Source organism: bacterium, assembly GCA_026129405.1.
GTDB lineage: Bacteria > Desulfobacterota > Binatia > DP-6 > DP-6 > JAHCID01.
This window is the reverse complement of the sequence record JAHCID010000001.1, coordinates 396,701-454,371: the sequence shown is the minus strand read 5'-3', so window position 1 is coordinate 454,371 and position 57,671 is coordinate 396,701. Positions and strand designations below refer to the sequence as shown.

Here is a 57,671-nt window from a genome sequence, read left to right as displayed (position 1 = left end):
GTGCTGTGGGACTGGATCGCCTTCCTCGACATCTACGTCGCCGGGCGCATCCCCGACCCGAGCCGCATGAGCGCGTTCGCGAGCATCCTCACGCAGGAGATCCTCGGCGCCGACAGCCCGGCCGTGCCGGTGCCGCCGGACGACTACGACGCCGTCACGAGCCTGGGCGAGGCGAAGGCGCGCTTCGAGTCGGCGCCGTTCGTCACCGTGCGCATGGAGAACGGCGCCGGCTCCGACGTCCCGGGCCTGCCCGTCGCACGCTACCGGCTCGGCTACTCGCAGTGGCCGCCCAAGGAGGTGAAGCCGACCACGTTCTTCTTCGGCAAGAACGGCAAGCTCGCGAAGAAGCGCCCGCGCGGCAAGAAGTTCGACATCTACCGCCCCGATCCGGCCGCGCGCCCGATGTCGTCCCTGCCGAACGGCGACGCCTGGGCGGTGATCCCGCCCTACGAGTGGCTGCCGCTCGTCGACGGCACCGCCGTCGCCTACACGACGCCGCGGCTGAAGAAGAGCCTCACCGTCGTCGGGCCGAGCAGCGTCGACCTGTGGCTGCGCAGCAGCGCCGCCGACACCGACATCCAGGTGACGCTGTCGGAGGTCCGTCCCGACGGGCAGGAGATCTACGTCCAGAGCGGCTATCTGCGCGCCAGCCACCGCAAGCTCGACGAGGCGCGCTCGACCTCGACCCACCCGGTGCAGACGCACCTCGAGAGCGACGCCGCGCCGATGCCGGCGGGCGAGTTCGTGCCGGTACGCGTCGAGCTGTACGCCGTCTCGCACGTGTTCCGGAAGGGCTCGCGGCTGCGGATCAGCGTCGAGGCGCCGGGCGGCGATCGCGTCGCGTGGGCGTTCGACACGCCGCCGACCGACGGCCTGGTGGTGAACGACGTCGCGCGCGGCGGGAAGCGTTCGTCGAAGATCGTGCTGTCCGTCGTTCCCACGGCGAAGGACATCCCGGCGACCCTGCCGCCCTGTCCGTCGCTGCGCGGGCAGCCGTGCCGTCCCTATGCGCCGGCGGTGAACGGCGGCTGACGCGCCGGCGACGCATGCGGAACCCGCACGCGGGCCGGCCCTTCACCGCCGAGGAGGCGGGCCGCGAAACGATCGCGGCGGCGCTCGAGGACGTCTCCGTCCCGACGCTGCTGCTGTCGTGCCTGCACATGAGCGGGGACGCCGCGATCCTCGACGGGCCGCTGCGCCCGCAGGGCCTGTTCCTCAACGAGGTGCAGGGCTTCATGTCCGAGGAGGACAAGGCGGCCGCGCGCGCCTTCGCGCTGGACGTGATCTGCGCCTGGCGCGACCGCGGCTGCCCGGAGCCCGAGCCCATCGGCCCGGCGCTGCTGAAGCGCATGATGGACTGGCTCGCCTGCGAGGACGTGCCCGAGGAGTACGTGCAGATGCTCCTCGAGGAGATGGAGCTGGGCGGCGCCGACGCGCGGGCTGCGGTGCCGCTCGCGGACTCGGCCGCGGCGTTCCCGGTCGTGGTCGTCGGCTGCGGCATGTCGGGCCTGCTCGCGGCGATCCGCCTGCAGGAGGCGGGCTTTCCGTACGTCGTCGTCGAGAAGAACGCCGGACCCGGCGGCACGTGGTGGGAGAACCGCTATCCCGGCGCCCGCGTCGACGTCGGCAACCACTTCTACTGCTACAGCTTCGAGCCGAGCGATCACTGGACGGAGTTCTTCGCGCAGCAGCCCGAGCTGCAGGCGTACTTCCAGCGCGTCATGGAGAAGCACGGCGTCGACGAGCGCGTGCGCTGGGGCACGGAGGTCGTCGGCGCGACCTGGGACGCGGCGGCGGCGACCTGGGAGGTGGCCCTCGACAGCGGCGAGACGCTGCGGGCGCGCGCCCTGATCGGCGCCGTCGGCCAGCTGAACCGGCCCTTCGTCCCCGACCTGCCGGGACGCTTCGACGGTCCCGCGTTCCACACCGCATGCTGGGACCACGACGTCGATCTCACCGGCAGGCGCGTCGTCATGGTCGGTGCGGGGGCGACCGGCTTCCAGGTGGCGCCCGCGATCGCCGACCGCGTCGCGCATCTCACGGTCGTCCAGCGCACGGCGCAGTGGATGTTCCCGAACCCGAGCTACCACGCGGCCGTCGGACCCGGCGTGCGCTGGGCGCTGCGCCACCTGCCGTTCTACGGCCGCTGGTACCGCTTCCTCCTGTTCTGGCCCGGCTGCGACAAGGGTCTGCCGGCGGCGAAGGTCGATCCGAGCTGGGAGCCGCAGGCGCAGTCGGTGAGCCCGGTGAACGAGATGGCCCGGCTCATGTTCACCGAGTGGATCACGAGCCAGCTCGCCGACCGGCCGGACCTGATCGCGAAGGTCGTTCCCGACTACCCGGCTACGGGAAAGCGCACGTTGCAGGACAATGGCAGCTGGCTGCGCACGCTCGTGCGCCCGAACGTGACGCTGGTGCGCGCCGGCGTCGCGCGGCTCGAGGCGGACGGCGTGGTCGATGCCGACGGGACGAAGCACGCCGCCGACGTCGTCGTGTGGGCGACCGGCTTTCGCGCCAACGACATGCTGGCGCCGCTGCGCATCACCGGCCGCGACGGCGCCGACCTGCACGCGCACTGGGGGACGCGCCCGCGCGCCTACCTCGGCATGACGGTGCCGCGCTTCCCGAACTTCTTCATGCTCTACGGCCCGGGCACGAACCTCGCGAGCGGCGGCAGCCTGATCTTCCACGCCGAGTGCCAGGTCCGCTACGTCGTGCAGTGCCTGCGCGCGCTGGCGGAGCGTGGGCTCGCGACGCTGGAGCCGCGCCAGGACCGCTACGACGACTGGTACCGGCGCTGCCAGGAGGAGCTGCGGCAGACGGTATGGGCGTCGCCGCACATCGCGCACAGCTTCTACAAGAACGCCGCGGGCGAGGTGCACGGCCTCAGCCCGTGGCGCCTCGTCGACTACTGGGCGTGGACGCGGCAGCCCGACTGGGACGACTACGTCCTCGCGTAGCCTCGTGGTCGCCTAGCCGAGCGCGTCCGCCAGCCGTTCGTAGGCGGCGAGGAAGTCCTCCTTGAACTCCTGCACCACCGTGCGCACCGACTTCGCCTGGTTCATCAGCCCGACGCCCTGACCGACCCAGTAGGTCGCCAGGGTGCGCGCGCCGTCGTGACCGCCCTCGGCGAGCTTGTCGACCTTGCGCAGCGCCGGCTCGCTCACCATCGACTGCAGCGGCATCGGCAGCGGCTTCGGCGCCTCGGGGCGCTCCCAGGCGTCGGTCCAGGGCGAGCGCAGCTGGCGCGAATACTTCCCCGTGCGGGCCTTCGAGCGCACGGTGTCGCGCGAGCTGGCGGCGAGCATCTTCTCCTTCACCGCCGGGTTGGTCTCCGCCTCGTGGGTGGTGAGCCACACCGACGCCGTCCACGCACCGGCGGCGCCCATGGCCACGCACGCCGCCATCTGCCGTCCCGTGACGATGCCGCCGGCCGCGAGGATGGGCGTGTCGCCGTAGGGACGGATCGCCTCCGCCACCTCGGGGACGAGGACCAGGGTCGAGACGTCGCCGCAGTGGCCGCCGGCCTCGCCGCCGGCGACGACGAGGATGTCGACACCTGCCTGCACCTGCTTGATCGCGTGCTCCTTCGCGCCGACCAGCGCCGCCACCGCGACGCCGTGCCGCTTGCCCATCTCGAGCATGATGCGCGGCGGGACGCCGAGCGCGTTCGCGATCAGCTTGATCGGATGCCGGAACGCGACCTCGAGCGCGCGCGCCGCGCCGCTCTCCTGCAGGTTGTCGCGCAGCGCGCCGTGGCCGCGGCGTGCCTCGTCGAGGTCGCCGGCGTCGATGCCGTGGGCGGTGAGGATGTCGGCGGCGAAGCGCTTGTGCTCGTCGGGCACCAGCCGCACGACGTCGTCGCGGGAGATCGTCTCGCCCTTGCCGGCGAAGGCGCTCGGCACGATGAGATCGACGCCGTACGGCTTGCCGCCGACGTGCTCGTCGATCCACGCCAGCTCGGTTTCGAGGCGGTCGGGCGGCAGGCTGACGGCGCCGAACACGCCGAAGCCGCCGGCGCGCGACACCTCGCAGACGACGTCGCGGCAGTGGCTGAAGGCGAGCAGGGGAAACTCGATGCCGAGCAGGTCGCAGATGGGGGAACGCATGGGTCGTCGGGTCGTAGCCGGGGCGCGCCGACACGGTCAAAGGCGCACCTGCCGACCCGATGGCTGCGAACGGGCGCGCATCGCCGCGCCAGGTTCGCGGCCGCGGATCGCCGCGGACGTCGCCGCCGGCGCATCCGCTTGCGCAGGGGCCGTACCACGATGGGGCCCCGGGTCGTGCACGCGCGCGAACATCGTGGCGTCGGGATGTACGAATGCACGATCCGGCGGCGCGAAGCGTCGCAAGTTCGGGGCCGTCGCTCGGCGTCATTCTTGCTGGGGTCGCCCGCGTGCCGATGCGCTACCTCGCCACCGCTCTGGCCGCCGGGCTCCTCGTGACGGCGCCGGCCCACGCCCTCCACAAGAACTCGCCGCCCGCCATCCGGATCTCGAAGGGCGCCCCGACGTCACATCCCACGACCCCGTCGTGGGATCGCTACGTCGCCTTCGCCTCCAGCGGCGATCTCGTGGGCACGGGCAACACCACGCGCCAGGTGTTCCTCTTCAACCTGTTCGCGCACGACTGCGACATCGGCGGCATCGTCATCGGCTGTCCGCTGCCGGCCGTGCCGCCGATACGCCAGATCACGTCCGGGCCGGGTGCGCCCGACAATCCCACGATCAATCAGGCCGGGACGCTGCTCGCGTTCGACGCGCTGGGCTCGTACGGCGGCGGCACCGGTCCCGCGGCCGCGCGCCGGCAGATCTTCCTCCTCAACCTGGCGACCGGCGACCTGCGCCGGGTCACCAACGGCACCGACGGCGACAGCGTGCGCCCGTCGCTCAGCCGCGCAGGCGGCCGCATGGTGTTCGAGTCGAGCGCGTCGCTCGTGGGGCCGTCCGGCGTCACGCAGATCTATCTCTACGAGACCAACCTGGGCGGGCTCCAGCGGCTCACCGACGGCGCCGCGCCGAGCACCAATCCCGCGCTCAACAAGCTCGCCTCGGTGGTCGCCTTCGAGTCGCGCGCGCGCCACCTCGGCGACGGCTCGGACTCCGGCATCTCGCAGATCTTCTGGTACGACGTGAAGCGCTCGCGGCTCCACCAGCTCACCAACGGCAACGGCCCGAGCACGCACCCGGCGGTGTCGTCGGCGGTGAAGAGCAAGACGCTGCGCAGGTCCGGCATCCGGCGCGTCGCCATCCTCTTCGATTCCACCGCGACCAACCTGCCGGGCACCGCGGGCGGTCCGGGCCGCCAGGCCTACGTCGGCTCCGTCGACCTCGGCGACCTGCCGAACCTCGTACAGCTGACGCCGATCCCGGTGGACGGCTGCACCCCGTCGAGCCCGGGCGAGTCGTCGTATCCCACCATCGATCCGACCGGCCGCCGCATCGCCTTCATCTCGACGGGCGACTTCCTCTGCAACGGCACCACCGGTCGCCGCGCCTTCGTGACCGACATGCGCCGCGTGCCCGCCGTCCTCTATCAGATGACCGGCCGCGGCGACGTCCAGGGGCCGCTCTCGAACTTCCTCGGCCTCTGGTTCCTCACCCTCTCGACCAACGACGATCTCACCGGGCAGGGCGTCTGCGGCCACCAGCTCCAGGTCATCGACTACTTCACCGGCCGCTGGTCGCCGGCGACGAAGGTGGGCCAGACCCCGCTCGAGCCGATCCCGGGCAACCCCGACGCGGGATGCGACGACGGCAACCCCTGCACCGCGGACACCTGCGGGCCGGGCGGCGTCTGCAAGAACACGCCGATCGCCTGCCCCTGAGCGCCGCGCCCAGCCGGCGCGCGCCGGCGTGAGCGGGCGTCGTGATCCTCCCCGCGATGCGCGACCAGGCGACGCTCGCCGCCCGCACCCGCCTCCGCGGCCGGACGCCGCCGGGGTATCGCTGGCCCCGGCACGTGGCGCTCGTCGCCGCCTTCACGGCCGTCGGTCTCGCGGTGCCGCTCGCGACGACGCTGCCGCTCGGCGTCGCCGACGGGCTGGCGCTGGCCGTGATCCTGCTCGCGATCGTGCTCGCCGAGTACGCGTCGCACCGCTGGTCGATGCACCGGCCGCGCTTTCCGCGCGCCGTGTACCATCGCCACGTGGTCGAGCACCACGCCTTCTTCTCCCGCGACCACATGGCGATCGACCACTGGACCGACCTGCGCTGGGTGCTGTTCCCGCCCTGGGCGCTGCCGCTCCTCGTGGTGACCATCCTGCCGTTCTTCGCCGGCCTGTGGGCGCTCGGCGCGCCGCGGCTGGCGTGGCTCTTCCTCTTCGCGGTGATCGCGTACTACGGCGTCTACGAGATCACGCATGCGCTCGCCCACGTGCGGCCCGGCGACGGCCCGCTCGGGCGCGCGATCGCCGCCGTCACGCGGCACCATCGCGTGCACCACGATCCGACCCTGATGCACCGCTGGAACTTCAACTTCGTGGTGCCGCTCGGCGACTGGCTGTGGGGCACGACGTGGCGCGAGCCGACTTGACTCCCGCCGTGGAGCGGGGATGGTGTCGCGATGATCGCACTTCCGCACGTTCGCGTGAGCACCTTCGATGCCGACCGCCTGGAGCGGGTGATCGCCTGGCATGGCGGGCCGGAGGCCGAGCGGCTCGAAGAGGAGCTCATGCGCGCGGAGGTGATCGCGGTCGCGGCCGTGCCGCCCACGCTCGTGACCATGAACTCGCGCGTGCGCTACCGCGACCAGACGACGGGCGAGGAGCACGCGATCACGCTCGTCTTCCCGCACGACGCCGACGCGTCGTGCGGCAAGGTGTCGATCATGGCGCCGATCGCGAGCGCGCTCCTCGGCCTCGTCGTCGGCGACGAGATCGACTGGCCGATGCCCGGCGGGCGGACCACGCGGCTGCGCGTGCTCGCGATCGTCTACCAGCCCGAAGCCGCGGGCGACTTCCACCGTTAGGAGCGGCCGTGCTGCGGCGGTGGATCGCCGGCCCCAGCGTCGCGATGGACCTCGGGACGGCCTGGGCCCGCGCGCAGGCGTGCGGCGACCCGGTCGTCAGCACGCGGCCGTCGGTGGCGCACGTGGGACCGCGCGTGGCGCCCGCGCTCCACGGCGGCGTCGTCTACGACGCCGCCGCGGCGGTGGCCGTGGTGCGCTCGTGCGGCTCCGCGCTGGGGCTGGCGCAGGCCGCGCGTCCTCGCACGTGCCGTCCGACGCCTGCAGCGCGGAGCGGCAGGCGCTGCGCGCAGCGGTGGCGTCGGCGGGCGCGGCCGACGTCACGCTGCTCGCCGAGCCGGTCGCGGCGGCGATCGGCGCGGGCGCGGACCTCGCGTCGGGGTTCGCGCAGATGGTGGTCGACGTCGGCGAAGGCGTCACCGACGCCAGCGTCGTCGATCAGCGCGGCCTCGTCGCCAGCGCGGCGGTGCGCGTCGGCTGCGCGACGCTGCGCGCGGGCGGCGCTCCGGCGCGCGGGCGGGCGCGGGTCGACGCCGCGCGGCCGAGCGCATCCCTGCGCACGCACGGTGTCGGCGGCGACGCCGTCGGTGTGGCCGCGCGGCGGGACGGCGCCACGGGTGTCGACGCCGGCGCCGTGCATGCCGCGCTGGCGGCGTCGACCGCGGCGATCGCCGCCTGCGTCGCCGGCCTGCTGCGTGGGCTCGACGACCGTGCCGCCTGCCAGGTGATCGACGGCGGCATCGTGCTCACGGGCGGCGGCGCCCTGCTCCCCGGTCTGCGCGCCGTGATCGAGGACGCGACCCAGGTCGCGACGCGCGTAGCCGACGACCCGCTCAACGCCGTCATCCGCGGCGCGTCGGCCGTCCTGCGGGAGGCGGCGCGGGTGGGCGCCTGGCCGATGAGCGACGACGTCCGTGCCACCCGTTCGGGCCCCTGAGCGGCGTCGCCGCCCGCGATCGTGCGAGCACATGGCCCGTTTCGCTTCCCGCACGGGGGAGGTTCGTGCTCAATTCGGCCGATCGTGTGGACGGATAGGGGGACCAAGGCCATGGGCAGAACGACGACGCTGCTGGCGCTCGCGGTTTCGGGCGCCCTCGTGGTGAGCTCCGGGGCGCACGCCCAGCTCAGCGCCGGGACGATGCTGGACCAGAGCAACGCGGCGCAGGCGAAGGACCTGCTGCCGCCCGAGATCTACGCGCACTACGAGAAGGGCCAGTATGCGAACGTCATCGTCGACTTCCCCGACTCGGCGTTCCAGTGGGACGACACCCACGCCGAGGCGACGCAGTGGAACCGCGAGCATCTCGTGCTCGACGCCAACAAGGTCCCGGTCGACAAGGACACCAAGGAGAAGCCGCCCTACATCACCGGCACGCTCTTCCCCGACATCAAGGAAGACGACCCCGACGCGGCCTACAAGATCCTCTGGAACACGACGTACACGGTCTACATCGGCGGCAACAGCCGCAACACGACGTCGCTCAACTGGATCAGCCCGACCGGCGTCGAGCGCAGCGCCATCCAGGACGTCACCTTCCTCTACTACGACGGCCAGCCGAAGCGCCTGATCCCGCCGAAGAACCCCGACAACCTGCTGTTCCAGTTCCTCGCGCTGACCACGAGCCCCGCCGACCTCCAGGGCACCTCGGCGCTCTCGTGGCGCTTCAACGACCCCGACAAGCGCGATTCCAGCTGGGCCTACGTGCCCGCCCTGCGCCGCGTCCGCGGCGTCTCGCCGACCAACCGTTCCGACGGCTTCCTCGGTTCGGACCTGAGCCAGGACGACGGCAACTTCTTCGACGGCAAGCCGCAGGACTTCGAGTGGAAGCTGGTCGGTCTGCGCGAGGGCCTGCGCATCACCGACCCGGGCGCGCTGAAGGGCGAGGTGAAGCGTGTGGCGATGCCCGGCGGCGGGTGGCGCACCATCTTCGGCAACAACGAGCGCACCGCCGGCTTCCAGGTCGCCGACTGGAAGGGCGTCGCCTGGGCGCCGGTCGCGGCGGGCCTCACCAAGCGCAAGATGTGGGTGATCGAAGGCGTCCCGAAGGACAAGTACTACCTCTACGGCAAGATCGAGCTGTGGATCGATTCGTACACCTACGAGGGCGCCTGGAACCGGAAGTTCTCGTGGACCGGCGACCTGATGAACACGTACCAGATCTCGGGCCCGCCCTCGGCGCCGTTCGACGCCACCGAGCGCTGGCTGGGCTCGACCTTCGGCTACCAGTGCGCCGAGAACGTGAAGGCGAACCGCGCCACGCTCGCCGGCCTCGTCGCCCCGGGTGACGACGTCGGCAACGACCGCCGCCAGCCGCTCTCGCCCGGCTTCTTCGACTTCTCGACGCTGAGTCGCTTCGGGAAGTAGGCGGCCGTTCTTGCGTCGCGACGGGTGAGGGGGCGGGCGGCAACGGGCGGGGGCTCAGTATCCCCCGCTCGTCACGGCCCAGGTTCCGGCGAACGTAACCGGCCCGGCGCCCTCGGGATAGCCGCCGACGAGGGCTCCGAGGCGGTCGGCGTCCGCAGGGTCCGACCCTTTTTCGCGCAGATGGCGGGCTCCGATGCCGACGCCGCTCGCTGAAAGCCGAGCACGACGACCACGAGGCAGGAACGCGACGCGACTTGCTGGCATGGCTGGCGCCGTTCTCACCACGGCCTTCGGTCGTAGGGATGGCGCCATAGACCGAGCCTCGTGGCGGCGGGCCCCTTCGTCGCCGAAACCGTACGAGGGAGGCCCTGTATGCCTCCCCTGAATTATGCGTGTACGGCGCACGCACCGAGGGATATGACCGCCGGCATGCGCGTGATCGGAGTGCTTTCGACCCTCGTCCTCGCCGCGGCGCTCGCAGCCGGGAACGCCCGGGCGGCCGGCCCCAAGCTGAGCTGCGGCCAGGCGTCGAAGTGCCCCGAAGGCGTGCTCGCCGACGTCCGCACCGCGGCCGCCGCGGCCTGCCCGTGCGACGCGGCGGCGTCGCCGAAGGCGTACGCGAGGTGCTGGAAGCCGGTCGTGCGCAGCTTCGTCGACACGCTCGGCAAGGGCGGCTTCCCGAAGGCCTGTCGCAAAGAGGTCGCGCGCGTCCTCGGCGCCACGACGTGCGGCCGCTCCGGCTTCGCCCTGTGCCGCAAGAAGGGCGGCAGCGTCTGCACGATCGCGAAGGCGACCAAGTGCCGGGACGTCTTCCCGACCGGCAGCGCGTTCCGCACCTGTCGGGACGCGTGCGACGGGCTCGCGGCGCTGCCCTTCCCGTCGACGCGCGAGCTGCGCAGCGCCGATCTCGGCGCGCTGGCGCCGGATCCCGGCGACGGCACGCTGGTCTTCGATCCGGCGCCGCCGGCGCTCGACGGCGTCGCCGTCGGCAGCGTGCTCGTGGCGGGCGTCTCTCCGAGCACGCCGGCGGGGCTGCTGCGCGCGGTGCTCGCGGTGGAGCGGAGCGGCGCGCAGCTCGTCCTGCGCACCGGGCAGGCGCCGATCCAGCTCGCGTACGCGAAGCTGAACGTCCACGGCTCCGGCTCGACGCCGGTGACGGCGTCGGGCGCGGCGTCCACGCTCGCGACCTCGCGCGCCATCCGTCCGCTCCTCGACTTCGGCACCAAGAAGGACTTCGACTACGTCCTCTTCGACGGCGACGGCGACGAGGAGACCGACAACGACCAGATCAAGGTCGAGGGCGAGATCGGCGGCGGGTTCGACTACGACTTCGGGCTCGAGGTCGACTGGGGCGGCATCACCGAGCTGCCGAACGTCGTCGCCAGCTGCCTCGAGAGCTTCGCCGACGTGCTGGTCGGCGATCCGCCGCAGTGCTCGATCGACGAGCTGATCCCGGAGGCGAAGGTCACCTTCGTCGTGTTCCCGCAGGTGAGCGCGAACGCCAACGTGAAGGGCGCGGCGCTGCTCGAGTACGAGAAGGAGGTCGAGCTCGCGTCGGAAACGCTGGCGCCGATCATCGTCGGCCCGCTCGTGTTCGTGCCGAAGGCCGACGTCACCGCCGCGCTGTCCGGCGGCGCGTCGGGACGCTTCTCGACCGGGCTGCACGGCGAGGCGGTGTTCGAGACCTCGGTGGCCGTCTCGTCGAAGCAGACGTCGGCGCCGCAGTTCAGGGAGCCCGTGCTGGTGAGCAGCGACTTCGGGCCGAACGACACCGCGGTCTCGCTGCAGGCGTTCGCCAAGGTCGGCATCGGCGCGACGCTGAACCTGCTGCTCTTCGGCGTCACCGGGCCGTACGCGACGGCGCAGCCGTACGGATCGATCGAGGCGAACATCCTCGACGCCCCCTGCTGGGCGCTGAAGGCCGGCCTCGAGGCGACGCTCGGCGTGAAGGTGACGAGCCCCGCGTTGCCGCTGATCGGCGCGGTGACGCTGGTCGACTGGAAGGCGCCGTCGCTGACGCCGCTCGAGCTCTCCCTCGCGACCGGCGACTGCACCGCGCCGCCCGACGCTTCCACGCTGCCGCCCGGCGCCGGCCCCGACGCGACCCGGCTGGCGATGCCCACGTACACGCCGTGGTCGCGTACCTGGGACTCGCCGGTCGAGGGCGCGCAGGCGGCGTCGCCGGGCAACGGCGTCCTCTTCTCCGATCTCCAGCGCACCATCGACGGCCGCTACGTGCGCTCCGGCTACGGCGTCGAGACGCTCACGAAGTTCGACGACGCCGGTACGCTCGTCTGGGCGCGCGACCTCGAGCTCGACGGCGTGCCGCTCGCGCCGCTGCGCGTGCGCTCGGCGCGCGACGCGACCCTCTTCGTCGCCGGCAGCATCCCCGGCCTGGCGCCGATCGTGCTCGCGAAGGTCGCACAGGACGGCCGCGTCGTCGGTGCGCGGGCGTGGGACGTGCCGCTCGAGATCTGCGACGTCGACCTCACGGCGCTCACCGCCGATGGCCGCGGCGGCGCCTGGATCGCCGGCGGCTGCGCCGGCGAATCGCACGCCTTCGTCCTGCACGCGACCGACGGCGGCTCGACGTTCCGCCTGCTCGACGGCTTCGACCGGCTGCGGTTGAACGTCGCCGAGCCGGTCGGCGACGAGCTCTTCGTCGCCGGCGCCTCGCGCGATGCCGGCGATCCGCTCGTCGCCGCCCGCGTGCGCGGCGACGGCACGGTCGTCTGGGCGAAGCGCTACGACGGCTGCGTGCAGGCGCCCGACGCGATCCCGTCGGCGGCGATCGTCGGGTCCCGGGGCGAGGTGACGATCGCCGGCAGCGGCGGCGCGCAGCACAATGGGCTGCTGCTGCGCCTGCGCGCGGACGGCAGCGTCGGCTTCGCCGCGTTCCCCGGCTTCGGCTTCGGCGCCGGCTCGGTGTTCCTCCTCGACTCGCTGGCCGAGCTGCCGACGACCGGCTACGTCGCCGGCGGCTCCGCGGTGAGCCTCACCGGCAACGAGCCCGGGAACGTGCCCAGCGCGGCGCTGGTGGGCCTCGACGGCGTCGGCAACATCCTGTGGGCGAAGCGCTACACGTTCGGCGCGCCGGGCGCGCACGCGAACTCGGGCCACGTCGCGGTGCGCCTCGCCGACGACGGCGGCGTGGTCGCGACGACGCTCCTCGCCGACGCGCTCGATCCGTTCACCGGCGGCCGGCTCTGGGCCTTCAAGCCGTTCGCGAAGGACGGCACGATCGCCTTCGCGCCCGGCGCCGTCACCACCACGCCGCTCGGCATCACCAACCTGCCCTGCGCGATGGGCGACACCGACGTCGCCGCCACGCTCGAGACGGTCGCCGTGCCGAGCCGCGCGGTCGCGGTCACGTCGACGCCGGTCGGCCTCGCGACGGCGCAGCAGACCGGGAGCTGAGGTCGCGGCGGCCGGCCCGCGTCGCGCGGACGACCGGCGCGGCGTCGGGGCGGGAGGTGGCGGCGGCGTGCCGCGTCATCTCGCCTGGCGGCTCACGCTCGGCGCCGCGGCGCAGGACTGGGGCCTGTCCCGCGCGGCAGCATGTGCCGGAACGTCAGGTTGACGCGCGGCCCGACCACCGCCGTGGTCTTCGGCACGCGGTGCGCGAAGCGTTGCACGGCGCCGGCGTGCATGAGCAGCAGCGAGCCCGGTTCGAGGTCGACGGCGATCGCCGGAGCGCCGGCGGCTTCGCGCAGCTCGAAGCGGCGGACGGCGCCGAAGCTCACCGAGGCGATCGCGGCCTGGCCGCCGTGGACGTAGTCGTCGTCGCGGTGCCAGCCCACCGAGTCGCGTCCGTCGCGGTAGAGGTTCGCCAGGACCGCGTTGAAGCGTAGGCCGGTCGCCTGCTCGACGACGGTACGGATGGTCTCGAGCCGCGGCGCGAGCGGCTGCGGCGGATGCACGACGCCGGAGTAGCGGTAGCCGGCCGGCCCGTACATCGCGATCAGGCGCGGCATGGGCATCGTGCGGCCGTAGATCGTGAAGCGCTGCGCCTCCCACGCGAGCTCGGCGATCAGCCCGGCGATGTGGGCCGCGCTCGCCGCCGCGTCGAACACGCCGGGCCGATAGGTGAGCTCGGGCGGCAGCACCATGCCCGGATGGTTGCGCGCCCGGTGGCCGGACGCCAGCCGCGCGCGACTTCCGCGCTGCTTTCTTCGCCGGCACCGTCCTGCCGCGCGCTGCACTGCGTGCGGCGGCGCCGGCGCCCATCACGCAGCTCGTACCGGATTGGCTGCCATGAGCGCGGACGCCGAGGGCATCAGCCGTCGCTCGCTCATCCGCGGCGCCGCCACCGCGGCGGCGCTCGCGCCCGCCCTGTCGTGGGTGGGCAAGGCGCGCGCTGCGCCGTCCAGGGCGCGTAGGCGACGCGTTGACGCGGCGGTTGCGCTTGGTCAACGTGCCGGCGCGCATGCGATCCGACGGGACAGGTCGCGAGGTGTGACCCTGACGACGGCCGCGCCGCGCCGCTTCCTCCTCGTCACGCTGGATGCCGCCGGCAACTGGCCGCCCGAGCGCGCGCTCGTCCGGGCGCTGCTCGCTCGAGGCCACGCGGTGCGTGTCCTGTCGCATGCCAGTCACGCGCACGTCGTGCGCGCCGCCGGCGCGCGCTTCGAGCAGTACGACCCGAGTCTCGACGTGGATCTGTCCTCGGCCCCAGGCGAGACGGCGACGGCGGAGCGGATGCGCGTGGCGCGCGCCGTCTACTTCAACCGCGGATACGGCGCGGCGCTGCAGCGGGCGGTCGAGACCGAGACGCCCGACGTCCTGCTGGTCGACCAGATGCTGCTCATGGCGTCCCACGCGGCCGAGCGGACCGGGCTGCCGACCGTCGTCCTCTGGCACACCGTCTTCGCCGCGCTCGCGGGGCAGCTCGCGTTCCCGTCGCCGGGGCCGGCCGACATCCTGAACGCCTATCGCGCGACGCTCGGCCTCGAGCCGCTTCCCGCCGATGCGATCGGGATGGGGCGCGCCGACGCGATCCTCGCGTTCACCTGGGAGGCGCTCGACGCGCCCGCCCGGCCGCCGCTGCCGGTGCCGCACTACATCGGCCCGCTCGCCTCCACGACGGACACGACGGACGCGGCGCCGCCGGCCTTCGCGCTGCCGTGGGCGGCCGAAGACGCACGGCCTCTCGTGCTCGTCAGCTTCAGCACGAGCTTCCAGAACCAGGTCGCGACCTTGCAGCGCGTCGCCGACGCGGTCGCCGGCCTGCCGGCGCGTGTTCTCGTCACCCTGGGACCCGCCGTGACCGCCGAGGCGCTGCGGCTGCCGGCGAACGCCGTGGCGTTGCCGTTCGTGCCGCACGCCGCGGTGCTGCCGCACGCGCGTCTCGTCGTAACCCACGCGGGCCACGGCACCGTCATGGCGGCAGTGACCGCCGGCGTGCCGCTCGTCTGCCTGCCGATGGGACGTGATCAGCACGCGGTGGCGGAGTGCGTGCGGAGCCGGGGACTCGGGCGCGTCCTCGCCCCCACGGCGCCGACGCACGAGCTGCGCGACGCCATCGCCGCGGCGTTGGCCGACGCTCCGCTCGCCGCGGAATGCCGGCGCTTCGCGACGACGCTCGACGTCGAGGCGGGGCGACGGCGGGCGCTCGCCCTTCTGGAGCAGGTCGGGACGGCTGCGCGCTGACGCCGGGGTCCCGCGCCCTCTGGAAACACGATGGAGCGTCAGGCTCCGTCGTCTCGGCCCATGGCGCGAAATCGCCGGCGTTCTGGCGCACGATGCGGAGGCCTGCGTGGGGTGCGGCGGTCGAGCCTCCCGTGGGGAGCGACGAGCGCGGCGCCGGGCCTGGACAGTCCGGGCGCCGCCCCCGCATAGACGCGGTGGATGGACGCGGACCCGGATGGGCCGAACGCCGAGCGCCTGCCGAGTACGCGGGAGGTCGTCCGGCACGTCGTCGGGCTCTGCCGACCGCACCTGCGGACCTTCGCATGGATCGCGCTGCTCGCGGCGTTGTCGAGCCTGGCGGAGGTCGGCGCGCCGCTCGTCTACCGCAGCGCCGTCAACGACCTGTCCGGCCTCTTCGTGCACCGCGCCGCCAGCGTCTCGCTGACGCCGGAGGAGATGGCGGAGGCGACACGCCAGCCGCACACGCGCGGCCACGTCGCGCCACGACATCCCCAGCAGGTCGTGGTGCTGCTGCTCGAGGCGGTGGCGCTGCTCTTCCTGTTGAAGACGGCCGCCCAGTTCTTCTTCTACGCCGCCGACAACGCCTCGGTGCGCGTGGCCGACGGTGTCGAGAAGCGCCTCGTCCTCGCCACCTTCCTCGCGCTCCTGCGTCGCCCGCTCGCGTTCTTCGCGCTGCGTCCGAGCGGCGCGCTCGTGAAGCAGGTGGCGCAGATCGACGCGGTCTCGCCCATCGTCGGCGCCCTCGCGCGCGATCTGCTGCCCACGGCGTTCCAGGTCGCGCTCACCGTCGGCGTCATGCTCACGGTCCACCCGCGCCTGACGGCGATCGCGCTCGCGACGATCCCCGCCTACGCGTGGGTGTCGTGGCGCATGGTGCGCCGGCTCGAAGCGGGGCTCGACGACTACTACGAGCTCTGGGAGACGGCGACGGCCCGCGTGCAGGACGCCGTCGGCGGCATCAAGACCGTGAAGCTCGCGGGCGCCGAAGGCCGCGAAGGCCGCCGCCTCGCGAGCGCGCTCGACACCGCGTACCGCCAGCACGTCGATCGCAACGTCGCCGAGAACCGCTACCTCATGGCGCAGGCGGCGCTGACCTACGCCGGCCAGACCCTCGTCCTAGGCTACGGCGGGCTCCAGGTGATGGCGCACGCGCTCACGCCCGGCGACGTGGTGATGTTCGTCGTCTACCTCGACCGGCTGCTCGATCCCGTGCAGGAGCTGAGCCGGCTCGTGAACACGCTCCAGCAGGACATGGCGTCCGTCGCCCGGGCGCTGCGGCTCCAGCGGCACGGCGGCGCCGAGTCGGGCGGCGGCGCGCTGGCGCCCGGTCCCGGGCGCGTCGAGCTCCGCGACGTGCGCTTCTCGTACGTACCCGGCTGCGAGGTCCTGCGCGGCCTGTCGTTCACAATCGAGCCGGGCCTCACCACCGCGCTCGTCGGCCCGTCGGGCTCGGGCAAGACCACCACCGTCGACCTGCTCCTGCGCCTGTACGAGCCGGACGCCGGCGCGATCGTGGTCGACGGCCAGCCGCTGCGGGAGGTGGACGCGGCGGCGGTGCGCGCCGCGATCGCCGTCGTGTCGACGGACGGCGCCCTGTTCCGCGGCACGATCGCCGACAACGTCCGCTACGACCGGCCCGACGCCTCGGACGCCGAGGTGCGGGAGGTCGTCCGCATCGCCGGCCTCGAGGCGGCGCTGGCGCGGCTCGGCGACGGGCTCGACGCGCCCATCGGCGAGGGCGGCATCGGGCTGTCGGTGGGCGAGCGGCAGCGCCTGCTGCTGGCGCGCGCGTTGCTCGCGCGGCCGCGGCTTCTCGTCCTCGACGAGGCCACCGCCAACCTCGACTTCGCGACCGAGGCCGACGTCAAGCAGGCCCTCCTCGAGCAGCGCCACGGACGCACGATGCTGGTGATCGCGCACCGCTTCGCGATGGTCGAGCCCGCCGAGCGGGTGCTGGTGCCCCCCCGCGGCCGGGTCGCCGAGACGGGCACGGTCGACGAGCTGCGCCGGGGCGACGGCTGGTTCGCGCGCTTCGCGCGCAGCGCCGGCGGGCATGGGCCGTAGCCGCCCGGCCGCCGGCGCCGCGCGCCCCGCCGCTCCGCGCGGACCGCGCTCGTGCTACTCGTGGACGGCGATGCCCGCCCTCCCGCCGCTGCCGGATGCGCCGCTCGTCGTCGTTCTCCTGGTCGTGCTGCACGTCCTCCTCAACGTCGTCACCAACGTGGCGCTGCGTTGGTCGGCGTACGGGGCGACGTGGAGCGACGTGGTCGTCTGGCAGATCGCGGGCAACCTCGCCGGCTTCGTCACCGTGCTCTGCCTCACCGGCCTCCTGCGCTACCTGCCGCTCGGCGTCGCCTACCCGCTGACGACCGGGCTCAGCGTCATCGCCGTCCAGGTCTTCGCCGCGCACTGGTTCTTCGGCGAGGCGATCCAGCCGGCGCAGTGGGCGGGGACGCTCCTCATCGTGCTCGGCGTGGCGCTGGTGCAGCGTTGATCCGCGTCGCCGCTCTGCCGAGATCGCGGCGTGATGCCGTCCCGGCGGCGCGCGCGGCCGGCGCGGGCACGCCCGGCCGGGCGGCGGAGACGGAACGGGTGTTGCTGTGGCCGCTGCCATGACCCACCGGACCCGCCGGGCCGCCGCGTGGACCGCCGGCGCGGCCCTCACCGTCTTCCTCGCCGCCCAGCTCGTGCGTCCCGAGCTGCCCTCGGGGCCCGTCGACCACACCGTCGACGTGCCGCCCGACGTGCTCGCCGTGCTGCGCCGGGCCTGCTTCGACTGCCACTCGAACGAGACGCGGCTGCCCTGGTTCGATCGCATCGTCCCGGCGTACTGGCTCGTCGTCGCCGACGTGCGCGAGGGGCGCGAGCACCTGAACTTCTCGGAGCTGGGCGCGCGGCCCGTCGGCACGCAGCGCGCGGCCCTCTGGGAGGCGATCAACCACGTGCGCCTGGGTGCCATGCCGCCGTGGCGCTACACGCTCGTCCACCGCGACGCCGCGCCGAGCCCGGCCGACGTGGCCCTCGTCGAGGCGTGGCTGCGCACGCTCGCGCCGCCGCCGAAGCCGGCGTCGGCGCAGGCCCCCGCGCCGCTGCCGCCGCGGCCCGCGACGGTGCGGCCGGCGCCGAACGGCCTCGCCTTCCAGCCCGACTATCGCGACTGGCGGCTCGTCGACGGCAGCGAGCGCTTCGACAACGGGACGCTGCGACAGATCCTGGGCAACGACGTCGCCATGCGTGCGATCGCCGACGGCGCCTTCCCGCCGTGGCCGGACGGGACGACGTTCGCGAAGGTGACGTGGGAGACGGTGGTCGATGCGGACGGCGTCCTGCGCGGCGGCTCGTTCGTGCAGGTCGAGCTCATGGCGAAGGACGCCGCGCGGTGGGCGGCGACCGACGGCTGGGGGTGGGGCCGCTGGCGCGGCGCCGGCTTCGAGCCGTACGGTACCGACGCTGCGTTCGCGGGCGAGTGCGTCGGCTGCCATGCCCCGATGCGCGACGCGGACTACGTCTTCACGCCCCCGCTCGACCGGCGGCTCGCGCCCGCCGGCGTGCTGCCCGTCGATCCGCTCGCGTGGCGCGTCGTCGCCGCCGCGGTCGATCCGGCCGCGGACACGATGGCGACGCTGTTCGGCGACGCCGCCGCCGTCGCGGCGGCGCGGGCCGGCACGCCGGTCCCGCCGGACGCATCGCTCGCCCGCGTCACCTGGCGGCGACGCGACGACCCGAGTTGGTTCGGCGCCCGTATCCCGGGGGCGCTCGAGGCCGTCGAGGTCGTGCGCGACGGGGTGTACCGGCGCTGGGAAGGCGCCCCGCTCGCCGTGGCACCCACGGACCCCGCCGGGGCCGACGCGCGCGCCCGGGCGCTGCGCGAGGCGCCGCGGCTGCCGTTTCCCTGACGCGCCGTCGCGCTCCCGACCGAGGCCGTTCCCGGGGGACGGCGGAGCGCTCCGCACTCGTGCGGCTTTCTGCTACCCCTGTGTGACCTACGCATGGGGCTGCCCTCCTCTCCGCCCCGCAGTCCCCTGCTGCGGCGAATTCCGGCGCTGGACTCGCTGCGGCACTACGGCGTCGGGCAGGCCCGCGCCGACCTCCTCGCCGGCTTCTCGGTCGCGGCGGTCGCCGTGCCACAGGCGATGGCCTATGCGATGATCGCCGGGCTGCCGGCGGAGTACGGGCTCTACACCGCGATCGTCATGACCGCGGTCGGGGCCGTGCTCGACTCCTCCCGCCAGCTCATCAACGGTCCGACGAACGCGATCTCGATCGCGTTGCTGAGCGCCATCGGCGGCATCGCCGCGCCCGACGAGCGTGTCCAGGCGGCGGTGCTGATCGCGCTCATGGTCGGCGCGATCCAGCTCGGCATCAGCCTGCTGCGCCTCGGCGATCTGACCCGCTACATCTCGCACTCGGTCATCGTCGGATTCACGGCCGGCGCGAGCCTGCTGCTCGTCCTCGACCAGACGAAGAACCTGCTCGGCCTGAAGGCCGTGGGCGACGCGCACGACCACTTCCTCTACCGCTTCTGGCTCACGGTCACCGAGGGCGGCTCCATCCACCATGCGACGCTCGCGGTCGGCGTGGCGTCGATCGCGGCCGTGTTGCTGCTCCGGCTGCTGAAGCGACGGCTCGACTGGAAGCTCCTACCCGAGTTCCTGATCGTCGTGGTGCTCGCGGCGGCGGCCACCGCGTGGCTCGGGCTCGACCGGCAGGGGGTGAAGGTCGTCGGCGACATTCCCGCGTCCCTGCCGGCCTTCCGGCTGCCGTCGGTGGATGCGGTGCACCTCCGCGAGTACTCGACGAGCGCGCTCGCGATCGGGCTGCTGGGCCTGCTCGAGGCGATCGCGATGGCCAAGGCGATCGCCGCCGTCACGCACCAGAAGCTCGACCTGAACCAGCAGTGCCTCAGCGAGGGCTTCGCGAACCTCGTGGGGAGCTTCTTCCAGTGCATGCCCGGATCGGGCTCGCTCACGCGCTCGGCGATCAACCAGCAGGCGGGCGGGCAGACCCAGTGGTCGGGCGTCGTGTCGGCCGTGGCCGTCGCGCTCATCATGCTGGTATTCGCGCCCTACGCGCGCTTCATCCCGCGCTCGGCGTTGGCGGGGCTGCTCATGCTGACGGCGGCCCGCATGGTGAACGTCCACGACCTGCGCTATCACGTGCGCACGTCGCGCTTCGACGCCGCGATCGTCGCGGTGACGGCGATCGCCGCCTTCGCGATCTCGATCGAGTTCTGCGTGCTGATCGGCGTCTTCATGTCGTTCATGCTCGCCGTGCCGCGAACCGGTCAGATGCATCTGACCCAGTTCCTGGTCGCCGGCGATGGGACGGTGCACGAGCACCTGCGCGACGACGAGGTGTGCGGCTGTCTCCTCATCTTCGGCCTCGAGGGCGAGATGTACTTCGGCTCTGCGGCGAGCCTCGAAGCCCGCGTCGAGGCGATGACCGAGCACGTCCGGCCGTGGACGCAGGCCGTCGTGCTGCGCATGAAGCGCGCGCGCAATCCCGACGCCGTCGGCATCGCGACGTTCGAGCGCTTCGTCGAGCAGCTGCTCGCGCGCGGCGTCCGGGTCGTCGTCTGCGGCGTGCGCGACGGGATGTTCGCCTGCATGCGCAACTGCGGCCTCGCCGACAAGATCGGTGCCGCGAACATCTTTCGCGAGGACGCGGTCCGGCTGACGAGCACCGCGCGGGCCATCCGGCACGCCTCGAGCATCCTCGGCGACTCGTGTCCGCGCTGCGGCGGCCGGGGATCGGCCAGCACGAAGCAGGGTGCGTTGTACTACTCGATCTGACCGGCGGCCGCGGCGACCCTAGCCGGCCCAGATGGCATCCACTCCACCACTGCGAACGTCGCGCGTCTCCCCGACGGCAGCGGCTTGCCGTCGGGCGCGTTTTCTGGCGTCGGAGGTGGCGGCTTGGCGCCGGGAGGCAAGCGCGTCCGGCCGCGTCGAGGTAAAGGCGAAGCCGCGCCGCACGGGCGCGGCCGGCGGATCGCTGAGCACGAGGGAGACGAGGTCGATGGCTACAGCTACTCGGGAAATGGCATCGCGCGGCGCGGTTGCGAGGCGGGCGGCTGGCGCGCTCCTCCTCCTCGCCGCGGCGCTCGCGCTGCTCGTGGTGGGGGCGGCACGGCCTGCGCTCGCCGCCTCGGCGGCCGAGCTCGACCGCGAATCCGCGGCCGCGCTCGACCTGCTCTACCGGCAGCAGCCGAGCGCGCGCGTCCTCGGCAAGCAGGCGAGGGCCATCCTGGTGTTTCCCTCGATGGTGAAGGCCGGCTTCCTCTTCGGGGGGCAGATCGGCGAGGGCGTGCTGCGCAAGGGCGGCCGCATCGCCGGCTACTACAACTCGGTGGCCGCGTCGTACGGGCTCCAGGCGGGCGTGCAGACCTGCTCCTACGCGCTCTTCTTCATGACCGACGAGGCGCTGCGCCAGCTCGACGCCACCTACGGCTTCGAGCTCGGCGTCGGCCCGAGCGTGGTCGTCGTCGACCAGGGCGTGGCCAGGTCGATCACCTCGAACACGCTCACGAGCGACGTCTACGCCTACGTGTGGGGTCAGAAGGGCCTCATGGCCGGCGTCGGCATCCAGGGCTCCAAGATCACGCGGATCGACAAGTGATGGACCGGGTTCGGAAGAAAGGCGGGCTGACCATGTCCTACGCACGCACCCTCTCGTTGGCCGTCGTGGCGTTCGTCGGGCTCGGACTGCCGGTGCACGCCGGCGAGGCCGATCAGGCGAACCTGCAGATCCTCCTCGACACGATCCGTGCGAATCGCAAGGCGCTCGTGGCCGCGAACCTCCAGCTCACCGACACCGAAGCCGCCGGCTTCTGGCCGTTGTACGACCGCTATCAGGGCGAGCTGAACGGCATCCAGGACCGTGCCGCGAAGGTGATCGAGGAGTACATCGCCGGCTTCTCGACCATCGGCGACGCAAAGGCCTTGACGCTGGCGAAGGACTGGCTGGCGGCCGAGAGCGACCGCGCCAGGGTGCGCCAGACCTACCTCGATCAGTTCGCGAAGGTGCTGCCCGGGCGCAAGGTCGTGCGCTTCTACCAGATCGAGAACAAGATGGACGCCGTCATCCGTTTCGACCTGGCGGCGGAGATCCCGGTCGTCGAGCAGTAGGCGAAGGCCGCGACATCGAGGCGCTCGTCGCGGCCGCGGCGGGACGCTAGCCCTTCGCCGCGGCCTCGCGGGCCGCCCGCACCGACGCGTTCGTCTGGTTGAAGAGCAGCGCCTTGCGCCGCTGCTGCTCCTCGTCCGAGAGCTTGCGCTCGCCCCACTCCTTGTGGAGCGCGCGCCCGCGCTGGACGGCCGGCCGTGCGCCGACCTCGTCGACCCAGCGCTTCAGGTGCGGGAAGGCGGTCCAGACCTCCTCGTCGATCAGGCGGCCCAGCAGCGAGGCCCAGGGCCAGGTGACGACGTCGGCGATCGTGTAGTCGTCGCCGGCGAGGTGGCGGCGCGCGCCGAGCTGCGCGTCCATGACGCCGCACAGCCGGTCGACCTCGCCGACGAAGCGGCGCGTGCCGTACGCGAGCTGCGCCGGATCGTCGACGAGCTGCTTGGCGTAGTTCTTGAAGTGGTTGGCGTTGCCCATCATCGGCCCGAGGTTCGCCATCTGCCAGTGGACCCACTGGAGGACCGTGTAGCGCCCGGCGCCGGCGGGCGGGAGAAAGCGGCCGCTCTTGTCGGCGAGGTACTCGAGGATGGCGCCCGACTCGAAGAGCGCGAGCGGTGCGCCGCCGCCGAGCGGCTCGTGGTCGACGATCGCCGGCATGCGGTTGTTGGGGCTGATGCGCAGGAACTCGGGCGTGAATTGCTGGCCGCCGCCGATGTCGACGGCGATCGTGCGGTAGGCGAGCCCGCACTCCTCGAGCATGATGCTGACCTTCCAGCCGTTCGGCGTCGGCCAGTAGTGGAGATCGATCATCGTGGCCCTCCTGGTTCGGCCCGTGCGGCGCGGGGTGGGATCTCGGCAGGCGTCACAGGGCTCCGCCGTCGAGTACGAGCACCGCGCGCCGTACCGACACGTACACCCTCCGCCCGTCCGGGCTCACCACGACCTCGCGCGGCTGGCTCGGCATCTGGTGCGTGCGCAAGACGGTACCCGCCTGCGCGTCGACGACCGCCAGCGTTCCCGCCGTCTGGCTCGCGACGTAGACGCGCTTCCCGTCCGGCGAGACCGCGAGCCCCGTCGGCTCGACCCCGACCGGCACGGTGGCGACGACGCTGCCGCTGCCGAGGTCGAGGATCGAGAGGCTCGGCGCGGCGAGATTCGTCGTGTAGCCGCGCGTGCCGTCGGGCGAGAGCGCGAAGCGGTACGGGCTCGGGCCCGTGGTGAGACGCCGCACGACGTTGCGCGACGCGACGTCGAGCTGCTCGATGGTCCCGGTCGAGCAGAAGTCGCGGCAGCCGGTGAGATAGACGCTGCGGCCGTCGGGCGTGAAGGTCACGTCGGTCGGGCGCATGTCGAGCAGCGATTCGACCGCGGTGCCCCCGCTCAGCGGCGCGATCGCGACGTACTCCTTCGGCTGGTTCGTCACCCACACGCTGGCGCCGTCGGGCGTCGCCGCCATGCGGCCGAAGCCGCCCGGGTTGATGCCGAGGATCAGTGGGAGCGGCTTCAGCACCTGCGCCGTCGCCGCGTCGACGACCGTGACCGAGGCGCCGCGCACGCCGATGCTGAGGACGCGCCGGCCGTCGGGCGTCACCGCGACGGCGTTCGTGTACGGCGGGATCGTCGCCGTGCCTGCGACGGCGTTCGTGTCGGTGCGGACGACGACGAGCTGGCTCGCCGAGGCGGCGAAGACGCGGCTGCCGTCGGGGCTGATGGCGAGGAACGTCGGCGGCGTGCCGACGGGGATGGTCGCGAGCGTGGCGTCCGCCGGCAGCGGCGGGGCGCTGGGCGCCAGCCGCGCGGGTGCGCCGCACGCCGCCAGCGCGGCCAGGAGCAGGATCGGGATCATGCGTCGCATCGTCACTCCCCTCGGCGCCGCGAGCGGCGCCGGACACGCCGCGAGGGCGCGACGTGGTCGCGCTCCGCCCGCAGTCCGATGGGTCCGTCCGGCCGGACGATCGGCAACGTCACGTCGCCGGTGCCCGGGCGCTCGACGAGGACGGACGTACGCAGGGGCATGGGTGCCCGTCGTCGTCCTCGCGCCGGCGAAATGCAAGGCGCGGGGACGGTCCGGCGTCCCCGGAGCAGGAGCCCACCGACCAGGACGGCGCGGTGCGAAGCGTCGTTCGGCGCGAGCGTCCGCGCCCATGGACGTCCGTCCCGATCGGTACGCGTCTGCGACATCGGGTACGACGCGTCCACCATTCGTGTCCGCCGCTCGCGAGCGCCGGAGGCCCACTGATCAAGGCGACTGCGCCGCCGCAATTTTTCGTGTTGTCTTCCTCGCCGAGAGGCGCGAATAGAGCCTCGTGCTCGGCGCGCGGTCCAGCTCTCATCGCGGCATCGTGGTCGTTCCCCTTCTGGCGCTCGTACTCCTCTTGGCGGACAGCCGGCCGAGCGAGGCACAGAAGCGTCCCGCCCGCTGCCAGGGTGGCTACTGGGTGATCGACGGCGACCCGCTCGTCCCCGGGGGCGTCGCGCCCGACGTCCTCATGCTCGACCGGGGCGACGTGTCGATCGCCAGCGGCTGTGCGCCGGCGCGGCCGAAGACGTGGAAGGGCGGAGCGAAGGGCGACACGCTGGTGGTGAAGTGGCCGGCGTGCGGGCCGATGGCCAAGGCGACCCTGAAGGCAAAGATCGCCGCAGACTGCGGGGCCCTGTCCGGCACCTTCAAGGTGAAGGGCGCCAAGGCGCGCAAGCTCACCGCGCAGGACGGCGTGCCGGCGGGGTTGCGCGAGGCGTGGCCGGACGGCTTGCCGGACGGCGCGGTGATCGTGTCGCCGCGCGAGTTCCTCGACATCTCGACCCAGCCCGGGTTCCGCGTCCTCACGCCCAACCAGGGCGCGGACGACGACGCGGCGGCCGAGGCCATCGACGCCGCCAACCGCGCCACGATCGCGCAGTTCCTCGCCGAGAACCCCGAGCGCGAGGACTTCGTCTCGACCGCGGTCGATCCCAACGACCCGACGCTGCTCTCGAGCGGCGACGGCAACTATCTGCTCACCATCTGGGACGACGACGGCATCGGCCGCTACGTCGTCACCCAGGGTCCCGCGTTCCAGCGGTCCGTGATCGCCGACACGATCCGCACGTTCCCCACGCAGGAGAACCAGCTCGGCGTCTACCGGCAGCTGTGGGATTTCGCGCACGAGCACCTCGACCCGACGCTGCCGTCGCCCGACGACGTCGTCGGCGAATCGGCCGAGGAGCTGTCGCAGCGCAACCGCGACATCACCGATCAGATCGACGCGGCGGAGGCGGCGGCACCGCTGCCGGGCGAGATCCTGCCGGCGAGCTTTCCGTCGCGCTGCTCGAACGAGGTCGGCAGCGGCGACGGCACGGACGGCAGCGCCTACTGCCAGCACAAGTCGAGCGGTCTCTGGCGCACGGCGACGTGGCCGCTCAAGTACTACGCCACCTGCACGAAGGATCAGGGCGGTCGCGGCTCGTGCGTCGCGTTCGCCACCACCGCCGGCCGTGAGATCCGCGTCGCGCAACGCTACGAGCGCTGGTTCAACCTCTCCGAGCAGCACCTCTACTACGTCGCCAAGCGCACGCTCCAGCCGAAGGAGTACGGCGACGGGCTGCGCTCGTCGGAGATCCAGGGACAGCTGCTGTCGTCCGGGTACCAGCAGCCGCTCGAGCAGGACTGGGACTACAACCCGTCGCGCAGCCGCGTCGAGGACGACGCCAACAAGAAGTACACCGATTCGTGCGTCGACTACGGCGGCGGGGAGGCCGCATTCTGCTCGGACACCGCCCACCAGGGCCGCGTCGTGTGCACGTACCAGGGCGCGAACCTCGTCTGTGCCGTGTCGGCGCCGCCGGTCGGCCGGACCACGGTGCGCACCATCGAGCAGCAGGCGGAGCTGTGGGACGCGAAGGACCCGATCAACGGGCTCCGCAACGTGATGATCGCCCTCATGAATCAGCAGCCGGTCATCATCGGGCTCGAGACCACGAACTCGTTCGACACCCCCGACGCCAACGGCTTCGTCCGCTTTCGCCCCAACCGCCCGAAGCTGTGCCGCGAGGTGGCGATCGATCCGAAGGTGCCGTCGGTGACCGGCTGCGAGCAGACGATCGATTGCGAATGCCCCAAGGGCGGCCACGCGGTGCTGGCGGTCGGGTACATCCCCGAGGCGAAGCTCCCCGTCGGCACGCCCGAGAGCACGGGCGGCTTCCTCATCATCAAGAACTCGTGGGGCTGCGCGGGCGACGGCGGCTACTGGTACCTGCCGGCGTCGTGGGTGCGCGCCTTCGTCAAGTCGGCCCGGCCGGTCGGCGACGTCGAGGTCGTGGGGCCGCTGCCGGAGCAGCCGCGGGACAACTTCACCTTCGACTTCACGCCGGCGCCGCCGAGCATCGAGATCATCCAGCCGACCTTCGGCGAGGCGTTCGTCGCCGGCCAGGGCATCCCGATGACGATCGAGGGCGCCGACTTCCAGAACGTCGGCTGGGCGCTCACCGGCCCGGTGCAGTGGACGTCGAGCATCCAGGGCAACGTCGGCACGGGCCAGAGCACCGTGACGACGCTCGTCCAGGGTCGCCACCGCCTCACCGCCAGCTACACCGGCACGCGTGGGGTGACGGTTTCGACGAGCACGATCGTCGACGTCGGCCCCGCGCCGCCCGACCTGCCGCCGACGGCGTTCTTCACCAGCTACGCCTCCCGGTCGCCGGCGCAGTGTCCCGGGCCGTGCGGCTCCGGTGCCGACACCTGCATCGTCGGCTTCGGCTACGGCAGCGATCCGGAGGACGGCCTGCTGACGAGCAGCTCGCGGGTGCGCTGGTACCTCCAGCGCGGCAGCGGGACGCGAGTGCTCGGGTCGACCGGCGCCAGCTCGGGCAGCGTCGGCAAGTTCATCGGCTGCTTCCGGGCCTGCGGCACGACGTTCCGCTTCATCCTCGAGGTCGAGGACAGCAACGGATCGAAGGCCGAGGCGCGCCGCGAGCTGGCCACCTTCGGCTGCGTGAACTGAGATCGATGCGAGACGGGAGAGAGACCGTGATGACGAACGTCAGGACCTGGAAGCGCGCCGGCTGCATGGCGCTCGGTGCGGCGCTGCTGGTGGGCGCCGGCGCGACCCGCGTCGCGGCGCACGCCGGCGACGGCGACACGGCGAAGATCCACGCCTGCGTCCACAAGAAGAACGGCAAGGTGCGCTTCGTCGGCGCCGACCCGTCGATCGCCTGCAAGGGCAACGAGAACGCCCTCCACTTCAACATGCAGGGGGCCGCCGGGCCGGCGGGACAGGTGGGCACGCCGGGGCGCGAAGGCCGCTCCGCGCTGACGCCGCTGGCGCCCGGCGAGACCGTCTCGGGCGTGTGGGGCGCCAGCGTCACCACCGCCTCCGCCGGTGCGGTCTACCGCGCCTTCGCCGCCTTTCCGATTCCGCTCGAGACGGACGTCCCCGAGGGCAGGCAGATCTACGTCCCGGGCGAGTCGGCGCCGAACTGCCCCGGCCGCGGCCGCGCGGCGCCCGGCTACCTGTGCCTGTACCAGGGCTGGGTCGACAACGCGCAGACGCCGAGCAGCGGCAACATCTTCGATCCCAGCACGGAGGAGGGATTGTCCGGCGCCAGCCGCTTCGGATTCGGCATCTACCTGCAGTCCCAGTCCTCCGGGGTAACCGCGGTGTCGGGCACCTTCTCGGTGACCGCGCCGTAGGCACGCCGGCCGGCGATCGGCCGCAGCCCGCCCGTCGCCGCGGGGGAAGGGGGCTCGCCACCCGCCCCCGCGCGGGTCGGGCTCAGGAGTACATGATGCGGGTGATCCAGTCGGCGACCATGGCGGGCTTGGTCTCGCCCTCGATCTCGACGGTCATGGTCCGCGTGGTCTGGATCCAGGGGCCCTTCAGCTCCGCCGCCGCCAGCGTCGCACGGGCACGGATGCGGCTGCCGACCTTCACCGGGCTGACGAAGCGCACCTTCTCGAAGCCGTAGTTGAGCCCCATCACGATGCCGACGAAGCGGGCGGGGTCGCCCTTCGGGATCGACATGTCGAGATGGGTCAGGAGCGACAGCGTGAGGAAGCCGTGCGCGATCGTCGTGCCGAACGGCGTGGCCTTCGCGGCCTCCGGATCGACGTGGATGAACTGGTGGTCGAGCGTGACGTCGGCGAACTGGTCGATCCGCGCCTGATCGACCGTGAACCATTCGCCCACGCCCTCCTCCTGTCCGATGGCGGCCTGGAAGAGCGCGAAGGCATTCTCGGCGTTGGTACCCATGGGGCGGGGAGCCTGGTCGGATCCGGGCGACGACGCAACCCTCGCGCTCACGGATTGCGGACGCGCTCGACCTGCGGGATCCACTTCTCGAGCACGCGGTCGAGGGTGCCGTCCCTGCGCATGGTCTCGAGCGCGCCGTTCAGCGCCTGCTGGAGCGCCGTGTCGTTCTGGCGGACCATCCATGCGAGCTGCTCGTCGACGTTGCCGGTCGGCACCAGCTCGAGCGCGACCGCCTGCTGCGACATCAGGTAGGCGAGCACGGGGCCGTCGCCGACGACGGCGTCGAGGCGGCCGTGGGTCAGCTCGAGCACGGCGTCGTCGGCGGTGGCGAAGACGCGGACCTTGGCCTTCGGGCAGTGCTCGCGCACGAAGCGCTCGCCCGTCGTCTGGCCGACCACGCCGACCTTCACGTTGCTCTTGCAGGCGGCGTCGCGGCTGCCGAGCCGCTCGCGGTCCTTCGCCTGCACCAGCGCCACGATGCCGGTGCGCAGGTACGGCTCGGCGAACGCGAAGCGCGTCTGCCGCTCCGGGGTGACCGTCACGCCAGCCATGACCACGTCGACCTTGCGGCTCCCGAGCTCGTCGAACAGCTTGTCCCACGGCACGTCGACGATGCGCACGGGGACGCCGAGCACCTTGCCGACCTCGGCGGCGAGGTCGAGCTCGAGGCCGGAGATGGTGCCGGCGCGGCGGGTGACGTACGGCGGCGAGCCGCCGCTCGTGCCGACGACGAGCTCCTTCGGCAGCGTGTCCTTGGGGAGCGCGGCCGCCGCCGGGGGCGTCGCCGCCCGCTTGCTGCACGCGGTCGCGACGACGAGCAGCGCGACGGCCATCCATGCCTTGTGGAATCGCATGGGCAGCGGTCATAGGGCTTCACCGGGCTACCCTCAAGCGAAGCGGCTCGCCGGCCGTCGAGCCGGAGCCGGTGGAAATGGTAAGGAGCGGATCGTGCCGGACATGCACTACGAGCCCCTGCACGTCGTCGCCGACCTGCTCGCGCGACGGGTGGTATCGCCGGTGGAGCTGACGCGCGCGACGCTGGCGCGCATCGCGCGCCTCGATCCCGGCCTGTCGAGCTATCTGCGCGTCCTGCCCGAGCGCGCGCTCGCCGCGGCCGCCGGCGCCGAGCGCGAGATCGCCGCCGGCCGCCGTCGCGGACCGCTGCACGGCGTGCCGATCGCGATCAAGGATCTGTGCGATCTCCGCGGTGAGGCGACGACCTGCGCGGCGCCCCTCGCCGGCGAGCGACCGGCGGTGCAGAGCGCCACCGTCGTCGAGCGTCTCGAGGCCGCGGGCGCGGTGATCGTCGGCAAGACGAACCTCTACGAGTACGCCTTCATGGGCTATCACCCCGGCTGGCCGGTGCCGCGCAATCCGTGGCGGACCGACGTCGACACCGGCGGCTCGTCGAGCGGCTCGGGCGTGGCGATCGCCGCCGGCCTCTGCTTCGCGGCGCTGGGAACCGACACCGGCGGCTCGATCCGCATGCCGTCGGCCTGGTGTGGGCTGGTCGGGCTGAAGCCGACCTGGGGGCGCGTCAGCCGCGCCGGCGTCTTCCCGCTGGCGGCGTCGCTCGACCACGTCGGGCCGATGGCGCGCACCGTGCGCGACGCGGCGCTCGTCCAGGACGTCATCGCCGGCCCCGACCCGCGTGACCCGACGACCCTGGGCGCCGTCCCGCCGTCCGCCGCCGCGGAGCTGGAGGCGCCGATCGCGGGCGTCCGCGTCGGCTGGGACGAGGGCTTCGCCGCGGCGGGGGCGGCCGGGGACGTGGTCACGGCGGCACGCGCTGCGCTCGACGTCCTCGCCGCCGCAGGCGCGCAGATCGTGCCGATCACGCTGCCGCCGGTCGACGAGGTGCTCCAGGCGTGGACGGTCCTGTGCGCCGGCGACGCGCTCGCCGCCCACGCCGCGATCTGGCCGTCCCGGGCCGACGCCTACGGCCCGTCGATCCGCTCGTTCTTCGAGTACGGCGCGCGGCTCGGCGCCGCCGACTATGCGCGCGCCCACGAGGTCCGACTCGGCTGGCGCGGGGCGTTCGCGGCGGTCTTCGGCGGCATCGACGTCCTCGCCTGTCCGTCGACCTTCGGCCCGCCCCCGCCCGCGGGCGCGATCGATCCGCACGGCGTCTTCAGCCCCGACATCTTCCCGTTCGGCCGCTTCACGTTCCCGTTCGACTGCAGCGGCAGCCCGACGCTGTCGCTGCCGTGCGGCGTCACGGCGGAGGGCCTGCTGCACAGCCTCCAGCTCGTCGGCCGGCACGGCGACGAGGCGCTGCTGTGCCGCGTCGGCCACGCCTACGAGACGGCGACGCCGTGGCACGCGCGGCATCCGTCGCTGTAGCCCCGGAGGGATCATGCGACTCGGCGTCTACGTCCGGAACATGGGCCCGCAGTCGGCGCCCGACACCGTCGTCGCCTGCGCGCGGGCGGTCGAGGATCTCGGTCTCGCGCACCTCTGGGTGGGCGACCACATCGCCATCCCGCCCGACGACGCCGAGGGCTCCGACGGCCGCTACCTCGACCCGCTCGCGACGCTGGCGTTCCTCGCCGGCTGCACCACCCGTATCGAGCTCGGCATGGGCGTGCTCGTGCTGCCGTATCGGCCGGCGCTGCCGACGGCGAAGTGGGTGGCGACCATCCAGGAGCTGTCCCGCGGGCGGCTGCTGCTGGGCGTCGGCGTCGGCTGGATGCAGCCCGAGTTCCGCGCCACCGGCGCCGACTTCCGTCGCCGCGGCCGCGTCAGCGACGAGACGCTCGAGTTCTTCCGGCGCTGCTTCGCCGGTGACGTCGTGGAGGCGAACGGCCAGCCGTTTCTCTTCCGCCCGCGCCCGCCGCGGCCGCCGATCCTCGTCGGCGGCGGGCCTGGCCCCGCCTTTCCGCGCGTGCTGCGCTTCGGCGACGGCTGGATGCCGTTCGCGGCCGAGCCGGACGACCTCGCACCGCAGATCGCCGAGCTGCGCCGGCAGTGCGCCGCGGCGGGACGTCCGGCGCCGCGCATCGTCGCCGTCACGCGCCTCGATCTCGCCGACCGCCCTGCGGCGACGGCGCGCGCGCAGGCATTCGCCGCGGCCGGCGTCACCGACCTGGTCCACGGCTGGCGCTACGCGGGCTACGACGACTTCCGCACCGCCGCCGAGGCGCTCGCCGCGCTGGCCCCGCACGGCTGAGCCGCACGATGGACCCCAAGACCCTCGCGGTGCTCGTGACGATTGCCTTCAGCCTCGTCGGCGTCGTCGGGGACTACTTCCTGAAGCTCGCCAGCGCGCAGGAGCACTCGCTGCGCACGCCGGCGTTCTACGTCGGCTTCGCGTTGTACGCGTCGACCGCGTTCGGCTGGCTCTTCGTCATGAAGCACCTGAAGCTCGGCACGATCGGGGTCGTCTACTCGGTGTCGATGATCGTCCTCCTGACGACGATCGGCGTCGTGGCCTTCGGCGAGCGGCTGAGCCCGCCGGAGATCGCGGGCCTGCTGATGGCGGTGGCGTCGCTGGTCCTGCTCGTGCGCTTCGCCTGACGGCTCGTTGTTCCCACGAGATCGCCGCGCGCCGCTGGCGCGCGCCCTGCTAGGCGGGATGAGCGCCGGAAACGAACGACCTGACGACGCAGGTCCGGGAGCCCGGTGTGTCCAGGACGCCGGACGCCGCCGTCCGCTCCGGCAGAACCGCGAGGGCGTCCCGCATGGCTGACGGCCGCCGCAGCGGAGACACCGGCCTGGCGGCGATCGGGAACGGTGTCCTCATCCTCTTGACGATCGTGGGCGCGATCGTCCTCGTCGCTCCCGACCTGCGCAGCGACCGCCCGCCGTCGCCGCAGGCAGCGGCGGACGCCATCGGCGGGCAGGTCGTCGACGCGCGTCTCTGGGAGGATCCGTTCCGGCCGGCGGATCGATCGACGCGCTCCCTCCGCGATCTCGTTGCCGAGGTCGAGCAGCGCTCGGCGCGGGGGCCCGTCCGGCTGCTTCCGGTGATGGTCTCGGGGGGGCCCTACAGCGAGGAGCACGAGGATCGCATCCGCAGCCGCTTCGCCGTCGTGTCGGCGCTCGGGCAGAGCGGCTACGTGCCGGCGGACGACGGGCATCTCGGTACGGTCTGCGTCGACTGGCTGTACGTCGACATCGGCGTGGGATTGCCACCCGCCTGCACCGCGGAGGCCGCGTGTCCGACCCGTCGGGAGCTGCGCTACGAGTGGTATCGGCCGCGCGTGTTCTTCGCCCGGCCCGACGGCACGACGCCCCCCGAGGTCCTCATGATGTGGCTGGACGAGCGCGCCTTCAAGACGAACCCCGCGCGCAAGCTCGCCGATCTGCTCCGTGAGCTGATCTACGCCACGCAGGCGCAGTCCGGCACGGAGGTCGACGAGCCCGTCCACCTCGTCGGGCCTGCGAGCTCCGAGACGCTGCGGGCATTGTTGTCCGACGAGCAGCCGGCCGACGAATCCCCGCGGACGCAAGACGTCCTGCGCCACGTCGCGCTGTTCTCGGCGCGGGCACGCGCGATGGACGAGGTGCTCGTGCAGGGCGTTGCGCCCGGCGCGACGTCACGCGCGACGGTGGCCGAACGTCTGCAGGCCCAGGTCGGATTCGCCGCCGCCCACTTCTTCAACGCGGACGACGCGCGGCTCGCCCAGGAGGTTTTCCGGGAGCTGGCGCGGCGCGGTCTCTGCCTCGCGCCCTCCGACATCTGTGGCGACGTTGGCAAGGACCACCTCGTGCTGGTCTCGGAGTGGGACACGTTCTACGGACGTATCCTCCCGATGACCTACGGAGCCGAGCTCGCGGTCCTGTTGGGGAAGACGGAAAGCCGCGCGCAGTTCGTCGACGGGTTCGTGGTCGGCGCCCAGTCGCTCCAGCCGAACCTCCACACGATGGTCTACCTGCGCGGTCTCGACGGGCGCACCGTCGGCGACGCGCGCCCGGAGACTGGAGCCGGCGCACGTGGGCCGCAGCCCCCCGGCAGCTTCGAGGAGCTTTTGCGGTGGACGCCGGCGGTCGAGAAGGCGGAAGGATCGTCGCAGTTCGACCACCTCACGCGCGCCGCCGAGCGCCTCGAGGCGCTGCGGAGGGACGTACGCCGCTCCGGCGGCGACGTGCGCGCCATCGGCGTCGTCGGCAGCGACTTCTACGACGTGCTCCTCCTGCTGCGGGCGCTGCGGCCACGGTTCCCCGACGTGCTCTTCTTCACGACCGAGCTGGACGCCCGCCATCTGCATCCGGACAATCGCAAGGTTTCGCGCAACCTGATCATCGCGAGCAGCCACGGCTTCATGCTCGACGCGAGCTTGCAGCGGGACGTGGCCCCGTTCCGCGACAGCGTGCAGACGGCGCAGTTCGCGGCCGTGCTCGCCGCGCTCGACGCAGGCAAGATCCCCGCGCTCACACAGTCGGACGTTCCGGTCCGCCTGTTCGAGATCGGCAACGCGGAGGCGGTCGACCTGAGTGCGAGCAGCCCGGCCGGCGCGTTGCCGGTCCACCCGCCGACCACGCGCGAGCGCTACGCCCGCGGCCTCGAGCTGGGGTGGGGGAGGGACATCGCGCTCGGGCTCCTCCTCGTGGGACTCGCCGTCCTGCTTCTCCTCTACTTCGCCGTGAGTTCCGTGCGGCCGCGGACGGCATGCTCGTCGGGATACCTTGGCGGCTGCCTGTCGCCCTCGGATGCCGACGTCGGCGGCCTGCGTGGGGCACAACGTCTCCTCGTGGTCGTCCTCGGCCGCTCGGATCCGATGTGCAGATGGATCGCGGCGCGCCTGGACGACTGGAAGAACGTCAGACCCCCGGCAGGGGTCGCCGACGCGGGCACGACGCCCAACGTCGAAACCGAAGCGCAGCAGGAGCTCCGCCGTCAGCAGGAGCAGGAGCGGCAGGCGGCGGAGCTCCTCGCCGTGCTGAATGCGATCGTCGACCACGCGGCACCCCGTCCCTCCGAGGCGACGGTGCGCGCGTCCACCCTGATCGATCCCGACCGGGTCGAGCGAGCCGCTCCATGGACCGCGCCGGAGGCCGACTGGTGGACGCCGTCACGCCTGCGGCAGCGCGTGCGCACGCGGGCGCTCGTCGATCAGCTGCTCGATCGGCTCGGCTACGGGACGTCCACGCCGAACGCGATCGAGCTGATCGTAGCCCGGGACGCGCGGCTGGCGTCGCGGGAGACGTTCGTGGTGCGGCTGCGGCTGATCCGCCGCGTCGGGTTCCTGGTCGCGAGCGCCCTGATCCTCGGCGGCATCCTCGCGACGACGCTGTGGAACGAGACGTTCCTGCTCGACGGGGGCGAACCGTTCAGCGTCAGCAGCGGCGTCAGCGCCTGGCCGAACCTCGTCCTGCGCGTCCTCAGTACGCTGGCGGCCGTCGGCTTCAGCCTGTGGTTGTTCGAGAAGCTGCGCGTCCTATCCTGGGACCTGACGCGCGCCTATCGGCTGCCGCTGTCGGCGGGCGCCGAGACGCAGTCGCCGCTTCGCGTAGACGCGTCCGCGCTCTGGATGCAGCTGCACGAAGGTGGGGAGCCCTGGCGTCGGGCCGTGCGGGCTGCCGTGCCGACGGTGCTCTACTTCGGGTGCGCGCGCCTCGTCCTCCTGATGTTCGGCCTGCCGTTCCAGCCGCTACGGGGCACGACCGTGACGTGCTGGGCCGAGGCCGTGCGCTTTCCCTTCGTCCTGTCGTTCCTCTTCTTGAGCTTCCTCACCGTCGACGCCTCGCTCCGTTGCCGCCGGTTCGTGAACGCCCTGGCGACGCTCCAGACCCGGTATCCGGCGACCACGTTGGAATACTTCCGGCGTCAGCGCGGCGGCGTCGCCGAGGAGTATCTCGAGGAGTGGATCGACACCCAGCTGATCGCCGACCTCACCGAGGGGGTCGGACGGTTGCTCTGGTTTCCCGTCGCCGTCTTCGTCCTGATGGCTGCCTCGCTGATCCCGTGGACGGACCACTGGCCCGTGTCCCACGGCCTGCTGGCCGTCCTCCTGGTGAACCTGGGCCTGTCGATCGTGAGCGTGGTCATCCTCCAGCGCGCGGCACAGTCGGCGCGCGCACAGGCCGAGGCCAGCCTCACGGCGAAGGTGAAGCGCGCGCAGGGGCTCGTCGCCGCGAGCCGGGAGAAGATCGACGCGACCCAGGCGGAGCGGTTGCTCGACGAGATCCGCGCGCTCGACCGCGGCGCCTTCGTCGGCTTCTGGCAGAATCCGGCGCTCGGCGCGGTGCTCGTCCCGTCGGGCGGCACCGCCCTCGTCCAGCTCGTGCTCTGGGCGTGGGGCTGACCGCCGTCACCCCGCCGGCGGCACCGCCGCGAACAGCTCGCCGAGGCCCTCGGCCATCGTCGGATGGGTCAGGACTGCGTCGCGCAGGACCGTGTAGGGCAGGTCGCCGAGCATCGCCGTCTGGACGCAGGCCATCACCTCGCCCGCCTCGGGCCCGATCATCGTGAAGCCGACGATGCGGTCGCCCGTGGCCTCGACCGGCGCCTTCATGAGACCTCTCGTCTCACCGATCGTGTAGGTGCGCAGCACGTCGGCCATCGGCAGCGTGGCGACGCGCACGGCGATGCCGCGGGCACGCGCGTCGCGTTCGCCGAGGCCGCCGCGCGCGAGCGGCGGCCTCGGCGAAGAGGCAATAGGGGACGAGGCGGTCGCGGGTCGTGCGTCCGCCGCCGGCGAGGTCGTCGCGGACGACGCGGAGTCGTCGACCGACGCGTGCGTGAGCTGCGGGCTGTCGGTGCACTCGCCGAGGGCCCACGGCGCCGTCCTCAGTGGTGCAGGCCGGGAGCGCCGCTCGTCACCGCGTGGCGGAGGCCGCTCACGCGACGCACCCGAAACGGGACGATCTTGGTCGCGCCCGCCGCGCGGTGACGGTCGCGCCAGCGCTGCAGCCCGGTCCGTACGTATGCGGGCTCCAGGCCGAAGAGCTGGCAGATCGCGATGAACGTGAACGGCGAGTCGTCGGCGTCGGACCCGAACCACTCGGCGACCTCGCGGAAGAGCCGCTGGCCGCGGCGACCGGTGGCGTTGCTGTGGACCTGCCAGCAGCGGACGGCGTCCTCGAGGACGGCGAACAGCAGGCGGTGCTCGGGCGGGCGCTGCATGTCGCCGCGCACGAGGTCCGCGTACTGGACCGGCAGCAGGAGCTCTTCTTCGAGGGACGGATCGTACTGCGTTGCGAAGGCGTGCATGCGGAACACGAACAGCAAGCGAGGTGCCATGCGGCTTCGCTACGTCGCGGGTGGGAGAAAGCCGTGTCCCGCCTGCGTGCCGGCGCCGGTATCCGCTGCGGGCCGCGCCACGAAATCCCGAATTCTCGGAAATCCGCGAAAACTCGTGAGCCTCGGGCCCGATGAGGACGCAGCGTTTCCGCGGCGTTGGCCGCTGGCCCCGCGGTTGCTGAAGGTCATGTGAACGACCGCGGCGAGCGAAGCGCGGTCCGAGACGAGGAGACCCCGGACATGCACGCCTCACCTGTGGCAGAGCAGCACGCCCCCCGCTACGTGCCGAACCTGCTCGGCCCGGACCACTGGCGCGGACGTCCGCCGGAGCAGCCGCTGACGGGGATTCTCGAGGTCATCGCGTCGTCGACGGGCTCGGACGAGATGCTGCGCCGGCTCGGCGAGCGCCTGCACCGGCTCCTCGACGTCGGGGTCACCCCGCTCGTGGCCGCCGCCCTCGACAAGACGCTGCGCTTCGAAGCCGAGCAGGAGCGCCGGCGCGCGAGCGAGCGCGACCATCTCCTTCTCGTGCTCGAGGCCGGGCGCGCGCTCGCCGACCAGGATGCGCTGCCGGGCGTGCTCGCCACGCTGACGACCGCCCTGCGTCGGGTGCTGCCCGGTGCGGCCGCGCGCCTCACCCTCTCCGACGGCCGCGGCGCCACGGTCGTGCACGGGCAGGTCGGCCGGGCGACGCATCGCATTCCCCTGCATGCGGAGGATCGCCGGCTCGGCCTGCTGGAGATCGGCGGCGTCGAGAGCGTTCCCAAGCTCCTGCACCCGCTCCTCGAAGCGCTCGCGGCGCAGGCGGCTCCGGTGGCGGCCCGCATCCTGGCCCTGGCCGGCGCCGATCGGGGCGACGGAAACCTCGTCGGCGGCAGCCAGGCCCTGCGCGGCTCGCTCCGCCAGCTCGACGTCGTCGCCCCGACCGACGCCACCGTGCTGCTGCTCGGTGAGACCGGGACCGGCAAGGAGCTGATGGCGCGCGCCATCCACGAGCGCAGCGGCCGCAAGGGCCGGCCGTTCGTCAAGATCAACTGCGCGGCGATTCCTTCGGGCCTCCTCGAGAGCGAGCTCTTCGGTCACGAGAAGGGCGCCTTCACGAGCGCGATCGCGCAGAAGATCGGCCGCTTCGAGGTCGCGGACGGCGGCACGCTGTTCCTCGACGAGATCGGCGAGATCCCGCTCGAGCTCCAGGCGAAGCTGCTGCGCGTCCTGCAGGAGCAGGAGTTCGAGCGCCTCGGCGGCACGCGCACCATCGAGGTCGACGTGCGGATCGTCGCCGCGACCAACCGCGACCTCGCAGCGATGGTCGAGGAGGGACGCTTCCGCGAGGACCTCTACTATCGCCTCAACGTCTTTCCGCTCGCGGTGCCGCCGCTGCGCGAGCGGCCGGAGGACATCGAGCCGCTGGTGCGGCACTTCGTCGCCCGCTTCGCGCAGCGCATGCAGCGGCGGATCGACGAGATCCCCGCCGAGACGATGGAGGCGCTGCGGCGGCATCCGTGGCCGGGCAACGTGCGCGAGCTCGAGAACCTCGTGCAGCGCGCCCTGATACTCTCGCAGGGCCCGCGCCTCGTCCTGCCCCCGGGCCTTCTCGAGCCGCCGCGCCCCCGGACGACGCACGAGGCGGCGACGACGCTCGCGAGCGCGCAGCGGGCGCACATCCTGCGCATCCTCGAGGAGACCAACTGGATGCTGGGTGGACCCCGCGGCGCGGCCGTGCGACTCGGGATGAAGCGCACGACGCTCCAGTCGCTGCTGAAGCGGCTCGGCATCGGCCAGCCCGGACGCGCGGGCTGAGCACGGAGGTTCGGATGGAGTACCGGCAGCTGGGGGGATCGGGGTTCATGGTGCCCGAGCTGTGCTTCGGCACGGGCACGTTCGGCGGCGGCAACGAGTTCTTCAAGACGTGGGGCGCGAGCGACGTCGCCGAGGCCACGCGACTCGTCGACGTCTGCCTGGACGCGGGCTGCAACATGTTCGACACGGCCGACATCTACTCCGACGGCCTCTCGGAGGAGATCCTCGGCCAGGCGATCAAGGGTCGCCGCGATCGCCTGCTCCTCTCCACCAAGGCGACGTTCCGCGCCGGTCCGGGGCCGAACGACGTCGGCTCGTCGCGCCACCATCTGACGCGCGCCATCGAGGGCAGCCTGCGCCGGCTCGGCACCGACGTCATCGACCTGTTCCAGCTGCACGGCTTCGACGCGATGACGCCGATCGAGGAGGTGCTGCACACGCTCGACGACTGTGTGCGCGCGGGCAAGCTCCGCTACGTCGGCTGCTCGAACTTCTCGGGCTGGCACCTCATGAAGTCGCTGGCCATCGCCGACCGCTACGGCCTGCCGCGCTACGTCGCGCACCAGGCGTACTACTCGCTCGTCGGCCGCGACTACGAGTGGGAGCTCATGCCGCTGGCGCTCGACCAGAAGGTGTCGGCGGTGGTGTGGAGCCCGCTCGGCTGGGGTCGGCTGACCGGCAAGCTCCGCCGCGGCCAGCCGGTGCCGGCGGCGAGCCGCCTCCAGAGCAAGGCGGTGACCGACATGGGACCGCCGGTCCCCGACGAGTACCTCTATCGGGTCGTCGACGCGCTCGACGCCGTGGCCGCGGAGACGGGGAAGACCGTGCCGCAGGTCGCGCTCAACTGGCTGCTGCGGCGGCCGTCGGTGGCGTCGGTGATCGTCGGCGCCCGCAACGAAGAGCAGCTGAAGCAGAACCTCGGCGCCGTGGGCTGGGCGCTGACGCCCGCGCAGGTCGCCAGGCTCGACGCCGCGAGCGCCGTCACGCTGCCGTATCCCTACTGGCACCAGCGCGGATTCGCGGAGCGCAATCCGGATCCGGCGAGCACCACCAACTGACGAAGGAGGAGTCGACGATGCCGACCCAGAAGGCCGAAGCGGAATGGACCGGTGATCTCCAGCAGGGAAGCGGGCGCCTGAAGCTCGGGAGCGGCGCCTTCGAAGGCCCGTACTCGTTCAAGTCGCGCTTCGAGGAGGGCCAGTCGGCCACCAACCCCGAGGAGCTGATCGGCGCCGCGCACGCGGGCTGCTTCACGATGGCGCTGGCGCACGCGCTCACCCAGGCGAAGACGCCCCCGGTGCGCCTCCACACGACGGCCCAGGTGAAGCTCGTCCAGCAGGGCGGCGGCTTCACGATCACGCGGATCGACCTCACCACCGAGGCCGAGGTCCCGGGGATCGACGACGCCACCTTCCAGGAGACGGCCGCGACCGCGAAGGCGAACTGCCCGGTGTCGAAGGCGCTCGCCGGCGTCGAGATTCATCTGACCGCGACGCTGATCTCGTAGGGAGCCCCGGTGTGGATCGTCCGCCTCGCGCTGCGTCGGCCCTACACGTTCGTGGTGATGGCGCTGCTCATCGCCATCGGCGGCGTGCTGACGATCGCGCGGGCGACGATCGACATCTTCCCGGAGATCAACATCCCGGTCGTCTCGGTGATCTGGCAGTTCGCCGGGCTGTCGCCGGCCGAGGTCGAGGGCCGCATGGTCACGATCTCCGAGCGTGCGGCGACGACGACCGTCAACGGCATCGAGCACATCGAGTCGCAGTCGCTGGCCGGCGTCGGGCTGATCCGCATCTTCTTCCAGCCCGGCGTCGACATCGCCGGCGGCGTGGCCGAGACGACGGCGATCATGCAGACGCTGCTGCGCATCCTGCCGCCGGGCACGACGCCGCCGCTCATCATCCGCTACTCCGCGTCGAACGTTCCGATCCTCCAGCTCGCGCTCGAGTCGCAGACGCTGAGCGAGCAGCAGCTCTACGACTACGGCCTCAACTTCATCCGCACGCAGCTCGCGACGGTGCAGGGCGCGCAGGTGCCGCTGCCGTGGGGCGGCAAGGTGCGGCAGGTGATGGTCGACCTCCAGCCCGAGCAGATGTACGCGAAGGGGCTGTCGGCGGCCGACGTCTCGAACGCGCTCGCGCAGCAGAACGTCATCCTGCCCGCCGGCACGGCCAAGATCGGCAAGATCGAGTACAACGTCCGCACCAACTCGTCGCCCGACGTCATCGAGGCGCTGAACGACGTGCCGGTGCGCCAGGTCGGCAATGCGACGGTCTACATGCGCGACGTCGCGCAGGTGCATGACGGCTACGCGGTGCAGACGAGCATCGTGCACGTGGACGGGCGGCGCTCCGCGCTGCTGACGGTGCTGAAGACGCCGACCGCCTCGACGCTCGACATCGTGCAGCGCGTGAAGGACGCGCTGCCGCGCATCCAGGCGACGCTGCCGCCCGACCTCGGCATCCGCCAGCTCTTCGACCAGTCGGTGTTCGTGCGCGCGTCGCTGAACGGCGTGCTGCGCGAGGCCGCGATCGCCGCGGCGCTGACCGGGCTCATGATCCTCCTGTTCCTGGGCTCGTGGCGCTCGACGCTCGTCATCGTCGTGTCGATCCCGCTCGCGATCCTCGTGTCGGTCATCACGCTCTCGCTCGTCGGCGAGACGCTGAACGTGATGACGCTGGGCGGGCTCGCGCTCGCCGTCGGCATTCTCGTCGACGACGCGACGGTGGAGATCGAGAACACGAACCGCAACCTCTCGATGGGGAAGCCCGTGCTGAAGGCGATCCTCGACGGCGCGCAGCAGATCGCCACGCCCGCCTTCGTCGCGACGCTGTGCATCTGCATCGTGTTCCTGCCGGTCGTGTTCATCACCGGGGTCGGCAAATACCTCTTCACGCCGCTCGCCGAGGCCGTCGTGTTCGCGATGCTGGCGAGCTACTTCCTGTCACGCACCGTGGTGCCGACGATGGTGCGGTACCTCCTGCCGGCCGAGGCGCATCTCCACGCGCCGGGCGCCGAGCACACCGTCACCGACGGCGGCCCGATCTGGAACGTCCACCGCCGCTTCAACCGGCACTTCGAGCGCTTCCAGGGGCGCTACAAGGCGCTGCTCGGCTGGGCGCTCGCGAACCGGGTGCTGGTGACGGCCGTGTTCGGCGGCTTCGTGCTGCTGTCGTCGGGGCTCTTCCTCCACATCGGCAGCGACTTCTTCCCGACGGTCGACGCCGGCCAGATCCGGCTCCACGTCCGCTGCCCTCCCGGCACGCGCATCGAGGAGACGGAGCGGCGCTTCGCCGAGGTCGAGGAGGTGATCCGCGAGGCCATCCCCCCGGACGAGATCGACATCGTCCTCAACAACATGGGCGTCCCCGGCGGCGGCATCAACCTCGCGTTCAGCGACGCGTCGCTCGTGACGTCGGCGGACGGCGAGGTCCTGATCTCGCTCGCGGAGGGCCACGGCCCCACGGAGGGGTACGTCGAGCGGCTGCGGAAGGTGCTGCGCGAGCGCTTCCCCGATCTCGTCTTCTTCTTCCAGCCGGCGGACATCGTGTCGCAGATCCTGAACTTCGGCCTCCCCGCGCCGATCGACGTGCAGGTCGTCGGCCGCGATCCGAGGAACCTCGAGATCGCGGAGGACCTCGCGAAGCGCATCGGCGCCATTCCCGGCGCCGCCGACGTTCGCCTCCAGCAGGTGCCGCGCTATCCCGAGTTCGGCATCGAGGTGGATCGCTGGATGGCGCGGCAGCTCGGCTTCACCGAGGCCAACGTCGCGCAGAGCCTCCTCGTGTCGCTCTCGGGCACCGCGCAGGCGCAGCCGAACTACTGGCTCGACCGCACGACGGGCGTGAACTACCCGGTCGTCACCCAGACGCCGCAGTACCGCATCGACTCGGTCGGGGCGCTCGACGCGCAGCCGATCGCCGTCCCCGGCCAGCCGCAGCCGCAGCTGCTCGCGAACGTCGCGTCGATCGGCCGCCGGGTCGAGCCGGGCGTCATCAGCCACTACAACGTGCAGCCCGTCTACGACGTGCTCGCCGCGACCGACCGCGCCGATCTGTGGTCGGTGGCCGACGCGGTCGAGGCGGTGGTCGACGAGGTGCGGCCGACGCTGCCGCGCGGCACCATCATCAACATCCGCGGCCAGGCGGAGACGATGCGGCGCAGCTTCACGGCGCTCGCCGGCGGCATGGTGCTCGCGGTCGTGCTCGTCTACCTGCTGATGGCCGTCAACTTCCAGTCCTGGCTCGACCCGCTGATCATCCTGATGGCGCTGCCGGGCGCGCTGGCCGGCGTCCTGTGGATGCTGTTCCTCACGCAGACGAACCTCTCCGTGCCGGCGCTGATGGGCGCGATCATGGCCATCGGCGTCGCGACGTCGAACGCGATCCTCGTCGTGCAGTTCGCGAACGAGCAGCGCGCGGAGGAGCGCCTCGACGCGCACGACGCCGCGCTCGCCGCCGGCACCACGCGGCTGCGGCCCGTCATGATGACGGCGCTCGCGATGATCCTCGGCATGCTGCCGATGTCGCTCGGGCTCGGCGAAGGCGGCGAGCAGAACGCGCCGCTCGGCCGCGTCGTCATCGGCGGGCTGCTGCTCGCCACCTTCGCGACGCTGATCTTCGTGCCCGTCGCCTACAGCGTGCTGCGTACGAAGCAGCCCGACACGACGGTGCCGCCGGAGCTGCAGGAATGAGCACCCTCGACCCCACGGTCCCTGCCCCGGAGCACCGCCGCGTCGCGCGCGTGCTCGTCGTCGTCGGGCTCGTGCTCCTCGGGCTCTACGTCGTCGGGCTCGTGCCGCGCCTGCTGCTCCAGCAACGGCTCGACGAGGAGGCCGCGGCGGCGAAGGCGCGGCTGCCCATGGTGTCGACGGCGCAGCCGATGCGCGCGCCGCAGGTCGTCGAGGTGCCGCTGCCGGGCAGCATGGAGCCGATCCTCACGACCGGCATCTTCGCGCGCACCGACGGCTATCTGCGCGCGCGCTACGTCGACATCGGCGATCGCGTGGCGAAGGGCCAGCTGCTCGCCGAGATCGACACGCCCGAGGTCGACCAGCAGCTGCGTCAGGCACGCGCCCAGCTCGCGCAGGACCGGGCGAACGTCGCCAAGTTCGAGGCCGATCTCGGCCTCGCCCGCACGACGCTGGCGCGCTTCGTCGCCGCCGGCCCCGGCACCGTCTCGAAGCAGCAGATCGACGAGCGCACGTCGGCGGTCACCGACGCCGAGCGCACCGTGGACGCCGGCGAAGCCACCGTCGCCGCCGACGAGGCCAACGTGCAGCGGCTCCAGGACCTGCAGAGCTTCCAGAAGGTCTACGCGCCGTTCGACGGCGTCATCACCGTGCGCAACGTCGACCCGGGCTCCCTCATCTCCGCGGGATCGAGCACGACGGTGACGGAGCTGTTCACGCTGGCGCAGGTCGACGTCCTGCGCATCTTCGTCTTCGTGCCGCAGTCGTACTCGCCCGACGTCGCCGCCGGCCAGACGGCCGAGGTGACGGTGCGCGAGCGGCCCGGGCAGGTCTTCTTCGGCAAGGTGACGCGCACCGCGGGCGCCATCGATCCGACGTCGCGCACGATGCTCACCGAGGTGCAGGTCCCGAATCCCGACGGCCTCCTCCTCTCCGGCTCCTACGCGACGGTGAAGTTCTCGCTGCAGCGGGCGCAGCCGCCGCTCACGATCCCGGCGAGCGCGCTCCTCGTCGACGCGAGCGGCGTGCGCGTCGCGATCGTCGAGCCGGACGGGACGTTGCGCTACACGCGCATCGAGATCGGGCGCGACTACGGCACGCGCGTCGAGGTGCTCTCCGGCCTGCAGGAGAGCGACGTGCTCGCGACGAACCTCACGCCCGGCATCGGCGCCGGCGCGAAGGTGGCCGTCGCGCAGCCGAGCCACGAGGTGGAGCCCGGCGCGCCCGGCACCGCGGCCAACCCCGGCGGTCCGCCCGCGATGGGGACGGGCGCGGCGCCGGCGCCGCCATGAGACGCGCGGTCGTCCTGCTGCTGGTCGCGAGCCTCGCGGGCTGCATGGTCGGGCCCGACTACCGTCGCCCCGCGGCGCCGACGCCCGATGCCTTCGGCGAGATCGCGCCGATCCCGTCGCCACGCGCCGACGGCAAGCCGCCCGAGACCAGCGTCCCCGTACCCGGCGGCATCCCGGAGGCGTGGTGGGAGGCGTTCGGCGACCCGCTGCTCGCGTCGCTCGTCACGCGCACGGTGGCGTCGAACCTCGACCTCGCGCAGGCGGAAGCGCGCGTCCGGCAGGCGCGCGCGCAGCGCGGGATCGTCGCGGCGGATCTCTATCCGCAGATCGGCGCGTCGGGCAGCTACACGCGCGAGCGCACGAGCGCCAACGCCCCCGGCTTCGCCGAGGGGCAGACGCTGAACCTCTTCCAGACCGGCTTCGACGCGGACTGGGAGATCGACGTGTTCGGCGGCATCCGGCGCGGCGTCGAGTCGGCCGAAGCGACCATCGGCGCGACGCTCGCCGATCGCGATGCGATCCTCATCTCGCTGATGGGAGAGGTCGGCCGCGAGTACGTGACGTATCGCAGCCTCCAGCAGCGCATCCGGCTCGCGAACGAGAACCTGAAGTCGCAAGAAGCGACGCTGGCCCTCACGCAGCGCCTCTTCGACGCGGGTCTCGCCGCCGAGCTCGACGTGCAGCGCGCCGCGGCGCAGGTGTCGACGACGGCGGCGACGATCCCGATCCTCGTGCAGCAGCGCGAGCAGTCGATGCACGCCCTCGGCATCCTCGTCGGCGCGCTCCCGATGACGCTCCAGGCGGAGCTCGAGCCCGTCGGGCCGATCCCGGTGCCGCCGACGTCGGTCGGCGTCGGCATGCCGTCGGATCTGCTGCTGCGCCGGCCGGACGTCGCACGCTCCGAGCGCCGGCTCGCGGCGGCGACGGCCAACATCGGCGTCGCGACGCGCGACCTCTTCCCGCGCTTCTTTCTCGTCGGCGCCGCGGGCCTCGAGAGCATCGCGGCGTCGGACCTCTTCACCTGGCAGAGCCGCGCCGCCTCGATCGGCCCGCGGATCACCTGGCCGGTGTTCCAGGGCGGCCGCATCCGCGCCAACATCCGGCTCCAGGACGCCGCGCAGGAAGAGGCGTTCGCGGCCTACCAGCAGACCGTGCTGCGGGCGTTCCAGGACGTCGAGGACTCGCTCGTCGCCTTCTCGGGGGCGCAGGCGCAGCGCGCGCAGCTCGAGGACGCCGTGCGCGCGAACAAGCGCGCCACCGACCTCGCGCGCCGGCTCTATGCGCAGGGGCTCACCGACTTCCTCGACGTGCTCGTCGCCGAGCAGGCGCTGTTCACGTCGGAGGACACGCTGGCGCAGAGCAAGCGCGACGTCGCGCTCGGGCTGGTGTCGCTCTACAAGGCACTCGGCGGCGGCTGGGAGACCGACGCGGCCGCCACCGCGTCGGCACGGGCATCCGCCGACGTCGACACGGAGTGACGCCGCGATCTCGGCAGCGTGCCGCCCGACCGGCGGCGCCGCGCGCGGCGCGCCCGCGATCCCAATACGGATGAAATGGCGGGCATCCTGCAACGTCCAACGGGAGAGAGGACGTTGCTCATGCGATCATCCCGCCCCCTTTCCCTGCTGGTCGCCGCGTGTCTCCTCGCCGCGACGATCGGGCCGCCGCCCGCAGGCGCGCAGAGCGCGTCGGACCTCGACACGCTCGTCGCGCCGATCGCGCTCTACCCCGATGCACTGCTGGCCGACGTGCTGCCCGCGTCCGCGTTCCCCGTGCAGATCGTCGAGGCGGCGCGCGCGGTGGAGAGCGGGCCGGTCGACGCGAACGTCGCCGCGGAATGGGATCCGAGCGTACAGGCGCTCGTCTCCTATCCGTCCGTGCTGACGATGATGAACGACCGCATCACCTGGACGACGCAGCTGGGCGAGGCGGTCGCGCAGGACCAGAGCGCGGTGCTCGCGGCGGTGCAGCGCGTGCGCGGGGAGGCGCAGAAGGCCGGCAACCTGCGAACCAACGACAAGCAGACCGTCACGACGAGCGGCACGAACATCGTCGTCGAGCCGACGGACCCGCAGGTGCTCTACGTGCCGCAGTACGACCCCGTCGCGATCCTGTCGCCGCCGCCCCCGTGGGGCTACTACGCGCCGGCGTACGGCGTGCTCGCGTTCGGCGACGGCTTCGCCGTCGGCGCGCTGACGGCGTACGGCATCGGCTGGGGCTTCGGGCCCGCGTTCTGCTGCGGGCACATCACCGTCATCAACAATCACTACCGCTACGGCCATCCGTACTACGGCGGCCACGGGGGCGGCCATGCGTGGCGGCCGCCGCCGCGGGGCAGCGTCGGTCACGTCGGCCCCGGATTCCACGGCGGCGGCCGCCCGGGCGGGTTCGGTCCGGGTACGACGGCAGGCATGGGCCGCCCGGGCGGCGGTCGCCCCGGTGCGGTCGGTCCGGGCGGCGGCCTCGGGGCCGGTCGTCCCGGAGGCTTCGATCGTCCCGGGCGTGCGGACGCGGGCCGTCCCGGCGGCAACGCCGTTCCCGGCCACGCTCCCCAGGGTCAGATGCTGGGGTCGCCGCGCGGCGGCGGTCACGGGTTCACGCGTGACGCCGGACCCGCCCGGGCCACCGCCGGCGCGCCGCAGCGCGGGTTCGCTGCGGGCTCCCCTCGCGCCGGCGGCGGCTTTTCGGCCGGCGTCGCGCCCGAGCGCGGCAACGCGTTCGACCACGTCGGCGGCGGCGGCTGGAACGCGCGCAGCTTCAGCGCCCGCGGCGCGCAGAGCTTCGGCGGCGGCTTCGGTGGCGGCGGTATCGCGCACACCGGCGGCGCCATGCAGGGCGGCGGCTTCCATGGCGGTGGCGGGTTCGGAGGCGGCCATGGCGGCGGCTTCGGCGGCGGCCACGGTGGCGGCGGCGGAGGACACCGATGACGCGCTCGACCAGGAGGACGACGACCATGTCGCGCTCGATCACGACGACGCTCGCCGCGACGATGTTGCTCACGGCCTGCGCGCACACGCCGCCGCGCGTCCCGCAGACGCCGCCCGGCCCGATGACCTTCGCCACCCCGCGCGACGCCGTCTCCGCGCTCGTCGACGCCTGCCGTGCCGACGACGTCGCGCGCGTCGAGGCGATCTTCGGCGAACGCGACCTCGTCCTCTCCGGCGACCAGGCCGCCGACGCCGACCACTGCCGCCGCTTCGTGCAGGCCGCCGACGCGATGACGCGCCTCGACCCGTGGGGCGACCGGCGCCTCGTGCTCGTCGTCGGCAGCGACGACTTCGCGTTCCCGGTTCCGCTCGTCGAGCGCGGCGACCGCTGGCAGTTCGATCCCGAGGCCGGCGCCGCCGAGGTGCTGCGCCGGCGCGCCGGCGAGAACGAGCTGGGCGCCATCGGCAGGTGCCGTGCCTGGACGCACGACCCGGCCGCGCACGCGGGGATCGACCCGGCGCGCCCGCTGCACGGCTACTACTTCGAGCAGCTGACGGCCCGCGGCGGCGGCCGCGCGCTGCTCGCCTGGCCGGCCGAGTACCGCGTCACCGGCGTGCAGAGCTTCCTCGTCGGTCCCGACGGCCTCGTGCGCGAGAAGGACCTCGGCCCGAACGGCCCGCGCGGCATCACCAGCTGGACAGCGGACGACACGTGGCGCGTAGTGGAGGCGAACTGATGCGACTCTCGGGCAAGACGGCATTCATCACGGGCGGCAACAGCGGCATCGGGCTCGCTACGGCGCAGCTCTTCGTCGCCGAGGGCGCGCGCATCGCCATCACCGGACGCAACCGCGACACGCTGGCCGCGGCCGTGAAGACGATCGGCGCCGGGTCCCACGCCTTCGTCGCCGACGTGCAGGACTTCGAGGCGACGCGGCTCGCGGTCGACGAAGCCGCCGCGGCGCTCGGCGGGCTCGACGTCGTGTTCGCCAACGCCGGCATCGCCGGCGACACGCCGCTCGGCGGCACCGACCCGGCCGCCTTCGAAGCGGTGCTGCGTACGAACGTCACCGGCGTCTTCTTCACGCTTCAGGCGGCGCTGCCGCATCTGCGCGACGGCGGATCGCTCATCCTGAACGGCTCCGTGCACGAGGTGCTCGGCGTGCCGGGCTACTCCGCGTACGCCGCGAGCAAGGCGGGCGTACGCGCCATGGCGCGCTGCCTCGCCTCGGAGCTGGCGCCGCGCGGCATCCGCGTCAACGTCGTGGTGCCCGGTGCGACGCGCACGCCGATCTGGGGTCGCATCGCACCCGAGGCCGACGCGCGGACGGCACTCGAGGCCAGCATCGTGCAGCACATCCCGCTCGGGCACCTCGGTGAGGCCGAGGACGTCGCCCGCGCCGCGCTGTTCCTCGCGTCGGACGACGCGCGCAACGTGACGGCCAGCGAGCTGGTCGTCGACGGCGGGACGATCGGCGCGCCGGCCGGCGCGCCCGCGCACCGCCGCTGATTCAGGCCCCGAGCAGCGCGATGACCTCGCGCACGCGCTCGCCGTGCCGCGTCTCCTCGCGCCCGTTCTGGCGCAGCAGCTTCTGCACCTCCGGGTCGGCCTCGCGGTCGGCCCAGCGCTGGTAGCCGACGTCGCCGTCGAGCTCGCCCTGCACGATGAGCCCGAGCAGCGAGCCCGGTATCTCGTCGGGCAGCGGGATGGCGAGGGGCGCTCGGTCGGCTGCCTCGGGCTCGAAGGGCCGCCCGAGCTTCAGAGCGATCGCCTTCCGCAGCCGCTCCGCGTGCCCGCGCTCCTCGCGCCCGTTGCGCCGCAGGAGCTCGGCGGCCTGCGCGTCGCCGATGCGATCGGCGATGCCGAAGTAGAACTCCTCGCCCGACATCTCGATGCGATAGAGGAGCCGCATGGCGTCGACGTCGAGGGTCTCGATCGCGCCGATCGCCGCGACGGCGGCGAAGAAGTCGGTGGGTGGGGTCATGCGCCTCACTGCGCCGGCCGGTCGTTCCGTGTCGCCGCGGTCCCGATGGACGTCATCGAACGGGCTGGGAGCCCGAGGAAGCGATCACGCGGCCAGCACCTCCGCCGCCACCCGCTCGCCCGACCGCACCGCGCCGTCGATGAAGCCGTTCATCACCGGCGACGTCTCCGTGCCCGCCCAATGCACGCGGCCGACCGGCTCGCGCAGGCGCGCGCCGAGCGTCGTCATGAGGCCCGGCTCCCAGTGCGACATGAAGCAGCCGCGGGTCCACGTCTCCGACGACCAGTCCTGCTCGACCCAGTCCCGCACCTGCGCCGCCTTGGGGCCGAAGCGGGTGACGAGCTGCGCGACCACGAAGCGGCGGCGCGCCGCGGCGTCGAGCGCGGCGAGCCGTGGCGCCTGCGGGCCCGACGCGAAGACGTTGAGGATGCCGGGCGGCGGGGTCGCGCCGCAGGCGTCGATCGAGAAGGGCAGCGGCGAGGACACGTCGAGCGACTGGCCGTTGAGGCCGTCGTGGCGCCAGAACGGCTCGTCGTAGACGACGCCGAACTTGATCGTCGTGCCGGCCGGCAGGCGGCGGCGCAGCTCGGCGTGCTCGGCCGGCAGCGCGGGCTGCCAGTCGATCTCGCTCGCGAGCACCGGCGGAATCGCGACGACCGCGCGCGCCGCCCGCACCGTCACGCCGCCGTCGGCGACGACCTCGACGCCGTCCGCGTCCCGTCGAATGCGGCGGACCGGCGCGTCGAAGCGGACGGCGTCGCCGAGCCGCGCGACGACGCGATCGGCGACGGCCTGCGCGCCGCCGACGAGGCGGTCGCGCTGCGCGCCGTCGGCGATGCCGGTCTGGCGCGCCCAGCCGCCGGCCGAGTGGAGATGGAACAGCAGGTGCAGCAGCGACGCGCCCGCCGGGTCCCAGGCGAAGACGTCCGACGTGACGGTCATGCGCAGCAGCGCGCGCGCCCGCGACGACCAGACGTTCCACGGCGAATCGACCCAGCTCGCCGCCGAGCGGGCGTCGATGGCGCGGGCGCCGGGCGCGGTCCACGGCGCGTCGAGCGGGACGCGTTTCGCCATGCGGTCGAGGCGCGCCATCGCGACGCCGAGGCTGATCAGCGTGAAGAGGCCGAGCGGCTTCGGGATCTGCCCGCGATGCCGGTGCGCCGTGCCGTCGATGACGACGACGTTCTCGCCCGCCGTCCACGTCGGGTACGTGCCGACGCCCATCTCCTCGGCGAGCGCGTAGAGCCGGTCCTGCCCGACGCCGAGCCACGCGCCGCCGCGGTCGATCGGCGTCCCGTCGGCGAGCGTCCCGGTCCACACGCGGCCGCCGGGCCGGTCGCGGGCTTCGAGCACCGTCACGCGCATGCCGGCCTGGGAGAGGCGCAGCGCCGCCGTCAGGCCGGCGTAGCCCGCACCGACGACGCAGACGTCGACGTCGTGCGACGCCATCAGAAGTCGGCCGCCGGCAGGATCCGCACCCAGCGCAGCGGCTCCTTGCCGAGGCTGCGCGAGACGAGATGGCGCTGCTCGGCGAGCTGATGCTGCAGGCGCCGCACCTTCGACTCCTGCGGGCTCAGATCGACGGGCGTTTCGGAGACGAGGACCTGCGCGATGGCGTCCTCGGCCTCGCGCATGGCGGCGCCGAGGCGGTCGTCGTCGCGCGCCGGGCCGTTGCGCATCTGGAGGAGCGCGTGCTCGAGCTGCGAGACGGTGTTGCTCTTCACGACGTGGATCGGCAGGCCGCGGGCGGAGGCGTCGCGCAGCGTCTGCGGGCGGCGGCGCTCGAACGGGCGCAGGGTGAGGACGTCGGTGGCCTCGTCGAGGTCGTCGACCACGTCGCCGCGTATGCCGGACTGGCGGAGCGCGTGGCCGAGCTTCTGGCGCGAGACGCCGAAGGGGTAGATGCGCAGCTTGTCGGCGCGCGGCCGCGGCCGGCCCTTGCGCGGCTCCGGGGCGACCGGCGGTGCGGGCGGCGTTTCGGCGCGCAGCCCGCCGTCGCCGTCGAGGCTGCGCACCTCCGGCATGATCGGGCGCCCGCGCAAGAGCGCGTCGACCACCGCGCCGACGTCGCGGTGCACGGCGACGCGGTCGAACGTCTGGATCTCGACCAGCACGTCGAACGTCGGCGGCGCCTTGCGCTCGAGGATCGTCTTCTGCGTGCCGCGGCGGTGGGCCTCCTCGTCGCCGAGCGTCACCGACTGCACGCCGCCGACGAGGTCGGCGAGGGTCGGATTCTGTACGAGGTTGTCGAGCGTCGTGCCGTGCGCGGTGGCGACCAGCTGCACGCCGCGCTCGGCGATGGTGCGCGCGGCGGCCGCCTCGAGGTCGGTGCCGATCTCGTCGATGACGATGACCTCGGGCATGTGGTTCTCGACCGCCTCGATCATGACGTGGTGTTGGAGGGCCGGCGTCGGCACCTGCATGCGGCGGGCGCGGCCGATGCCGGGATGCGGGATGTCGCCGTCGCCGGCGATCTCGTTCGAGGTGTCGACGACGACCACGCGGCGCTGGCGTTCGTCGGCGAGGAAGCGTGCGACCTCGCGCAGCAGCGTCGTCTTGCCGACGCCGGGCCGCCCGAGCAGCAGGACGCTGTGCTGCTCGGCGACGAGGTCCTCGATGATGCGGATCGTCCCGTGGACCGCCCGGCCGACGCGGCAGGTGAGGCCGACGATGTGGCCCTTGCGGTTCCGCATGCAGGAGATGCGGTGCAGCGTGCGCGGAATGCCGGCGCGGTTGTCGGCGCCGAACTCGCCGACGCGCGCGACGACCGCATCGATGTCCTCGCGCCGCACCTCGCGCTCCGCCAGCTCGACCTCGCGGCCCGGGTAGCGGGCCTCGGGGCGTCGTCCGAGGTCGACGACGACCTCGAGCAGGTCGTCGTTGCCGCCGCGGGCCCGCACCGCCGCCGCCACGTCGGGAGGCAGCGCGTCGAGGAGGGCGCTCAGGTCGTCGTGCTCCGCCATGGCCCGGGTGCAACCCGTATCAGCTTTGCCCGGCCCCCGGCAGCAGGATTCGCCAAGTCGGCCGGACGGGACGATGCTACACTCACCCGTGCTCATGACGGGATTCGCGCTTTTCGAGACGGCCATCGGCCGCTGCGGCATCGCCTGGGGCGAGCGCGGCATCGTCGGCGTCCAGCTGCCCGAGACCGGCGACGGCGCGACGCGTGCACGCCTGGCGCGGCGCTTCGCGGCGACGGAGGCTCCGCCGCCGCCCGAGGTGCAGGAGGCGATCGCCGCCATCGTCGCCCTGCTGCGCGGCGAGGGCACGGACCTCGCCCACCTCGGGCTCGACATGTCGGCGGTGCCCGAGTTCCACCGTCGCGTGTACGAGGCGGCGCGCCGCATCCCGCCGGGGGCGACGCGCACCTACGGCGAGATCGCGACGGCGCTCGGTGCGCCCGGCTCGGCACGCGCCGTGGGCCAGGCGCTCGGGCGCAACCCGTTCGCGATCGTCGTCCCGTGCCACCGCGTGCTCGCCGCCGGCGGTCGCACGGGCGGCTTCTCGGCGAACGGCGGCGTGTCGACCAAGCTCCGTATGCTGGCGATCGAGGGCGCACCGGCGCAGGCGGCGCTGTTCGACGGCGACGGCCGCTACGGCTACGATCCGCGCGTCGCCGTGGAGCACCTGCGCGGCGTCGACCCGGCGCTGGCGCGCGTCGTCGACGCGGTCGGCCCGTATCGTCTGGAGCTGAAGCGCACCCCGAGCATCTATGCGGCGCTCGCCGAGGCGATCGTCTACCAGCAGCTCAGCGGCAAGGCCGCGGCGACGATCTACGGCCGCGTCTGCGCGCTCTTCCCCCGCGCGCACGAGGGACCGACGCCGGAGAACGTCCTGCGTGCGCCGGACGAGAAGCTGCGGGGGGCGGGGCTGTCGCGGCCGAAGATCCTGGCCCTGCGTGACCTCGCGCAGCGCCAGAAAGCGGGCGAGATACCGACGCTCGCCGAGGCGCATCGCCTCGGCGACGACGCACTGATCGAGCGGCTCACGGCCGTGCGCGGCATCGGCCGGTGGACCGTCGAGATGCTGCTCATGTTCCGCCTGGGGCGCGCGGACGTGCTGCCGGTCGACGACCTCGGCATCCGCACGGGCGTCGGCCTGCTCACGCGCAAGCGCGAGCTGCCCGACCGCGCGGCGGTCGCCAGGCGTGGGGCGCGCTGGGCGCCGTATCGGACGGTGGCGAGCTGGTACCTGTGGCGGGCGGTCGAGCGCTCGCGGGCGAAGGCTTAGCGGCCGGGGTTTCCCCCGCGGTGCGGGCAGTCTACGGTGCTCCCGATGCTCGCGCAGACGGTGCTGCACGCCGGGCCGATCCGCGTGGTCGACTATCGTTGCACCCACGACGGCACCGAGACGCCGTACGTCGAGCGACATCCGCTCCACTCCGTGTCGTACGTGCGTGACGGCACCTTCGGCTGTCGCACCAACGGGCGGGCGTTCGAGCACGTCGCCGGCTCGCTCATGGTCGGCCACCCGGGCGACGAGTACGTCTGCACGCACGAGCACGGCGCCGGTGACGCCTGCCTGTCGGTCCAGCTCGCGCCCGAGCTGGTCGACACGATGGGCGACGACCGCGCCGCCTGGCGCACGGCGTACGTGCCGCCCGTGTCCGAGCTGATGGTGCTGGGCGAGCTGGCGCAGTCGGCGGCCGACGGCGCCTGCAACGTGGGCGTCGACGAGGCGGGCATGCTCTTCGCGGCGCGCTTCGTCGGCCTGGCGAGCGGCCGGCTGAAGGCACCGGGCGACCCGTCGGCGCGCGATCGGCGCCGCGCCGTCGAGGCCGCGCTGTGGCTCGACGCGCACGCGCACCGGCCCGTCGACCTCGACACCACGGCGCGCGCGATCGGCCTCAGCCCGTTCCATTTCCTGCGCACGTTCGCGTCGGTTCTGGGTGTGACGCCGCACCAGTACGTCGTCCGCTGCCGCCTGCGGCACGCCGCGCGCCTCCTCGCCGACGACGCCGGCGCGATCACCGACGTCGCCTTCGACGTCGGCTTCGGCGACCTCTCGAACTTCGTGCGGACGTTCCACCGCGCCGCCGGCGTGTCGCCGCGAATGTTCCGCCGAGCGGCACGGGGCGACCGGCGCGTGCTCGGAGAGCGGCTGGCGCGCGCGGTCTGATCCGTCGCGGGTGCAACGCGGCGTCGGTCCTTCTTCGCGACGTTCCTCTCTGCCGTCGGCTTCGTCGGTGACGTCGCGGTGCCGCGGGCCATCGACGGCCCGCCGACCCGGCAGCCCCTGCTCGTGAGCTTCGCCCTGTGACGGGCCGCGCGGCACGCGCGCGACGCTGAGCAGGATTCGCCAAGTCTCGCGCCGCGGCGTGCCGCCATCCTGGCCTCCGACCGAAAGGAGGTCCACGTGTTGATCCTGCACGACTACCCCGAGTCGTTCTTCGCCGAGAAGGTGCGGCGCATCCTCGCCTGGAAGGGCGTCCCGTGGCGCCAGGTGGAGCAGCCGAAGATCATGCCGAAGCCCGATCTCGTGGCGCTGACGGGCGGCTACCGTCGCGTGCCGGTGCTCCAGGTCGGCGCCGAGGTCTACTGCGACACCGCCCGCATCGCACGCGCGCTCGACGAGATCGTCCCCGAGCCCGCGTGCATCCCGCCGCAGCAGCGGGCGCTGTGCGCGCTGCTCGAGGACTGGGGCGATCGGCGGCTCGTCCCGCAGGTGGTGGCGCCGGTGATCGTGTCGATCATGCCGATGCTGCCGCCGGGGTTTCTCGAGGACCGGGCCTCGATGTCGCCGGGCCTGGGCGAGCGGGTCTGGCGCGCGACGGCGCCGTCGGGACGCCGGCAGGCGGTGTTCTCGTTCGACCGCCTGGACGACATGCTGCGCGAGCGGCCGTTCCTGCTCGGCGATGCCTTCACGCTGGCCGACGCCGCCTGTTTCCACCCCGTCTGGTTCGCGCGGCAGGACCCGGCGCTGGCCGAGGCGATCTCGGAGCGCCGCGCGCTGGCCGCGTGGTTCGCGCGCATCGAGGCGTTCGGGCCCGGGCAGGTGCGGGCAATGACGCCGGCGGAGGCCCTCGCGATCGCACGCGAGGCGGCGCCGGCGGACGGAGACGGCCCGGAGGTGGCGGTCTACGCGGACGACTACGGGACCGAGGCGACGCGCGGACGTCTCGTCCGCCGGACCGACGACGCCATCACGCTGCGGCGGACCGATCCGATCGTCGGCGACGTCGCGGTGCACTTCCCGCGCGCGGGATACCGGATCGAGAAGGTCTGACCGACGGGCCCAATGTGATACGCCGATGGCATGGCCGTCCATGCCATCGGCGACGTCCAGGGCTGCTGCGACGAGCTCGAGGAGCTGCTGGAGAAGATCGCGTTCGACCCGTCGCGCGACCGCGTCTGGATCACCGGCGATCTCGTCAACCGCGGCCCCCGCTCGCTCGACGTCCTGCGCCTCGTGCGCGGCCTCGGCGACGCGGCGGTGACGGTGCTCGGCAACCACGATCTGCACCTCCTCGCGGCCGCCTTCGTGCCCGGCACGCGCACGGGGAAGAAGGACACGTTCCAGGACGTCCTCGCCGCGCCCGACCGCGACGAGCTGCTGGGTTGGCTGCGCCGCCGGCCGCTGCTGCATCACGACGCCGACCTCGGCCTGACGATGGTGCACGCCGGCCTCGCGCCGCAGTGGGACCTCGCGACGGCGCGCGCGTGCGCCGCGGAGATCGAGGCCGCGGTGCAGGACGACGCGCGCATCGTGTCGTTCTTCCGCGCCATGTACGGCGACCAGCCGGATCGCTGGTCGGACGAGCTCACCGGCTGGGATCGGATGCGCGTCGCGGTGAACGCGCTCACGCGCATCCGCTTCTGCACGCCGGACGGCCGCCTCGACCTCGCGTACGACGGCGGCCTCGCGGAAGCCCCCGCCGGTCTGGTGCCCTGGTTTCGCATGCCGGGACGTCGGTGGCAGGGAGCGCGGGTGGTGTGCGGGCACTGGGCGGCGCTCGGCTATCACGTCGAGAACGGGGTGACGGCGATCGACGCGGGCTGCGTCTGGGGGCAGCGACTGTGCGCGGTGCGTCTCGACGCGGAAGGCGAGCCGGTGTTCGCGCGCTGCGGCGGGCGGGGGCGATGACCATGCGCACGGCGTCCTGCTGCTGCGGGCAGCTCAGCATCGACGTGCACGGCGAGCCGCTCGGCGTCGGCGTGTGTCACTGTCTCGCCTGCCAGCGCCGGACCGGCAGCGTGTTCGCGGCGCTCGCCGGTTTCGCGGCGCCGTACGAGGTGCGCGGCACGGCCACCGAGTACGTGCGCGCGGGCGACCAGGGAGCGAAGTTCCGCTTCCGCTTCTGCCCGATCTGCGGCACGAACCTCTTCCACACCGAGGAAGGGGAGACCGGCAGCGTGTCGGTGGCGGTCGGAGGGTTCGGCGATCCGACGTTCCCGCCGCCCGGCGACTCGGTCTACGACAAGCGACGCCACGCCTGGGTGCAGCTGCCGCCGGGAACCGTGGTGTTCGACCAGGATCCGACGTAGCGCGGGATCGCTGCGCTGCCCGGCGCGGACGGGCGCCTGGCATCGGCTGATCCCCCATGGGAGCCGACACGCATGGACGCGCCGATGCTCTGGCACATCCCGCTCTCGCACTTCAACGAGAAGGTGCGATGGGCCCTCGACTGGAAACGCATCCCGCATCACCGCCGCGCCCCGGCGCGCAACTACCTGCTCCAGGCGTGGCGGGCGACGGGCCAGGGCAAGCTCCCGATCCTGTTCCTCGACGGTCGCGCGATCGCCGACTCGACCCGCATCATCGCCGCCCTCGAGGAACGCTGGCCGGAGCCGCCGCTCCATCCGTCCGATCCCGCCGCGCGCGCACGCGCGCTGGCGCTCGAAGACTTCTTCGACGAGGGCCTCGGCCCCGCGATCCGCGCTGCCGTCGTGACGCCCCTCTTCCGCAACGACCCCGACGTCGCCCTGCGCATGCTGACGACCGGCATGCCCGACGCCGCCTACGCCATGCTGCGCCCGCTGGTGCGCGTGTTCCCGGCCTTCTATCGCTTCCGTCACGGCATCGCCGACGCCGACCTCGAGACGGATCGTGCCACGGTCCGCACCGCGCTCGCACGCATCGAGGAGGAGCGGCAGGGCCGCCCGTATCTCGTCGGCGACACCTTCACCGTCGCCGACCTGACGGCGGCGGCGTTGCTCGGCGTGCTGCTGCGGCCGCCGGAGATCCAGTACCCGCTGCGCGTCGCGCTGCCGCCGTATCTGGAGGACTACCGGGGGGAGGTGCTCAGGCATCCGGCGGGGCAGTGGGCGGTCGAGATGTATCGCCGGCACCGCGGCACGTCGGCGGAGCTGCCGCGGGCTCCGAAGGGCGACGCGAGGTGACGGCGAAGCCGGGACCTGTGCTGCCGTCTGACGGGGCGGCGAATCCCTTGTCAGGGGAAGCGTGCGGGGGCTATGCGAGCCAGGATGCTTCTCCGCTCCGGGCCGCACGGAACCGCCGGCG

At 72.9% G+C, this 57,671-nt stretch carries 46 protein-coding genes and 1 pseudogene (1 of these 47 cut by a window edge); 36 read left to right on the top strand and 11 right to left on the bottom strand.

The genetic code is table 11. From position 1 onward, the window contains the following. Positions 1 to 1,032 carry the final stretch of a CocE/NonD family hydrolase gene (locus KIT14_02040; GenBank protein MCW5889313.1) on the top strand. The gene continues 1,164 nt to the left of window position 1, outside the view, so 1,032 of the gene's 2,196 nt are visible here — the last part of the coding sequence; its start codon lies off the left edge, out of view; its stop codon occupies positions 1,030 to 1,032. A gap of 14 nt (positions 1,033 to 1,046) precedes the next feature. Further along, complete coding sequence (locus tag KIT14_02035; GenBank protein MCW5889312.1) at positions 1,047 to 2,960, top strand: NAD(P)/FAD-dependent oxidoreductase; 1,914 nt, start codon at positions 1,047 to 1,049, stop codon at positions 2,958 to 2,960. A gap of 12 nt (positions 2,961 to 2,972) precedes the next feature. Here the strand turns inward: KIT14_02035 and KIT14_02030 are convergent, their stop codons facing one another. Further along, a complete protein-coding gene (locus tag KIT14_02030; GenBank protein ID MCW5889311.1) occupies positions 2,973 to 4,109 on the bottom strand; it encodes a nitronate monooxygenase in 1,137 nt (378 codons plus the stop codon). Between the two features lie 287 nt (positions 4,110 to 4,396). Between KIT14_02030 and KIT14_02025 the strand changes: the two genes are divergently transcribed. The 6 genes from KIT14_02025 (at position 4,397) to KIT14_02000 (ending at position 12,748) form a co-directional block, all read left to right on the top strand. Then, positions 4,397 to 5,827, top strand: a complete 1,431-nt coding sequence (locus KIT14_02025; protein ID MCW5889310.1) for a PD40 domain-containing protein — start codon at positions 4,397 to 4,399, stop codon at positions 5,825 to 5,827. 41 nt (positions 5,828 to 5,868) lie between these two features. Further along, positions 5,869 to 6,534 (top strand): hypothetical protein, encoded by a 666-nt coding sequence (locus tag KIT14_02020; GenBank protein MCW5889309.1) that lies wholly within the window; start codon positions 5,869 to 5,871, stop codon positions 6,532 to 6,534. A 30-nt stretch (positions 6,535 to 6,564) separates the two neighbouring features. Next, positions 6,565 to 6,969 (top strand): nucleoside diphosphate kinase regulator, encoded by a 405-nt coding sequence (rnk, locus tag KIT14_02015; GenBank protein MCW5889308.1) that lies wholly within the window; start codon positions 6,565 to 6,567, stop codon positions 6,967 to 6,969. Between the two features lie 244 nt (positions 6,970 to 7,213). Beyond that, a complete protein-coding gene (locus KIT14_02010; protein ID MCW5889307.1) occupies positions 7,214 to 7,903 on the top strand; it encodes a rod shape-determining protein in 690 nt (229 codons plus the stop codon). 111 nt (positions 7,904 to 8,014) lie between these two features. Beyond that, a complete protein-coding gene (locus KIT14_02005) occupies positions 8,015 to 9,331 on the top strand; it encodes a DUF1329 domain-containing protein (GenBank protein MCW5889306.1) in 1,317 nt (438 codons plus the stop codon). A 429-nt stretch (positions 9,332 to 9,760) separates the two neighbouring features. Further along, positions 9,761 to 12,748, top strand: a complete 2,988-nt coding sequence (locus KIT14_02000; protein ID MCW5889305.1) for a hypothetical protein — start codon at positions 9,761 to 9,763, stop codon at positions 12,746 to 12,748. A 92-nt stretch (positions 12,749 to 12,840) separates the two neighbouring features. On the opposite strand, the gene KIT14_01995 is transcribed toward KIT14_02000, so the two are convergent. Next, complete coding sequence (locus KIT14_01995) at positions 12,841 to 13,440, bottom strand: alpha-ketoglutarate-dependent dioxygenase AlkB (protein ID MCW5889304.1); 600 nt, start codon at positions 13,438 to 13,440, stop codon at positions 12,841 to 12,843. Between the two features lie 346 nt (positions 13,441 to 13,786). Between KIT14_01995 and KIT14_01990 the strand changes: the two genes are divergently transcribed. The 7 genes from KIT14_01990 to KIT14_01960 all read left to right on the top strand — a co-directional run bounded on the left by KIT14_01990 (position 13,787) and on the right by KIT14_01960 (position 22,107). After that, a complete protein-coding gene (locus tag KIT14_01990; protein ID MCW5889303.1) occupies positions 13,787 to 14,980 on the top strand; it encodes a glycosyltransferase family 1 protein in 1,194 nt (397 codons plus the stop codon). Between the two features lie 198 nt (positions 14,981 to 15,178). Beyond that, a complete protein-coding gene (locus tag KIT14_01985; protein ID MCW5889302.1) occupies positions 15,179 to 17,044 on the top strand; it encodes an ABC transporter ATP-binding protein in 1,866 nt (621 codons plus the stop codon). A gap of 70 nt (positions 17,045 to 17,114) precedes the next feature. Then, complete coding sequence (locus KIT14_01980) at positions 17,115 to 17,474, top strand: hypothetical protein (GenBank protein MCW5889301.1); 360 nt, start codon at positions 17,115 to 17,117, stop codon at positions 17,472 to 17,474. A gap of 118 nt (positions 17,475 to 17,592) precedes the next feature. Further along, positions 17,593 to 18,876: a heme-binding domain-containing protein gene (locus KIT14_01975; protein ID MCW5889300.1), complete on the top strand. Its 1,284-nt coding sequence runs from the start codon at positions 17,593 to 17,595 to the stop codon at positions 18,874 to 18,876. Between the two features lie 93 nt (positions 18,877 to 18,969). Beyond that, positions 18,970 to 20,772 carry a SulP family inorganic anion transporter gene (locus KIT14_01970; protein ID MCW5889299.1) on the top strand — a complete coding sequence of 601 codons (1,803 nt, stop codon included), beginning with the start codon at positions 18,970 to 18,972 and terminating at the stop codon, positions 20,770 to 20,772. Positions 20,773 to 21,019: 247 nt separating this feature from the next. Then, the gene (locus tag KIT14_01965; GenBank protein ID MCW5889298.1) at positions 21,020 to 21,598 is read left to right on the top strand and encodes a twin-arginine translocation pathway signal protein; all 579 of its coding nucleotides are present in this window, start codon (positions 21,020 to 21,022) and stop codon (positions 21,596 to 21,598) included. Positions 21,599 to 21,630: 32 nt separating this feature from the next. Beyond that, the gene (locus tag KIT14_01960) at positions 21,631 to 22,107 is read left to right on the top strand and encodes a hypothetical protein (GenBank protein ID MCW5889297.1); all 477 of its coding nucleotides are present in this window, start codon (positions 21,631 to 21,633) and stop codon (positions 22,105 to 22,107) included. Positions 22,108 to 22,153: 46 nt separating this feature from the next. Here the strand turns inward: KIT14_01960 and KIT14_01955 are convergent, their stop codons facing one another. Then, positions 22,154 to 22,912 (bottom strand): glutathione S-transferase N-terminal domain-containing protein, encoded by a 759-nt coding sequence (locus tag KIT14_01955; GenBank protein MCW5889296.1) that lies wholly within the window; start codon positions 22,910 to 22,912, stop codon positions 22,154 to 22,156. A gap of 52 nt (positions 22,913 to 22,964) precedes the next feature. Beyond that, on the bottom strand, positions 22,965 to 23,957 hold the full coding sequence (locus KIT14_01950) for a beta-propeller fold lactonase family protein (protein ID MCW5889295.1): 993 nt from the start codon (positions 23,955 to 23,957) through the stop codon (positions 22,965 to 22,967). 487 nt (positions 23,958 to 24,444) lie between these two features. On the opposite strand from KIT14_01950, the gene KIT14_01945 reads away from it, so the two are divergent. Both KIT14_01945 and KIT14_01940 read left to right on the top strand, forming a co-directional pair. Beyond that, positions 24,445 to 27,081, top strand: a complete 2,637-nt coding sequence (locus KIT14_01945) for a hypothetical protein (protein MCW5889294.1) — start codon at positions 24,445 to 24,447, stop codon at positions 27,079 to 27,081. 29 nt (positions 27,082 to 27,110) lie between these two features. Further along, positions 27,111 to 27,770 carry a hypothetical protein gene (locus KIT14_01940; protein MCW5889293.1) on the top strand — a complete coding sequence of 220 codons (660 nt, stop codon included), beginning with the start codon at positions 27,111 to 27,113 and terminating at the stop codon, positions 27,768 to 27,770. 82 nt (positions 27,771 to 27,852) lie between these two features. On the opposite strand, the gene KIT14_01935 is transcribed toward KIT14_01940, so the two are convergent. Both KIT14_01935 and KIT14_01930 read right to left on the bottom strand, forming a co-directional pair. Beyond that, a complete protein-coding gene (locus KIT14_01935) occupies positions 27,853 to 28,329 on the bottom strand; it encodes a MaoC family dehydratase (protein ID MCW5889292.1) in 477 nt (158 codons plus the stop codon). A 47-nt stretch (positions 28,330 to 28,376) separates the two neighbouring features. Beyond that, a complete protein-coding gene (locus KIT14_01930; GenBank protein ID MCW5889291.1) occupies positions 28,377 to 29,183 on the bottom strand; it encodes an amino acid ABC transporter substrate-binding protein in 807 nt (268 codons plus the stop codon). A 94-nt stretch (positions 29,184 to 29,277) separates the two neighbouring features. Here KIT14_01930 and KIT14_01925 point away from each other — a divergent pair, with 94 nt between their 5' ends. From KIT14_01925 to KIT14_01910, 4 genes are all read left to right on the top strand, one after another. Continuing rightward, positions 29,278 to 30,672, top strand: coding sequence for an amidase (locus KIT14_01925; GenBank protein MCW5889290.1), 1,395 nt, complete (start codon positions 29,278 to 29,280; stop codon positions 30,670 to 30,672). 13 nt (positions 30,673 to 30,685) lie between these two features. Beyond that, on the top strand, positions 30,686 to 31,498 hold the full coding sequence (locus KIT14_01920; protein MCW5889289.1) for a TIGR03619 family F420-dependent LLM class oxidoreductase: 813 nt from the start codon (positions 30,686 to 30,688) through the stop codon (positions 31,496 to 31,498). A gap of 8 nt (positions 31,499 to 31,506) precedes the next feature. Next, entirely contained in the window at positions 31,507 to 31,845 is a 339-nt protein-coding gene (locus KIT14_01915) for a transporter (protein ID MCW5889288.1), read from the top strand. 164 nt (positions 31,846 to 32,009) lie between these two features. Next, a complete protein-coding gene (locus KIT14_01910) occupies positions 32,010 to 35,576 on the top strand; it encodes a hypothetical protein (protein ID MCW5889287.1) in 3,567 nt (1,188 codons plus the stop codon). 6 nt (positions 35,577 to 35,582) lie between these two features. Here KIT14_01910 and KIT14_01905 read toward each other — a convergent pair. Both KIT14_01905 and KIT14_01900 read right to left on the bottom strand, forming a co-directional pair. Further along, positions 35,583 to 36,176, bottom strand: a pseudogene (locus tag KIT14_01905) (hypothetical protein). Next, positions 36,062 to 36,514: a hypothetical protein gene (locus KIT14_01900; protein ID MCW5889286.1), complete on the bottom strand. Its 453-nt coding sequence runs from the start codon at positions 36,512 to 36,514 to the stop codon at positions 36,062 to 36,064. The pseudogene KIT14_01905 and the gene KIT14_01900 overlap by 115 nt, the downstream one beginning before the upstream one ends. Positions 36,515 to 36,898: 384 nt before the next feature. Between KIT14_01900 and KIT14_01895 the strand changes: the two genes are divergently transcribed. The 9 genes from KIT14_01895 (at position 36,899) to KIT14_01855 (ending at position 48,736) form a co-directional block, all read left to right on the top strand. Next, positions 36,899 to 38,314 (top strand): sigma 54-interacting transcriptional regulator, encoded by a 1,416-nt coding sequence (locus KIT14_01895; GenBank protein ID MCW5889285.1) that lies wholly within the window; start codon positions 36,899 to 36,901, stop codon positions 38,312 to 38,314. 14 nt (positions 38,315 to 38,328) lie between these two features. Further along, positions 38,329 to 39,372 carry an aldo/keto reductase gene (locus KIT14_01890; GenBank protein ID MCW5889284.1) on the top strand — a complete coding sequence of 348 codons (1,044 nt, stop codon included), beginning with the start codon at positions 38,329 to 38,331 and terminating at the stop codon, positions 39,370 to 39,372. Positions 39,373 to 39,389: 17 nt separating this feature from the next. Then, positions 39,390 to 39,821, top strand: coding sequence for an OsmC family protein (locus KIT14_01885; protein ID MCW5889283.1), 432 nt, complete (start codon positions 39,390 to 39,392; stop codon positions 39,819 to 39,821). Between the two features lie 9 nt (positions 39,822 to 39,830). Continuing rightward, a complete protein-coding gene (locus KIT14_01880) occupies positions 39,831 to 43,010 on the top strand; it encodes an efflux RND transporter permease subunit (protein ID MCW5889282.1) in 3,180 nt (1,059 codons plus the stop codon). After that, positions 43,007 to 44,299: an efflux RND transporter periplasmic adaptor subunit gene (locus KIT14_01875; protein ID MCW5889281.1), complete on the top strand. Its 1,293-nt coding sequence runs from the start codon at positions 43,007 to 43,009 to the stop codon at positions 44,297 to 44,299. The genes KIT14_01880 and KIT14_01875 overlap by 4 nt, the downstream gene beginning before the upstream one ends. Then, entirely contained in the window at positions 44,296 to 45,777 is a 1,482-nt protein-coding gene (locus KIT14_01870) for an efflux transporter outer membrane subunit (GenBank protein ID MCW5889280.1), read from the top strand. Before KIT14_01875 ends, KIT14_01870 begins: the two co-directional genes overlap by 4 nt. Positions 45,778 to 45,897: 120 nt before the next feature. After that, positions 45,898 to 47,226 (top strand): DUF3300 domain-containing protein, encoded by a 1,329-nt coding sequence (locus KIT14_01865; GenBank protein MCW5889279.1) that lies wholly within the window; start codon positions 45,898 to 45,900, stop codon positions 47,224 to 47,226. A 26-nt stretch (positions 47,227 to 47,252) separates the two neighbouring features. Continuing rightward, complete coding sequence (locus KIT14_01860) at positions 47,253 to 47,963, top strand: DUF2950 family protein (protein ID MCW5889278.1); 711 nt, start codon at positions 47,253 to 47,255, stop codon at positions 47,961 to 47,963. Continuing rightward, positions 47,963 to 48,736: an SDR family oxidoreductase gene (locus KIT14_01855; protein MCW5889277.1), complete on the top strand. Its 774-nt coding sequence runs from the start codon at positions 47,963 to 47,965 to the stop codon at positions 48,734 to 48,736. The genes KIT14_01860 and KIT14_01855 overlap by 1 nt, the downstream gene beginning before the upstream one ends. Position 48,737: 1 nt before the next feature. Here the strand turns inward: KIT14_01855 and KIT14_01850 are convergent, their stop codons facing one another. From KIT14_01850 to KIT14_01840, 3 genes are all read right to left on the bottom strand, one after another. Continuing rightward, positions 48,738 to 49,211, bottom strand: a complete 474-nt coding sequence (locus tag KIT14_01850; GenBank protein ID MCW5889276.1) for a ferritin-like domain-containing protein — start codon at positions 49,209 to 49,211, stop codon at positions 48,738 to 48,740. Positions 49,212 to 49,295: 84 nt separating this feature from the next. Further along, positions 49,296 to 50,660: an FAD-dependent oxidoreductase gene (locus tag KIT14_01845; protein ID MCW5889275.1), complete on the bottom strand. Its 1,365-nt coding sequence runs from the start codon at positions 50,658 to 50,660 to the stop codon at positions 49,296 to 49,298. Continuing rightward, positions 50,660 to 52,174: an AAA family ATPase gene (locus KIT14_01840; protein MCW5889274.1), complete on the bottom strand. Its 1,515-nt coding sequence runs from the start codon at positions 52,172 to 52,174 to the stop codon at positions 50,660 to 50,662. The genes KIT14_01845 and KIT14_01840 overlap by 1 nt, the downstream gene beginning before the upstream one ends. Positions 52,175 to 52,268: 94 nt before the next feature. Between KIT14_01840 and KIT14_01835 the strand changes: the two genes are divergently transcribed. The 6 genes from KIT14_01835 (at position 52,269) to KIT14_01810 (ending at position 57,550) form a co-directional block, all read left to right on the top strand. Continuing rightward, a complete protein-coding gene (locus KIT14_01835; protein ID MCW5889273.1) occupies positions 52,269 to 53,441 on the top strand; it encodes a methylated-DNA--[protein]-cysteine S-methyltransferase in 1,173 nt (390 codons plus the stop codon). Positions 53,442 to 53,486: 45 nt separating this feature from the next. Next, the gene (locus KIT14_01830; protein ID MCW5889272.1) at positions 53,487 to 54,329 is read left to right on the top strand and encodes a helix-turn-helix transcriptional regulator; all 843 of its coding nucleotides are present in this window, start codon (positions 53,487 to 53,489) and stop codon (positions 54,327 to 54,329) included. A gap of 237 nt (positions 54,330 to 54,566) precedes the next feature. After that, positions 54,567 to 55,436 carry a glutathione S-transferase family protein gene (locus KIT14_01825; GenBank protein ID MCW5889271.1) on the top strand — a complete coding sequence of 290 codons (870 nt, stop codon included), beginning with the start codon at positions 54,567 to 54,569 and terminating at the stop codon, positions 55,434 to 55,436. 30 nt (positions 55,437 to 55,466) lie between these two features. Next, complete coding sequence (locus KIT14_01820) at positions 55,467 to 56,294, top strand: symmetrical bis(5'-nucleosyl)-tetraphosphatase (GenBank protein ID MCW5889270.1); 828 nt, start codon at positions 55,467 to 55,469, stop codon at positions 56,292 to 56,294. Continuing rightward, entirely contained in the window at positions 56,291 to 56,695 is a 405-nt protein-coding gene (locus tag KIT14_01815) for a GFA family protein (GenBank protein ID MCW5889269.1), read from the top strand. The genes KIT14_01820 and KIT14_01815 overlap by 4 nt, the downstream gene beginning before the upstream one ends. A gap of 72 nt (positions 56,696 to 56,767) precedes the next feature. Then, entirely contained in the window at positions 56,768 to 57,550 is a 783-nt protein-coding gene (locus KIT14_01810; protein MCW5889268.1) for a glutathione S-transferase, read from the top strand. Positions 57,551 to 57,671: the final 121 nt, after the last annotated feature.

Coding starts and splice junctions, on each gene's coding strand:
- KIT14_02035 (MCW5889312.1), top strand. CDS start 1,047: ATGCGGAACCCGCACGCGGGCCGGCCCTTCACCGCCGAGGAGGCGGGC.
- KIT14_02030 (MCW5889311.1), bottom strand. CDS start 4,109: ATGCGTTCCCCCATCTGCGACCTGCTCGGCATCGAGTTTCCCCTGCTC.
- rnk (MCW5889308.1), top strand. CDS start 6,565: ATGATCGCACTTCCGCACGTTCGCGTGAGCACCTTCGATGCCGACCGC.
- KIT14_02005 (MCW5889306.1), top strand. CDS start 8,015: ATGGGCAGAACGACGACGCTGCTGGCGCTCGCGGTTTCGGGCGCCCTC.
- KIT14_02000 (MCW5889305.1), top strand. CDS start 9,761: ATGCGCGTGATCGGAGTGCTTTCGACCCTCGTCCTCGCCGCGGCGCTC.
- KIT14_01995 (MCW5889304.1), bottom strand. CDS start 13,440: ATGGTGCTGCCGCCCGAGCTCACCTATCGGCCCGGCGTGTTCGACGCG.
- KIT14_01985 (MCW5889302.1), top strand. CDS start 15,179: ATGGACGCGGACCCGGATGGGCCGAACGCCGAGCGCCTGCCGAGTACG.
- KIT14_01980 (MCW5889301.1), top strand. CDS start 17,115: ATGCCCGCCCTCCCGCCGCTGCCGGATGCGCCGCTCGTCGTCGTTCTC.
- KIT14_01975 (MCW5889300.1), top strand. CDS start 17,593: ATGACCCACCGGACCCGCCGGGCCGCCGCGTGGACCGCCGGCGCGGCC.
- KIT14_01970 (MCW5889299.1), top strand. CDS start 18,970: ATGGGGCTGCCCTCCTCTCCGCCCCGCAGTCCCCTGCTGCGGCGAATT.
- KIT14_01965 (MCW5889298.1), top strand. CDS start 21,020: ATGGCATCGCGCGGCGCGGTTGCGAGGCGGGCGGCTGGCGCGCTCCTC.
- KIT14_01960 (MCW5889297.1), top strand. CDS start 21,631: ATGTCCTACGCACGCACCCTCTCGTTGGCCGTCGTGGCGTTCGTCGGG.
- KIT14_01955 (MCW5889296.1), bottom strand. CDS start 22,912: ATGATCGATCTCCACTACTGGCCGACGCCGAACGGCTGGAAGGTCAGC.
- KIT14_01950 (MCW5889295.1), bottom strand. CDS start 23,957: ATGCGACGCATGATCCCGATCCTGCTCCTGGCCGCGCTGGCGGCGTGC.
- KIT14_01940 (MCW5889293.1), top strand. CDS start 27,111: ATGACGAACGTCAGGACCTGGAAGCGCGCCGGCTGCATGGCGCTCGGT.
- KIT14_01935 (MCW5889292.1), bottom strand. CDS start 28,329: ATGGGTACCAACGCCGAGAATGCCTTCGCGCTCTTCCAGGCCGCCATC.
- KIT14_01930 (MCW5889291.1), bottom strand. CDS start 29,183: ATGCGATTCCACAAGGCATGGATGGCCGTCGCGCTGCTCGTCGTCGCG.
- KIT14_01920 (MCW5889289.1), top strand. CDS start 30,686: ATGCGACTCGGCGTCTACGTCCGGAACATGGGCCCGCAGTCGGCGCCC.
- KIT14_01915 (MCW5889288.1), top strand. CDS start 31,507: ATGGACCCCAAGACCCTCGCGGTGCTCGTGACGATTGCCTTCAGCCTC.
- KIT14_01910 (MCW5889287.1), top strand. CDS start 32,010: ATGGCTGACGGCCGCCGCAGCGGAGACACCGGCCTGGCGGCGATCGGG.
- KIT14_01900 (MCW5889286.1), bottom strand. CDS start 36,514: ATGGCACCTCGCTTGCTGTTCGTGTTCCGCATGCACGCCTTCGCAACG.
- KIT14_01895 (MCW5889285.1), top strand. CDS start 36,899: ATGCTGCGCCGGCTCGGCGAGCGCCTGCACCGGCTCCTCGACGTCGGG.
- KIT14_01890 (MCW5889284.1), top strand. CDS start 38,329: ATGGAGTACCGGCAGCTGGGGGGATCGGGGTTCATGGTGCCCGAGCTG.
- KIT14_01885 (MCW5889283.1), top strand. CDS start 39,390: ATGCCGACCCAGAAGGCCGAAGCGGAATGGACCGGTGATCTCCAGCAG.
- KIT14_01875 (MCW5889281.1), top strand. CDS start 43,007: ATGAGCACCCTCGACCCCACGGTCCCTGCCCCGGAGCACCGCCGCGTC.
- KIT14_01870 (MCW5889280.1), top strand. CDS start 44,296: ATGAGACGCGCGGTCGTCCTGCTGCTGGTCGCGAGCCTCGCGGGCTGC.
- KIT14_01865 (MCW5889279.1), top strand. CDS start 45,898: ATGCGATCATCCCGCCCCCTTTCCCTGCTGGTCGCCGCGTGTCTCCTC.
- KIT14_01860 (MCW5889278.1), top strand. CDS start 47,253: ATGTCGCGCTCGATCACGACGACGCTCGCCGCGACGATGTTGCTCACG.
- KIT14_01855 (MCW5889277.1), top strand. CDS start 47,963: ATGCGACTCTCGGGCAAGACGGCATTCATCACGGGCGGCAACAGCGGC.
- KIT14_01850 (MCW5889276.1), bottom strand. CDS start 49,211: ATGACCCCACCCACCGACTTCTTCGCCGCCGTCGCGGCGATCGGCGCG.
- KIT14_01845 (MCW5889275.1), bottom strand. CDS start 50,660: ATGGCGTCGCACGACGTCGACGTCTGCGTCGTCGGTGCGGGCTACGCC.
- KIT14_01840 (MCW5889274.1), bottom strand. CDS start 52,174: ATGGCGGAGCACGACGACCTGAGCGCCCTCCTCGACGCGCTGCCTCCC.
- KIT14_01835 (MCW5889273.1), top strand. CDS start 52,269: ATGACGGGATTCGCGCTTTTCGAGACGGCCATCGGCCGCTGCGGCATC.
- KIT14_01830 (MCW5889272.1), top strand. CDS start 53,487: ATGCTCGCGCAGACGGTGCTGCACGCCGGGCCGATCCGCGTGGTCGAC.
- KIT14_01820 (MCW5889270.1), top strand. CDS start 55,467: ATGGCCGTCCATGCCATCGGCGACGTCCAGGGCTGCTGCGACGAGCTC.
- KIT14_01815 (MCW5889269.1), top strand. CDS start 56,291: ATGACCATGCGCACGGCGTCCTGCTGCTGCGGGCAGCTCAGCATCGAC.
- KIT14_01810 (MCW5889268.1), top strand. CDS start 56,768: ATGGACGCGCCGATGCTCTGGCACATCCCGCTCTCGCACTTCAACGAG.